At 34.6% G+C, this 57,671-nt stretch carries 58 protein-coding genes and 1 pseudogene (2 of these 59 running past the window's edge); 37 read left to right on the top strand and 22 right to left on the bottom strand.

Features of this window, described 5'->3' with window-relative positions; genetic code table 11:
• Together H3T96_RS00775 and H3T96_RS00770 are read right to left on the bottom strand one after the other, a co-directional pair.
• Positions 1 to 572 carry the 5' portion of an AAA family ATPase gene (locus tag H3T96_RS00775; RefSeq protein WP_144091330.1) on the bottom strand. It extends 568 nt beyond the left edge of the window, so the window shows 572 of its 1,140 coding nt (coding positions 1-572); it begins with the start codon at positions 570 to 572; its stop codon lies beyond the left edge, outside the window.
• Complete coding sequence (locus H3T96_RS00770) at positions 569 to 1,432, bottom strand: RNA ligase family protein (protein WP_186279204.1); 864 nt, start codon at positions 1,430 to 1,432, stop codon at positions 569 to 571. Before H3T96_RS00770 ends, H3T96_RS00775 begins: the two co-directional genes overlap by 4 nt.
• A 302-nt stretch (positions 1,433 to 1,734) precedes the next feature.
• Here H3T96_RS00770 and H3T96_RS00765 point away from each other — a divergent pair, with 302 nt between their 5' ends.
• Entirely contained in the window at positions 1,735 to 1,983 is a 249-nt protein-coding gene (locus H3T96_RS00765; RefSeq protein ID WP_144091329.1) for a GyrI-like domain-containing protein, read from the top strand.
• Positions 1,980 to 2,201 carry a GyrI-like domain-containing protein gene (locus H3T96_RS00760; RefSeq protein WP_260846799.1) on the top strand — a complete coding sequence of 74 codons (222 nt, stop codon included), beginning with the start codon at positions 1,980 to 1,982 and terminating at the stop codon, positions 2,199 to 2,201. Before H3T96_RS00765 ends, H3T96_RS00760 begins: the two co-directional genes overlap by 4 nt.
• Before the next feature lie 17 nt (positions 2,202 to 2,218).
• Here the strand turns inward: H3T96_RS00760 and H3T96_RS00755 are convergent, their stop codons facing one another.
• From H3T96_RS00755 to H3T96_RS00725, 7 genes are all read right to left on the bottom strand, one after another.
• On the bottom strand, positions 2,219 to 3,040 hold the full coding sequence (locus H3T96_RS00755) for a transporter substrate-binding domain-containing protein (RefSeq protein WP_086308391.1): 822 nt from the start codon (positions 3,038 to 3,040) through the stop codon (positions 2,219 to 2,221).
• Positions 3,041 to 3,094: 54 nt separating this feature from the next.
• A complete protein-coding gene (locus H3T96_RS00750; RefSeq protein WP_144091327.1) occupies positions 3,095 to 3,520 on the bottom strand; it encodes a GNAT family N-acetyltransferase in 426 nt (141 codons plus the stop codon).
• 17 nt (positions 3,521 to 3,537) lie between these two features.
• On the bottom strand, positions 3,538 to 4,296 hold the full coding sequence (locus H3T96_RS00745) for an amino acid ABC transporter ATP-binding protein (RefSeq protein WP_086325913.1): 759 nt from the start codon (positions 4,294 to 4,296) through the stop codon (positions 3,538 to 3,540).
• Positions 4,293 to 5,033, bottom strand: a complete 741-nt coding sequence (locus tag H3T96_RS00740) for an amino acid ABC transporter permease (protein ID WP_086325914.1) — start codon at positions 5,031 to 5,033, stop codon at positions 4,293 to 4,295. Before H3T96_RS00740 ends, H3T96_RS00745 begins: the two co-directional genes overlap by 4 nt.
• A gap of 23 nt (positions 5,034 to 5,056) precedes the next feature.
• Positions 5,057 to 6,022 carry a glutathione S-transferase family protein gene (locus H3T96_RS00735; protein WP_086325915.1) on the bottom strand — a complete coding sequence of 322 codons (966 nt, stop codon included), beginning with the start codon at positions 6,020 to 6,022 and terminating at the stop codon, positions 5,057 to 5,059.
• 160 nt (positions 6,023 to 6,182) lie between these two features.
• A complete protein-coding gene (locus tag H3T96_RS00730; RefSeq protein ID WP_086325916.1) occupies positions 6,183 to 6,893 on the bottom strand; it encodes a response regulator in 711 nt (236 codons plus the stop codon).
• A 17-nt stretch (positions 6,894 to 6,910) separates the two neighbouring features.
• A complete protein-coding gene (locus H3T96_RS00725) occupies positions 6,911 to 8,500 on the bottom strand; it encodes a sensor histidine kinase (RefSeq protein ID WP_086325917.1) in 1,590 nt (529 codons plus the stop codon).
• Between the two features lie 310 nt (positions 8,501 to 8,810).
• Here H3T96_RS00725 and H3T96_RS00720 point away from each other — a divergent pair.
• The 7 genes and pseudogenes from H3T96_RS00720 to citX form a co-directional block, all read left to right on the top strand.
• Positions 8,811 to 10,106, top strand: a pseudogene (locus H3T96_RS00720) (2-hydroxycarboxylate transporter family protein); the annotation flags it as partial.
• 93 nt (positions 10,107 to 10,199) lie between these two features.
• The gene (locus H3T96_RS00715; RefSeq protein WP_086325918.1) at positions 10,200 to 11,045 is read left to right on the top strand and encodes a fumarylacetoacetate hydrolase family protein; all 846 of its coding nucleotides are present in this window, start codon (positions 10,200 to 10,202) and stop codon (positions 11,043 to 11,045) included.
• A 4-nt stretch (positions 11,046 to 11,049) separates the two neighbouring features.
• Positions 11,050 to 12,084, top strand: a complete 1,035-nt coding sequence (gene citC, locus H3T96_RS00710; protein WP_144091326.1) for a [citrate (pro-3S)-lyase] ligase — start codon at positions 11,050 to 11,052, stop codon at positions 12,082 to 12,084.
• A gap of 21 nt (positions 12,085 to 12,105) precedes the next feature.
• On the top strand, positions 12,106 to 12,396 hold the full coding sequence (gene citD / locus H3T96_RS00705; protein WP_025316271.1) for a citrate lyase acyl carrier protein: 291 nt from the start codon (positions 12,106 to 12,108) through the stop codon (positions 12,394 to 12,396).
• Positions 12,393 to 13,280 (top strand): citrate (pro-3S)-lyase subunit beta, encoded by an 888-nt coding sequence (citE, locus tag H3T96_RS00700; RefSeq protein ID WP_065738569.1) that lies wholly within the window; start codon positions 12,393 to 12,395, stop codon positions 13,278 to 13,280. The genes citD and citE overlap by 4 nt, the downstream gene beginning before the upstream one ends.
• 12 nt (positions 13,281 to 13,292) lie before the next feature.
• Positions 13,293 to 14,822 carry a citrate lyase subunit alpha gene (citF, locus tag H3T96_RS00695; protein ID WP_080692493.1) on the top strand — a complete coding sequence of 510 codons (1,530 nt, stop codon included), beginning with the start codon at positions 13,293 to 13,295 and terminating at the stop codon, positions 14,820 to 14,822.
• A gap of 78 nt (positions 14,823 to 14,900) precedes the next feature.
• Positions 14,901 to 15,446: a citrate lyase holo-[acyl-carrier protein] synthase gene (citX, locus tag H3T96_RS00690; protein WP_172398448.1), complete on the top strand. Its 546-nt coding sequence runs from the start codon at positions 14,901 to 14,903 to the stop codon at positions 15,444 to 15,446.
• 83 nt (positions 15,447 to 15,529) lie between these two features.
• On the opposite strand, the gene metB is transcribed toward citX, so the two are convergent.
• Positions 15,530 to 16,696 carry a cystathionine gamma-synthase gene (gene metB, locus H3T96_RS00685; RefSeq protein WP_144091325.1) on the bottom strand — a complete coding sequence of 389 codons (1,167 nt, stop codon included), beginning with the start codon at positions 16,694 to 16,696 and terminating at the stop codon, positions 15,530 to 15,532.
• Between the two features lie 176 nt (positions 16,697 to 16,872).
• Here metB and metJ point away from each other — a divergent pair, with 176 nt between their 5' ends.
• Positions 16,873 to 17,190: a met regulon transcriptional regulator MetJ gene (metJ, locus tag H3T96_RS00680; RefSeq protein ID WP_086325922.1), complete on the top strand. Its 318-nt coding sequence runs from the start codon at positions 16,873 to 16,875 to the stop codon at positions 17,188 to 17,190.
• Positions 17,191 to 17,297: 107 nt separating this feature from the next.
• Here metJ and rpmE read toward each other — a convergent pair whose 3' ends face one another.
• The 6 genes from rpmE to H3T96_RS00650 all read right to left on the bottom strand — a co-directional run bounded on the left by rpmE (position 17,298) and on the right by H3T96_RS00650 (position 23,521).
• Positions 17,298 to 17,513 carry a 50S ribosomal protein L31 gene (gene rpmE, locus H3T96_RS00675; protein ID WP_034883381.1) on the bottom strand — a complete coding sequence of 72 codons (216 nt, stop codon included), beginning with the start codon at positions 17,511 to 17,513 and terminating at the stop codon, positions 17,298 to 17,300.
• Positions 17,514 to 17,656: 143 nt separating this feature from the next.
• Positions 17,657 to 18,709: an outer membrane-stress sensor serine endopeptidase DegS gene (gene degS / locus H3T96_RS00670; protein WP_144091324.1), complete on the bottom strand. Its 1,053-nt coding sequence runs from the start codon at positions 18,707 to 18,709 to the stop codon at positions 17,657 to 17,659.
• 117 nt (positions 18,710 to 18,826) lie between these two features.
• Positions 18,827 to 20,203 carry a Do family serine endopeptidase gene (locus tag H3T96_RS00665; protein ID WP_144091323.1) on the bottom strand — a complete coding sequence of 459 codons (1,377 nt, stop codon included), beginning with the start codon at positions 20,201 to 20,203 and terminating at the stop codon, positions 18,827 to 18,829.
• Between the two features lie 80 nt (positions 20,204 to 20,283).
• Positions 20,284 to 20,688, bottom strand: a complete 405-nt coding sequence (locus H3T96_RS00660) for a YhcB family protein (RefSeq protein ID WP_086351473.1) — start codon at positions 20,686 to 20,688, stop codon at positions 20,284 to 20,286.
• A gap of 60 nt (positions 20,689 to 20,748) precedes the next feature.
• Positions 20,749 to 21,210: a DUF721 domain-containing protein gene (locus H3T96_RS00655; protein WP_144091322.1), complete on the bottom strand. Its 462-nt coding sequence runs from the start codon at positions 21,208 to 21,210 to the stop codon at positions 20,749 to 20,751.
• Positions 21,211 to 22,051: 841 nt separating this feature from the next.
• Positions 22,052 to 23,521, bottom strand: coding sequence for a mannitol dehydrogenase family protein (locus H3T96_RS00650; protein WP_144091321.1), 1,470 nt, complete (start codon positions 23,519 to 23,521; stop codon positions 22,052 to 22,054).
• Between the two features lie 280 nt (positions 23,522 to 23,801).
• Here H3T96_RS00650 and H3T96_RS00645 point away from each other — a divergent pair, with 280 nt between their 5' ends.
• From H3T96_RS00645 to H3T96_RS00635, 3 genes are all read left to right on the top strand, one after another.
• The gene (locus H3T96_RS00645; protein WP_144091320.1) at positions 23,802 to 24,563 is read left to right on the top strand and encodes an FCD domain-containing protein; all 762 of its coding nucleotides are present in this window, start codon (positions 23,802 to 23,804) and stop codon (positions 24,561 to 24,563) included.
• A gap of 77 nt (positions 24,564 to 24,640) precedes the next feature.
• A complete protein-coding gene (gene uxuA, locus H3T96_RS00640; protein ID WP_144091319.1) occupies positions 24,641 to 25,822 on the top strand; it encodes a mannonate dehydratase in 1,182 nt (393 codons plus the stop codon).
• Between the two features lie 585 nt (positions 25,823 to 26,407).
• Positions 26,408 to 26,875 carry a DUF3597 domain-containing protein gene (locus tag H3T96_RS00635; protein WP_144091318.1) on the top strand — a complete coding sequence of 156 codons (468 nt, stop codon included), beginning with the start codon at positions 26,408 to 26,410 and terminating at the stop codon, positions 26,873 to 26,875.
• Between the two features lie 98 nt (positions 26,876 to 26,973).
• Here H3T96_RS00635 and pth read toward each other — a convergent pair whose 3' ends face one another.
• Together pth and H3T96_RS00625 are read right to left on the bottom strand one after the other, a co-directional pair.
• Positions 26,974 to 27,558 (bottom strand): aminoacyl-tRNA hydrolase, encoded by a 585-nt coding sequence (pth, locus tag H3T96_RS00630; protein WP_144091317.1) that lies wholly within the window; start codon positions 27,556 to 27,558, stop codon positions 26,974 to 26,976.
• 75 nt (positions 27,559 to 27,633) lie between these two features.
• Entirely contained in the window at positions 27,634 to 28,581 is a 948-nt protein-coding gene (locus tag H3T96_RS00625) for a ribose-phosphate pyrophosphokinase (protein ID WP_065738556.1), read from the bottom strand.
• Between the two features lie 257 nt (positions 28,582 to 28,838).
• On the opposite strand from H3T96_RS00625, the gene trmB reads away from it, so the two are divergent.
• The 8 genes from trmB (at position 28,839) to galM (ending at position 37,880) form a co-directional block, all read left to right on the top strand.
• Positions 28,839 to 29,540, top strand: coding sequence for a tRNA (guanosine(46)-N7)-methyltransferase TrmB (gene trmB / locus H3T96_RS00620; RefSeq protein ID WP_144091316.1), 702 nt, complete (start codon positions 28,839 to 28,841; stop codon positions 29,538 to 29,540).
• A gap of 17 nt (positions 29,541 to 29,557) precedes the next feature.
• On the top strand, positions 29,558 to 30,283 hold the full coding sequence (gene nfsA, locus H3T96_RS00615) for an oxygen-insensitive NADPH nitroreductase (RefSeq protein WP_144091315.1): 726 nt from the start codon (positions 29,558 to 29,560) through the stop codon (positions 30,281 to 30,283).
• Complete coding sequence (locus H3T96_RS00610) at positions 30,280 to 31,440, top strand: histidine-type phosphatase (protein WP_144091314.1); 1,161 nt, start codon at positions 30,280 to 30,282, stop codon at positions 31,438 to 31,440. Before nfsA ends, H3T96_RS00610 begins: the two co-directional genes overlap by 4 nt.
• A gap of 852 nt (positions 31,441 to 32,292) precedes the next feature.
• The gene (locus H3T96_RS00605; RefSeq protein ID WP_086326498.1) at positions 32,293 to 33,567 is read left to right on the top strand and encodes an MFS transporter; all 1,275 of its coding nucleotides are present in this window, start codon (positions 32,293 to 32,295) and stop codon (positions 33,565 to 33,567) included.
• 43 nt (positions 33,568 to 33,610) lie between these two features.
• Positions 33,611 to 34,627, top strand: a complete 1,017-nt coding sequence (galE, locus tag H3T96_RS00600; protein WP_144091313.1) for a UDP-glucose 4-epimerase GalE — start codon at positions 33,611 to 33,613, stop codon at positions 34,625 to 34,627.
• 50 nt (positions 34,628 to 34,677) lie between these two features.
• Positions 34,678 to 35,727 carry a galactose-1-phosphate uridylyltransferase gene (gene galT / locus H3T96_RS00595; RefSeq protein ID WP_086326500.1) on the top strand — a complete coding sequence of 350 codons (1,050 nt, stop codon included), beginning with the start codon at positions 34,678 to 34,680 and terminating at the stop codon, positions 35,725 to 35,727.
• A complete protein-coding gene (gene galK, locus H3T96_RS00590; RefSeq protein ID WP_144091312.1) occupies positions 35,728 to 36,885 on the top strand; it encodes a galactokinase in 1,158 nt (385 codons plus the stop codon).
• On the top strand, positions 36,876 to 37,880 hold the full coding sequence (galM, locus tag H3T96_RS00585; RefSeq protein ID WP_144091311.1) for a galactose-1-epimerase: 1,005 nt from the start codon (positions 36,876 to 36,878) through the stop codon (positions 37,878 to 37,880). Before galK ends, galM begins: the two co-directional genes overlap by 10 nt.
• Before the next feature lie 134 nt (positions 37,881 to 38,014).
• Here galM and H3T96_RS00580 read toward each other — a convergent pair whose 3' ends face one another.
• Positions 38,015 to 39,055, bottom strand: a complete 1,041-nt coding sequence (locus H3T96_RS00580) for an alpha/beta fold hydrolase (RefSeq protein WP_144091310.1) — start codon at positions 39,053 to 39,055, stop codon at positions 38,015 to 38,017.
• Positions 39,056 to 39,243: 188 nt separating this feature from the next.
• Here H3T96_RS00580 and coaD point away from each other — a divergent pair, with 188 nt between their 5' ends.
• Genes coaD through relA form a run of 3 tightly spaced genes read left to right on the top strand, consistent with a single transcriptional unit; the run spans position 39,244 to position 43,347 of the window.
• Positions 39,244 to 39,732 (top strand): pantetheine-phosphate adenylyltransferase, encoded by a 489-nt coding sequence (coaD, locus tag H3T96_RS00575; RefSeq protein WP_144091309.1) that lies wholly within the window; start codon positions 39,244 to 39,246, stop codon positions 39,730 to 39,732.
• 17 nt (positions 39,733 to 39,749) lie between these two features.
• Positions 39,750 to 41,078 carry a 23S rRNA (uracil(1939)-C(5))-methyltransferase RlmD gene (gene rlmD / locus H3T96_RS00570; RefSeq protein WP_144091308.1) on the top strand — a complete coding sequence of 443 codons (1,329 nt, stop codon included), beginning with the start codon at positions 39,750 to 39,752 and terminating at the stop codon, positions 41,076 to 41,078.
• A gap of 10 nt (positions 41,079 to 41,088) precedes the next feature.
• Positions 41,089 to 43,347, top strand: coding sequence for a GTP diphosphokinase (gene relA / locus H3T96_RS00565; protein ID WP_086326505.1), 2,259 nt, complete (start codon positions 41,089 to 41,091; stop codon positions 43,345 to 43,347).
• Positions 43,348 to 43,392: 45 nt separating this feature from the next.
• Here the strand turns inward: relA and folA are convergent, their stop codons facing one another.
• On the bottom strand, positions 43,393 to 43,893 hold the full coding sequence (folA, locus tag H3T96_RS00560; protein ID WP_144091307.1) for a type 3 dihydrofolate reductase: 501 nt from the start codon (positions 43,891 to 43,893) through the stop codon (positions 43,393 to 43,395).
• 5 nt (positions 43,894 to 43,898) lie between these two features.
• Positions 43,899 to 45,011 carry an MJ1255/VC2487 family glycosyltransferase gene (locus H3T96_RS00555; protein ID WP_198248558.1) on the bottom strand — a complete coding sequence of 371 codons (1,113 nt, stop codon included), beginning with the start codon at positions 45,009 to 45,011 and terminating at the stop codon, positions 43,899 to 43,901.
• Positions 45,012 to 45,679: 668 nt separating this feature from the next.
• On the opposite strand from H3T96_RS00555, the gene H3T96_RS00550 reads away from it, so the two are divergent.
• Both H3T96_RS00550 and H3T96_RS00545 read left to right on the top strand, forming a co-directional pair.
• Positions 45,680 to 46,054, top strand: coding sequence for a hypothetical protein (locus H3T96_RS00550; protein ID WP_039130146.1), 375 nt, complete (start codon positions 45,680 to 45,682; stop codon positions 46,052 to 46,054).
• 134 nt (positions 46,055 to 46,188) lie between these two features.
• On the top strand, positions 46,189 to 47,736 hold the full coding sequence (locus tag H3T96_RS00545) for a multicopper oxidase family protein (protein ID WP_198248557.1): 1,548 nt from the start codon (positions 46,189 to 46,191) through the stop codon (positions 47,734 to 47,736).
• A gap of 176 nt (positions 47,737 to 47,912) precedes the next feature.
• Here the strand turns inward: H3T96_RS00545 and H3T96_RS00540 are convergent, their stop codons facing one another.
• Positions 47,913 to 48,668, bottom strand: coding sequence for a DeoR/GlpR family DNA-binding transcription regulator (locus tag H3T96_RS00540; protein ID WP_039128109.1), 756 nt, complete (start codon positions 48,666 to 48,668; stop codon positions 47,913 to 47,915).
• Positions 48,669 to 48,955: 287 nt separating this feature from the next.
• Between H3T96_RS00540 and H3T96_RS00535 the strand changes: the two genes are divergently transcribed.
• The 11 genes from H3T96_RS00535 to secA form a co-directional block, all read left to right on the top strand.
• The gene (locus tag H3T96_RS00535) at positions 48,956 to 49,477 is read left to right on the top strand and encodes an RpiB/LacA/LacB family sugar-phosphate isomerase (protein WP_039128110.1); all 522 of its coding nucleotides are present in this window, start codon (positions 48,956 to 48,958) and stop codon (positions 49,475 to 49,477) included.
• Between the two features lie 18 nt (positions 49,478 to 49,495).
• Positions 49,496 to 50,863: a PTS galactitol transporter subunit IIC gene (locus tag H3T96_RS00530; RefSeq protein ID WP_039128113.1), complete on the top strand. Its 1,368-nt coding sequence runs from the start codon at positions 49,496 to 49,498 to the stop codon at positions 50,861 to 50,863.
• Positions 50,860 to 51,144 carry a PTS galactitol transporter subunit IIB gene (locus H3T96_RS00525; RefSeq protein ID WP_039128115.1) on the top strand — a complete coding sequence of 95 codons (285 nt, stop codon included), beginning with the start codon at positions 50,860 to 50,862 and terminating at the stop codon, positions 51,142 to 51,144. The genes H3T96_RS00530 and H3T96_RS00525 overlap by 4 nt, the downstream gene beginning before the upstream one ends.
• A 10-nt stretch (positions 51,145 to 51,154) precedes the next feature.
• Positions 51,155 to 51,604: a PTS sugar transporter subunit IIA gene (locus tag H3T96_RS00520; RefSeq protein ID WP_144091306.1), complete on the top strand. Its 450-nt coding sequence runs from the start codon at positions 51,155 to 51,157 to the stop codon at positions 51,602 to 51,604.
• A 73-nt stretch (positions 51,605 to 51,677) separates the two neighbouring features.
• Positions 51,678 to 51,980 carry a PTS sugar transporter subunit IIB gene (locus H3T96_RS00515; protein WP_144091305.1) on the top strand — a complete coding sequence of 101 codons (303 nt, stop codon included), beginning with the start codon at positions 51,678 to 51,680 and terminating at the stop codon, positions 51,978 to 51,980.
• Between the two features lie 11 nt (positions 51,981 to 51,991).
• On the top strand, positions 51,992 to 53,281 hold the full coding sequence (locus H3T96_RS00510; protein WP_198248556.1) for a PTS transporter subunit IIC: 1,290 nt from the start codon (positions 51,992 to 51,994) through the stop codon (positions 53,279 to 53,281).
• Between the two features lie 29 nt (positions 53,282 to 53,310).
• The gene (gene rpe, locus H3T96_RS00505) at positions 53,311 to 53,967 is read left to right on the top strand and encodes a ribulose-phosphate 3-epimerase (protein WP_144091304.1); all 657 of its coding nucleotides are present in this window, start codon (positions 53,311 to 53,313) and stop codon (positions 53,965 to 53,967) included.
• Between the two features lie 19 nt (positions 53,968 to 53,986).
• Complete coding sequence (locus tag H3T96_RS00500) at positions 53,987 to 54,742, top strand: SDR family NAD(P)-dependent oxidoreductase (protein WP_039128127.1); 756 nt, start codon at positions 53,987 to 53,989, stop codon at positions 54,740 to 54,742.
• Positions 54,743 to 54,756: 14 nt separating this feature from the next.
• A complete protein-coding gene (hxlB, locus tag H3T96_RS00495; protein ID WP_039128130.1) occupies positions 54,757 to 55,296 on the top strand; it encodes a 6-phospho-3-hexuloisomerase in 540 nt (179 codons plus the stop codon).
• A 221-nt stretch (positions 55,297 to 55,517) separates the two neighbouring features.
• Positions 55,518 to 55,862 carry a hypothetical protein gene (locus H3T96_RS00490; protein ID WP_086327330.1) on the top strand — a complete coding sequence of 115 codons (345 nt, stop codon included), beginning with the start codon at positions 55,518 to 55,520 and terminating at the stop codon, positions 55,860 to 55,862.
• Between the two features lie 81 nt (positions 55,863 to 55,943).
• A protein-coding gene (gene secA / locus H3T96_RS00485) for a preprotein translocase subunit SecA (RefSeq protein WP_086327331.1) crosses the window boundary here: on the top strand, positions 55,944 to 57,671 show its 5' portion. It continues 1,005 nt past the right edge of the window; only the first 1,728 of its 2,733 coding nucleotides appear in the window; it begins with the start codon at positions 55,944 to 55,946; its stop codon lies off the right edge, out of view.

Here is a 57,671-nt window from a genome sequence, read left to right as displayed (position 1 = left end):
ACTTCATCAACCATTCGAGCTTTATCAGCACTAATACGACCGAGTATATCGGCTTTAGCTTGTATGCATAACATCCAGACAGGTAATTCCCATGAAAGCCGATGAATTAACCATTGCGGTGATTTATTATGACTATCATCACTTAATGCATAAAATGGAACCTGATGCACATCAATTATCCGACAAATCTTTTCTCTTAACTCAAAATCAATGCCCAATCGCCATAATAGTATTCGACTACTAATCGCCCCTTTTTGGGAATGTCTTGGTTGTGAAATTCGACCACTTAACTCATCAATGATGGTCGTTTCTGGTTTGGCAATATCATGTAACAAAGCAGTCATAAATAACACAAACTTTTCATCATCGGAAGATTTTGCAAACTCATCTTGAGCTATCAAGGATCTTAATACCATTTGAGTATGAATCCAGACATTTCCCTCACCATGATAAGTGGGATCTTGTGGTGTCATCATCAATTTATTCAACGCAGGTATACATTCCAACCACTGGTCAAAGTTATCTTTGCTGATACTGTAGGCGATCTCTTGTTGTAACTGCGAATAACTCATAAATCACCTCCAAATTTTATGCCATCATTCCAATTTATCGTTATTTGTGGCGTATAAAGCTCAGATTTTTTAGCTAATTGATTAGGAATAAACGGTTGCTGTAAATGGTGTTGACCCGCATCTAAAATAGATTGAACAAAATCTTGTCTTACCCATTTTAAACGTCCCGTTGTGGTATACTCTGATTCAATTTTCAAATATAAACCTTCCATCAAATCCGAGTTATCACACTGTTGCCAAGCCCTATTCAAATCAATTTTTTCTTGAGCAACAATTTTCTCAAAACAACTTTTCCAATCTTTTGTTTTAGCTAAAGAATATTTAACTAATGCTAATAAGTCACCCAATCTTTTCGGTGCGATTCCCGAATACAATACGGGAACAGATAAAATAGGACCATTAGCCAATAATTGATGACGTTTTTGGGTTGATAAAAAACAGTTATTATGTCTATCCCAAATATCAAATTCACAAAAATAGTGTGGTAATGCATCATAAAAAATAGAGTGTTTTTTATGTAACCATTCACCATACATAATATAGCGATCTTCTAAACGTTCAATTAACCAGCTTTCATGGACGGTTGCCCAATGTTTAAATAGATTAAACTGACGTTCTCGACTGCCCCCTATTAAGTAATGACCGCGTGATTGTAATAATAGCTCACCACTCTCTGAAAAACTGATTGCACAGTTAGCGCCATCAAGTTTTTCTTCAACCACAATATATTGCCCTATTAATTGATTATAGGGTAGCTGGCCATGCTCACTATCACCCAATTGCAAGCGCGAACTTTCCAAATGTGGAGTACGTGGGTATTTAATTAATTCTAAGTTTTGAATATAAGTTTCCATTGTCATTTTGTTTTCTCCGAAAAATTAGGGAAAACCGACAAGGCGAAGATCTATAGATTGAACTGCAACGTAGGAGCTTTAGAAAAAGCTAAAAGACAATATAATAGAAGATACCATGTCGGCATTAAGATAAAGTATTGAATACAGGCATTTTGCCACCTCATAAAAAAATTAAATATTAGACTAAAAAAACGGCGCCATTATCATTTTAAGCGGATATATTGTCAAGTAAAATTGGATTTTTTATACACGCAATAAGTGTTAAGATTCAAAAAGATGATTACCATTGATAAATTGTGGAGGGTTATATGAAGGTCGAAATCGTTCTATTCCCAATGACGTATTTAGCCATCATTGAACATTATGGCGCGCCCAAGTTAGAACATGAATCAGTAAACAAACTCATAAAATGGCGACAAGAAAATCAGCTTTTAGATGACAAATATAGAAACTACGGCATTCATTATACTAACCCTAAAACAACGCCACCTGAAAAACATCATGTCGATTTCGGTACTCTGTTGATGAACCTATTACTAAAAACATTTATGGAGTGATAAATAAAACGATTCCACAATTTCGCTGTGCAAAAGCCAGAGATATAGGTTCGAGATATCATAATCAAGCAATTATTTATTTACTTGAAAAATGGTTACCAAACAGTGGCGAAAACTTGGGAGATTTTCCCCCAATTTTTCATTATGTTAATGTCGGTCCAACTGTAAAATCTGAACAGATGATAACGGATGTTTATTTACCTTTGTTAGATAAATAATGCTTATATAATATTAATTAGTTAGGTGAATAATCCGCACCAAAATAACGTTGACTAATTTGTGAAAGTTCACCACTGCTAATAATTTTTTGAATACCGTCATTAATATCCTGAGTTAATTGTTCACCTTTCGCACTTTTACTAATTAAAAGATAACTAAACGGTGAAGCAATGCGATCTTCATCTTCTTTACTGAGTTCAATTATTTTAAGATTAAGATGATGTTCACTAATAAATTGAGAAAGCATCACTTTATCAATTAATTGAAAATCATATTGGCCACTTTCAACATGCTGTAAAACAGGTAATAAGTCGGCTTCACTGTAAACGATTTTTACAGGATTATTAGCGTTTTGCTGATTATAAGTTTCTAAAGCAGTGGCATAATTTAGTCCTGGTGTTACCTCTGTTGACATTCCATTTAGATCATGAAAACTATTGATGTTATTATTGTTTTTAGCTACAGCGATAACATATTGATTTTTAAAAATGGGATCTGAATAAAAATACTTTTCCTTACGTTTCTCATTCATTGCATAATTATTGGCACCAACTTGATAACGTTGTGAATCAAGTCCAGCAAGCACCGATGGAAACTCAGTTATTTCGAAATTAATTTCATATTGTGGTAATTTTGCAAATATAGCCTTAACAACATCTATATCATAACCCGTTAAATCACCCTCATCATTTATTGTTGTAAAAGGACTTGGTGCGCCTGATGTTGCAATTGTTATCTGTTGTTTTTTAGAACTTTCAGTATTGTTATTTTGATCATCACAACCTGTTAAACACAAAGTTGCTAAAAACAAAAAACCATACCATTTTTTTAAATTCATAACACAAATCCTCTTTAGTTTGATATTGTTAAACCTATAGTTAAGTGGGTTATATTAAATAAATCCCATTTCTTTCATTTCATGACGATGATCTTTTTGATATATCGCCATGCCTGTTTTCATCAGGTCAAAACCTAAATTTTTATAAAACTCAACTGTTTGAGGATGGGTATAAAGAATAATATTACAATCCTTAACTTGCTCAATAAGTTTATCGACAATTAACCGTCCATATTGCTGCCCATGTAAGTATTTAGCTAAGGCAATGTTATATATTGCCGCCTGACAAATACCATCTGATAATGCTCGCCCCACACCGACAACACGATTGTTATCTAATAAAAATACCACTGCATAACTATTTCGAAATACCTGTTCTTGTGTTTTAGCATCTAAAGTGCTTAATCGATAAAATTTCAGTAAATCAGCAACTTCCTGCCAATTTATATCCTCACAGTGTTGTTGAATAGTAATATCCATTACGACCTCTTAACTGATTAAATTTCATAATCCATTTGCATAGCAGAATAATATCTGGATAAAAAATCTCTTGTTCTTTGTTGAACAGGATTTAGAAATACTTTATCAGGCGAGCCATCTTCAATAATCTGTCCTTTATCTAAAAATAAAACTCGCGTTGCAATATCATGTACAAAACTCATTTCATGAGAAACTAGAATCATCGTTATACCTGATTTAGCAGCCATTTTTATTGTTGCTAATACTTCACCAACCAGCTCAGGATCTAATGCGGAAGTTGGTTCATCAAGTAATAAAACTTTAGGGTTCATCGCTAATGCCCTAGCAATAGCCACTCGTTGTTGTTGGCCGCCTGAAAGTTGTTTAGGATAGTGATCAACTCTATCAGCAAGACCAACTTCAACTAATTTTTCATACGCAATCTGTTTGGCTTTTTCTTTAGGATATTTTTTTACAATTACTAATCCTTCCATCACATTTTCTAATGCATTTTTTTGAGGAAAAAGATTAAATTGCTGAAATACCATAGCGGTTTGTTGGCGAAATTTAACAATTTGATCTCGTTTAAATTTGCCTACATCAAACGATAGCTTATCAATACTAATATTACCTGATTGTGGTTTCTCTAATAAATTAAGACAACGTAGAAATGTTGATTTTCCTGCTCCAGATGCCCCTATAATGGCAACAATTTCATGAGGTTGAATATGAAGATTGATGCTGTCCAAAATACAATTACCGTGAAAAGATAACGTTAAATTATTAACATGAATCATAACCATTTTCCTTTTCGGTAACTCGGCGTATTTTTATCGTCGCTTATCGTTAATCTCTTTTCTAAATATTTAACAAGTAACTCAATTAATATGGTTAATGCCCAATAAATTAATGCAAGTGAGATATAAACCTCAAAATAGCGATAGCTATGACCCGCCAATGTTTTACCCCTACCGGTCATTTCGGTAACAGAACAAACAAAAGCAAGTGAAGTACCTTTGAGTAAGCCAATTAAAGTATTTCCCAAATTAGGTAGCGCCACAATGAAAGCTTCTGGAATAACAATCCGACGTAATAACTGACTATAGGTCATTCCTAATGATTGTGCCGCTTCAATTTGTCCTTTATTTACCGATTGTAATGCCGCGCGAATTGTTTCAGAATTATAGGCAGCTTCGTTAAAAGAGAAAGCAATCAATACAAATAACATGGGTGGTAATCCATTCATATTGAAATTTGTATCATAAAAATAATTAATATAACGTAATAAAATTGGAATTCCATAAAAGCTTAGATAAAGCTGTACTAACAATGGCGTTCCTCTTATAAATGAAACAAATACCGCAGCAATTTGTGTTAAAACCGGTATTTTATTCATTTTAATTACAGCAATGATTAAACCCAATATTACGCCAAGTAACATCGAAAAAATCGTAATAAAAAGCGTGACTGGCAAATAAGCGAGTAATGTGGGTATTTGGGTAAAAATCAATCCAAAATCAATTATATTTGGCATCCGCATCTATCCCAATATTAAAGTTAGTTAACTGAACTAAATTGTTTATCTCGATTATGTGGCGTTTTCCAGTTACTCGTATCTGGTCCTAAAGGCAAGATATCATAAGGATTATGGGCATTATTACCTAAGAAATAACCTTTTTTTATCGCATCAAAATCAGTGGTCTCACCAAATGCAGGTATTTGATAGAGATCTCGCGCATATCCCCATAAATTAGGATAGTCGATAATTCTATTTCGATTGGTATTAAAAGCGGAATAATAGGCTACATCAAATCGTGCTAGCGTAACATATAAACGAATATCGGAATCGGTAATCTTATCGCCAAAAAGATAACGGGATTGACTTAATCGTTGTTCTAATTGATCTAATTGGTTAAAAACAAGATGGTAAGCATGTTCATAGGCTTTTTGTGTCCGGGCAAATCCAGCTTTATATACACCATTATTTACTTCATGAAATATGACATCGTTCAATTCATCAATTTCAGTACGTAAATGTTCAGGATAAAGATCAGGTGCACCGGCTTTGTGAAAAGGTTTAAATACGGTTTCCCAATAGTTGGTCAATCTAAAATAATCATTGTTAACCACTTTGCCCGTTTTTACATCAACTACGGTAGGAACTGTTGCTCGTCCACTGTATTCTGGATCTGTTTTAGCGTAAATCTCTGGTAAATAGCGAATACCTAAAACAGGATCAACACCATTAGGATCGAGCGAAAATTCCCAGCCATGGGGTGTGCGGATAGGGGAAACTTTACCAACACTAATGATATCCTCTAAACCCAATAATTTAATGGCGATCATCTGACGATGAGCCCAAGGACAAATTGCCGCCCAAATTAAACGATAACGACCTGATTCTACCGGTAATAAACCTGGTTCATTACCAAATGGAGTGTCGAATCGGTTAGTTTGACGTACAAAGGCGCCATCTTGGTTTATTTCATTATTTTCTGTAGTAACTACTTTTCCTATAGACATACGCTTACTCCTAATATTTGGTACTGCAATTGAAACTTTCCAACAGTTGGATTTATTCAATCTAGCATCAAATATTTAGCGGTTAAAATAACGAATAAGCATATTTATATAATCATAAATTATATAAAACAGGATTAACCTATTAACTGTGCAGAAATAATCACTTTCCTAATCGTTTATAGAGCCTTTCAGGACGACCTATTTTACCGTGATTAAGTTCAACGATTAATAATTTAGTTTGGACACAATATTCTAAATATCGTCTGGCTGTAGTTTTGCTAATATTTGCTTTTTCGACAATTTGATCGACCGTTTGTGGTTCATTTGTCTGCATAAATAGATCTTTAACTTTTTGTAAAGTAATCTCTTCAATCCCTTTAGAATGGCGATTGATATCAACAAAATCTTTAGTTTGCAAATTAAACAGTTCATCAATGCGTCTTTGATTGACATGTTTTTGTAAACTTTGACGATATAAGAAAAGTTCAAAACGCTCAAGTGAATGTTTTAAACGTTGGTAAGATACTGGTTTAATTAAATAATCAAAAGCACCAAACCGTATAGCTTTACTACACGTATCCATATCACTTGCTGCAGTGATAAAAATAACATAAGAATCTAGTTTGTTATTAATAATGTATTCAAATAATTCAATACCTTTACCATCAGGTAAATAATTATCGAGTAAAATTAACGTTGGTTTTAACTTTTCAACCATTATTTTAGCTTCTTCTAAATTTGACGCGATCCCAACGACTTTTACTTTTGTATCTCTTTGTATAAACTCAGCATTTAATTCTGCTAAAATAGGTTCATCTTCTACAATAAGAACTTTTATAGCATCTTCTTTATACTCGTTAAGCTCTCTCATGCATTTACCTCTTTTTATTATTTAGGTATAAAAACTGAAAAAATTGTTCCATATGGTGTATTATCTTCAAATGTAATATAACCATTGGCCTTTTTTATGTAGGTTGAAACAAGATGCAAACCAATACCATGCTCTTTAGCATCTTGAGAGGTTACGCCGGGTTCGAATATTGATTCTCGAATACTTGCATCTATACCACATCCTTGATCACTTACTTCTAATACAATTTCATCCGTTGCATCACTCAGATACAAATAGATCGTTTTATCACCATGATTATTTTTTAAGCATGCATTGAAAGCGTTATCAAGTAAATTACCCAGCACTGACATAAATTCGGTTTCAGTAATTAAGGCAGGTAATGCACTTAATTGACATGCAGGGTCAAAGACTAAATTCAAGCCAATTTCATGTGACTTTGAATATTTACCTATTAACAATCCACATATAGCCGGTATTTTGAAATGCTCAGAAATAAAATCTAAACAGTTTTGATTATCCGCCGAATGTAGGGTGATAAAAGATTGTGCTTCTTCATAACGTTTCATATAAATGAGCCCTGACAAAGTCGCCATCCAATTAAGGTGCTCATGTCGTAAAGCTCGCAAATTATCAATATATTGAGTTACTTGCGTTAATTTCATACTTAATAAATTGATATCATCATAATTACGAAAAGTGATCACCCATCCTTGAATTTGATCATCCACTATCACACGAATCCGGTTTGCAATAACAATAATATTATTAAAGTAACAAATATGATCGTGTACATCTTTTGTCTGATTTTCATTTCCGTAAAGAAAATCAGTTGATTTGATAAAATAACGTAAATCATGGTTAAGCAATTCTTGATCACTGGCAATAATGTCTAACATGTTTCGAGCCGATTGATTGATATTGATAATTTTATAATTAAGATCAATGGCAATAATGCCCTCAAAAATAGATTCCATTATTGATTTTTGACTTTTAACCAACAAAGCAATCGCTTTGGGCTCTAAGTTAAACATCTGTTTTTTTACTGCTTTTGAAAAAAAGAACGAAAATACAAACAAAGCAAAAAAGAGTAAGGAACAAAAAATGATAATAGGTATAAATTGGTTAATATGTAATACATATATATCATCAATCATATAACCAACAGAGACGATACCTATTATTTTACCGTCATCGATGATAGGAGCTTTACCTCGTAGTGCTAAACCTAGCGAGCCTTCGCTAATAGAAATACTGCTATTTCCGCTCAGTACTTCTTGATTATCTCCACCTACCATTGGGGAATGTAACTTATCATTCGAGGTATGATATAAACGATAAGCTTGTTCATCACCAATAACGATGTAACTGGCATCACTTTGTTCAAAAATATCGTTAACTAAATTGGCTAAATTGGCGGTATCTTTTTCTTTAACATATTTTATTAAACTCGGAATAACGGACAATTCTTTCGCTTGAACTTGCGCCTTCTCACCCAAACTTCGATACAACGTAGTTTTAGTTGCATTCCATATATAACTTTGTAAAAGTGCGAGTATTATTAACGAAAAAAGTAAAAGAGACAGAAATAACTTCGTCGCAAAAGATAATTGTACTTTTTTTCGCATAATAATGCCCGAATTGAAAATTGACTATTGACATTGAGTTTATCACAGCATTAAAAAACATAGAGCCTTTAAAACCATAAAAACCACACTTAAAGTATGATTTAAATCACAAAATTAGGGTTAAAATTTTGTAAACATATGCGCCAATCTAACAAATTCAAATTTTTTTGGAGAAAAATAAAATATGGCGGATCTTAATTCAATCGGAAAAATGCGGACTGAAGAAGAATCAGTATCAAGTTCTGATGAAAAAAAACATGATAAATGGCCTTACAATGTGAAACAACAACAGCAAGGATGGCCGTACAATTGGTGGCGGCTTATGGACAATTATAAAATTGGTGTAATCCCACTTCCATTATTTATAATTGCTGGTATCCTAATTTTCGCCGAAGTGTTAGTAACTGGTAAATTACCTAGCGAAATTGTTGTGATGGTGGTAACTTGTGCTTTCTTTGGCTTCCTATGTGGTGAAATCGGTAAACGGTTACCAATCGTTGGGAAAATGGGTGCAGCAGCGATCTGTGCGACCTTTATTCCATCGGCGCTAGTTTATTATGGTTTTTTACCAACTCCGGTCGTCCAAGCAACAACAAAATTCTATAAAGATACACACATTTTGTATCTATACATTTGTTGTATTATCGTTGGTAGTATTATGAATATGGATAAGAGAACGCTTATTCAAGGATTCTTAAAAATATTCGGACCAATGGTATGTGGTGAAATCGTTGGAATGTTAGTGGGTGTTGGTGTTGGTTATATACTAGGTTTATCTCCATTTGATACATTCTTCTTCTTAGTATTACCTATTATGGCAGGTGGTGTTGGTGAAGGTGCGATTCCTCTTTCAATCGGATATGCATCAATATTAGGTATGGAACAAGGTGAAGCCCTTGGTCGTGTATTACCAATCGTTATGTTAGGTGGTTTAACAGGTATTATTTGTGGTGGTGTTCTTAACCGTCTTGGTAAACTTTACCCACATTTAACTGGTAATGGTCGATTACTGCCAGCTTCAGAAGATGATGAGTTAATGGATGATAAAAAAGAAGCTAAAGCTGAACCAATTATCGACGTAACAACATTTGCTTCAGGTGTATTATTAGCAGCAATTCTTTATATGATTGGTATGATTGGTCATAAATTAACAGGTATTCCAGCTCCGGTAGGAATGTTATTTGCTGCAGTTTTTGTTAAGTTAGTATCAGGTGTTTCACCGAAAGTATTAAGTGGTTCACAAGTCGTTTACAAATTTTTCCAAACGTCTGTTACCTATCCAATTCTATTTGCGGTAGGTGTAGCAATCACTCCATGGGATAAAATCGTTGCAGCTTTCACCGTTACAAATTTAATTGTTATTGTTTGTACTGTTGTTAGTTTAGTCACCACTGGTTTCTTTGTCGCTAAAAAATTAGGTATGCATCCGATTGATGCTGCTGTTATTTCATGCTGTCAAAGTGGTCAAGGCGGAACAGGTGACGTGGCAATCTTAACTGCCGCAGAACGTATGGAGTTAATGCCATTTGCTCAAATTGCAACCCGTATAGGTGGTGCAATAAATGTATCAGTGTCATTACTCATTCTCGGCAATTTCTTAGTTTAGATTAAAATTTTAAAGAACAACCTTAGTTTAACTAAGGTTGTTCGCTTTTGTTTATAGTTAAATTTAGCATAAAACAGCTTTTAAGGAGTTTTCATGAAGCTTGTCAGTTATCTTGTCTCTGGTCGAGCAAGTTTTGGTCTTCTTACTCAGAATGGCATTGTTGATTTAAAAGAAAAATTAGGTAATAAATATCCCGATTTAAAATCTCTACTTGCTGATTCTGAAGGACTTGCTGTCGCCAAAACTTATCTTGATGCACCAAGTGACATTGATGAACAAGACATTACTTATCTACCTGTTATTCCAAATCCAAACAAAATTTTATGTGTTGGTATGAATTATGCTGAAAAACGCGCGGAATTTAACGAAACTAGCTCAGCGCCAACGTTATTCGTTCGTTTTCCTGATTCACAAACAGGTCACAAAACTAATATTATCAAACCGGCTATCACTAACGAGTTAGATTACGAAGGTGAATTAGCGATCATTATTGGCAAAGAAGGATTTCGTATTAAACCAGAAGAGGCATTATCACATGTAGCGGGATACAGCTGCTATATGGATGGGTCTATTCGTGACTGGCAATATACTTGGTTTACAGCCGGTAAAAACTGGCCAAGTACTGGTGCATTTGGTCCTTGTATTACAACCAGTGATGAAATCCCTGATCCAACAGTTTTATCTTTAACCACTTATTTAAATGGTCAGGAGATGCAACACGATTGTATTAAAAATCTTGTGCACACTGTACCAGAACTTATTTCTTACATTAGTACATTTACTCGTTTATCGCCTGGAGATGTCATCCTTACTGGTTCACCTGGTGGCGTTGGTAAAAAACGTAACCCTCCAGTATTTATGAAAGATGGCGATAAGATTGAAGTCGAAATTACAGGAATTGGTCGTTTAACCAATTATGTAGTAGCAGAAAGAGGGTAATTTTATGTATGATTTAGTTGATTATACCATCGTTGATATTTCTAAATCAGAACAAGACTATCAAGAAATTAAGCTATTATTGTCTCGATCTGATCTTGATTTAGACTCGCAAGTTACTCTTTTTATGGTAGCGAAAATTAACGATAAAATTATTGCTTGTGCTGGTATGGATCGCAATATTATTAAATGTGTTGCTATTGATCCTCAATATCGCGGTAATCAACTAAATCTGACTTTAATGGATCAAACCATAAAATATGCCAATGAAAACGGCTATTTTCACCTTTTTTTATACACTAAGCCTGAAAATATAGATTTCTTCAAAGGATGCGGTTTTTATCCTATTGTTGAAATAACTGATTTAGTTGTTCTAATGGAAAACAATCCGGTCGGAATAAAGCAATATTGTAAACAACTTAATGCACAGAAAAAAGAAGGAAATAAAATTGGCAGCATTGTTATGAATGCCAATCCTTTTACTAAGGGTCATCAATATTTAGTACAATATGCAGCAAGTCAATGTGACTGGTTACATGTATTTGTTGTCAATGAAAATGCCTCGCAATTTTCATTTGATACACGTTTAAAACTAGTTAAAGATGGCACAAATCAGATAAAGAATGTCACTGTGCATGCGAGCTCACCCTATATTATTTCTAGAGCAACATTTCCTACTTATTTCCTAAAAGATAAGACAAAAATTGATCAAGCCTATATGGGTATCGATCTGTTAATTTTCCGAAATTATATTGCTCCAGCACTCAATATCACTCACCGATTTGTAGGGACTGAACCTATTGATGAGGTGACCAAAGCTTATAACGAAGCGATGCGTTATTGGCTTGAAGATAATACGGTAAGTAGTCTACCAGCCATTACGGTTGTTGAAGTTGAACGTATAACCGAAAGCAATTGTGTTGTCTCGGCTTCATTAGTAAGAAAGCTACTGGCTACTGGGCAATATGAACAGGTTAAAACGTTGGTTCCCCCAACAACATGGGATTATCTTTCGGCTAATTTGGATAACTTTAAAATTTAATACGTTTTAAAAGGTAAAAAAATGAAAATACAAAAAGAAGCTATGGCTGGGACTCTCGAATCGAGCGATTTGTTAGTTAAAGTCATGCCAAATACGGGGATTGAAATTGTTATTAATAGTGATGTTAATAAGCAATTTGGCGATCAAATACGTGCAGTTGTTAATCAGACTTTAAATGATCTGAATGTAACTGATGGTTTAATTATTATTGATGATAAAGGCGCTTTAGATTGTGCTATCAGAGCAAGAATTCAATGTGCAGTATTACGCGGTGCAGAAGAAGAGAACTTAGATTGGAGTAAATTACTATGAAAAAATTACGTCGCAGCATGTTATTTCTTCCAGGCGCCAATGCCGCAATGTTATCAACATCGTTTGTATACAAACCTGATTCAATCATGTTTGACCTTGAAGATGCGGTTTCAATTAAAGAAAAAGATTCAGCACGCCTTTTAGTCGCTCAAACATTAAAAATGCCTGTTTATAAAGAACATAATATTGAAACAGTTGTTAGAATTAACGCACTAAATACACCATTTGGACTTAAAGATTTAGAAGCCGTAGTTCGAGCAGGCGTTGATGTTGTTCGTTTACCAATGACAAACAGTGCCGAAGATATTCATGAACTTGAAGCTCACGTTGAACGTATCGAAAAAGAATGTGGTCGTGAAGTTGGTAGTACTAAATTAATGGCAGCAATTGAATCGGCTCAAGCTGTGGTTAATGCGGTATCAATTGCTAAATCATCTCCTCGTTTAATAGGTATTGCTCTTGCTGCATTTGACTATCTTGTCGATATGCAAACAGAAAGAGGCGATGGAACCGAACTATTTTATGCTCGTTGCGCTGTTCTACATGCAGCTCGTGTAGCGGGTATTGATGCTTTTGATGTTGTCTATTCAAATGTTAATGACGACGAAGGTTTCTTAAAAGAAGTCAGCCTAATCAAAAAATTAGGATACAACGGCAAATCATTGATTAATCCAAGACAAATTGAGCTATTACACAATGCTTATGCACCTACTGCTAGTGAAGTAGAAAATGCTAAAAAAATAGTTGAAGCAGCTGAAGAAGGTGAAAGAAAGGGGCTTGGAGTTGTTTCTTTGAATGGCAAAATGATTGACGCACCAATTATTACTCGTGCTCAAAAAATCATTGAACTAGCAAAATACTCCGGTGTACGTAAAGAAATTTGATAGGATTGAAATATGACAACTTCTATAAACCAAAAAATTGATGATTTATTAAAACAGCATCCTGATCTTAAAAATATCACACCATTTATTGATGCTAATGCAACCACACCATATTTAAAAGATGAGTCTAAATATACTCGTAAATTATGTGACTCGATTGAACAAGCCATTAAAAAGTGTGAATTACGTGACGGTATGACCATATCTTTCCATCATGCATTCCGTGAAGGTGATAAGGTTATCAATAAAGTTGTAGAGACAATTAGTAAATTAGGCATTAAAAATCTAACTTTAGCATCAAGTTCATTGTTAAGTTGTAATGCCGCATTAATCCCACATATTGAAGCTGGGGTGATCACTAAAATTTACACTTCTGGATTACGTGGAAAATTAGCTGATGCGATTTCACACGGTTTAATGGATAATCCTGTACATATCCATTCTCATGGTGGGCGTGTAAAACTCATCCAAAGTGGTGAAATTAATATTGATATCGCATTTTTAGCCGTATCAACAGCTGATGAACAAGGTAATGCTAATGGTGTATCAGGTAAATCACAATGTGGTGCACTTGGTTATGCAATGGTTGATGCACAGTTTGCCAAAAAAGTAGTTTTACTAACTGAAGATATCGTCGGTTATCCAAATAACCCTGCAAGTATTCGTCAAGATCAAGTTGACTATATTGTTAAAGTTGATGAAGTCGGTGACCCAACTAAAATCAGTGTGGGCGCAGCACGTATCACAAGCAATCCTCGTGAACTTATGATTGCTCGTTACGCGGCTGATGTCATTGAGCATTCTGGCTATTTTGAAGATGGCTTCTCAATTCAAACCGGTTCTGGTGCTTCTTCAACAGCTGCAACGCGTTTCCTTGAAAACCGTATGCGTGCTAAAAATATCACAGCCTCATTTGCCTTAGGTGGCATTACAGCTAGTATTGTTGATTTACACGAAAAAGGTTTGGTTAAACGTTTATTAGATACCCAAAGCTTTGACGGTGCAGCAGGACAATCCTTAGGCCGAAATAAAGATCACATTGAAGTCTCAACCAATGTTTATGCAAATCCTGCATCTAAAGGAGCAAGTGTTGATGAATTAGACATTGTGATTTTAAGTGCCTTAGAAATTGACCTTGATTTCAATGTTAACGTATTAACAGGTTCTGATGGCGTAATGCGCGGAGCATCTGGCGGTCACTGTGATACAGCTGCGGGAGCAAACTTAACTATTATTGTTGCCCCATTAATTCGTAGCCGTATCCCAACTGTAATTAAAAACGTAACCACGCTGGTAACTCCAGGTGAAAGCGTTGATGTATTAGTTACTGATCATGGTATTGCAGTGAATCCTAATCGTCCAGAAATTGCTGAACGTTTAAAAGCAGCTAATTTACCAATAATGAGCATTGAAGAACTTTATCAACGTGCAGTTTCGTTAACTGGTGAACCAAAACCAATCGAATTTGAAGATAAAATCGTAGGTATCGTTCATTTCCGTGATGGTTCAGTAATTGATGTAGTGCGTCAAGTTAAAGATTAATTACTCAAGCATCTGTCATAACAAAACTTAGCATGGCATAAATAAATGCCATGCTCTTATTCCTGTATTATGAATAAAATGTTAATTAAATTTGATGATGGCACCCCGATTAGTCTTGAGCAAATGCTACTAGCTAAAGAAAAGCGGGTAGAAAACCAACTATTAGCTATTTCACTCTATAAAAAGCCCCTCGTATCGTTAACGTTAGTTATTCCTGGTCCAATAAAAAACAGTAGTGGAGCTAATTATATATTTCAAGAAGCAATCACCGCGTTACATCAGTTTTTTATTAAAAATGATATACCGGTAATTAAAAAACAGCACTATCATGAGTTAACAGGTTACGAAGCGATTCTTGTGGTAGATTGCGCGATTGAAAAACTCAAACAATACTGCATTGACATTGAAAGCCAACATCCATTGGGTCGTCTATGGGATATAGATGTGATTGATCCAATAACCCAACAAAGTGTTCCTCGCTCACAATTTGAATATGCTCCAAGACAATGTTTAGTTTGTGAGGATATGGCTAAAATATGTGGTCGGTCAAAACGACATTCATTAGATGAGATTTTTGTTGCTATTAAAGAAAAAGTAGAAAGTTTTGAAAAAAATAAATCTTAATATAATGATAAAGTTGAAAAAACAGAATTGATCCTAAATATCATATCAATTGTTCATTAAACTTTATCATTACTATTAAAATTTTAAATAACAGCTAAAGCTTGCTCTAAATCACCTAATAAATCATTGACATCCTCTAAACCAACGGAAATACGAAGTAGTTGATCTGAAATACCGGCTGTTTTACGTGCTTGAGCAGTGATACCTGAGTGGGTCATCGTTGCAGGATGACAGATTAGACTTTCAACCCCCCCTAGAGATTGAGCTAACGTAATAATATTAAGTGCTTTTAAGAATTTAGACATTACCTCAGGGTCTCCAGCTAATTCAAAACTTAGCAATGAACCAAAACCTTTTTGTTGTTTTTTGGCAATCTCATGTCCAAGATTAGACGATAATGATGGATGATACACATGAGCAATTTTCGGATGGTTAACTAAAAACTCAACGACCTTTTGCGCATTGGCTTGTTGTAAAGTTACTCGCGCTGCAAGCGTTCTTAATCCACGTAATAATAAATAACTATCAAATGATGAAGTGAGCGTACCAATATTATTGGCCCACCATAAAACATCTGTAGCTAGTTGTTGGTCTTTAAATACTAAAATACCCGCTAAAAGATCGGAATGCCCATTAAGAAATTTAGTACATGAATGAGTTACAATATCTGCCCCTAACTCTATAGGTTTTTGCAATATAGGGGTCATAAATGTGTTATCGACTAACACCAGAGCCCCGACATCGTGTGCTTGTTGTGATATTTCTTGAATATCAACAACTCGAAGTAATGGGTTACTTGGCGTTTCAATCAGTACTAATTTTGGACGTAAACTTAAAGCTTCTTTTAGTGCAACTGGATCGGATTGATCAACAAATTTTGCTTTGAAATAACCACGTTGACTTAAACTATTAAAAAGACGATAGCTACCACCATAACAATCATGGGGAGCAACCACCAAGTCATCGGGTGTTAGTAGTGCGACACTGACAAGATGAATTGCAGACATACCACAGTTAGTAAGAATGGCATCTGTCCCTCCTTCCAACTTGGCGACCGTTTCCTCAACGAATCGTCTGCTTGGATTTGCTTTGCGCGCATAATCAAACTCTCTTGGTGTTGCAAATTCTTGATAACGGTAACACGTTGACGGGGTAATGACTGGGACGACACTCCCATATTGATCATCAGTATTAATTCCACCTCGGACAGCAATAGTGCCTTGGCTTAAATTTTTAGATTGGCTAGCCATAATAACATCCCTAGATTATATTTTATTTATTACAAAACTTTCATGTACAAGAATAACACAACCATTTAAGACGTCAATATGTCTAGACGTCTAACTATCTCGATGTATAGATTGCAGCAAAATAAAAAAAAAGTTAAAATTAACCCTATAAATTGTGATGTGATTTGGTGAAAAATATGATGGAATGGAACGGCCAATACATAAGCCCCTATGCTGAACATGGTAAAAAAAGTGAGCAAGTAAAAAAAATTACTGTATCAATTCCTTTAAAAGTATTAAAAATATTGACTGATGAACGTACGCGTCGACAAGTGCATAATTTACGCCATGCAACGAATAGTGAACTATTATGTGAAGCGTTTCTTCATGCTTACACTGGTCAACCGCTACCTTGCGATGAAGACTTACAGAAAGATCGTGAAGATGGTATCCCTAGCCAAGCTAAGGAAATAATGAGTAATTTAGGTATCAATCCCGACTTAATTGATGAATAGGTGTTATTTATATTTTTTATTGACGAATAACATCATTCATTAAGACAAAAAACAAAAAAGGCGCATTATGCGCCTTTTTCAATATTGACTGTATAATTTACGGAAAATTATTTTTTACCGCCAACCATAGCAAAACGTTGTTTGAATTTATCTACGCGTCCGCCAGTTGCAACATCACGTTGTTTACCTGTATAGAACGGGTGACACTCACCACATACGTCAAGATGAATATCATGACCAATTGTTGAATGAGTATTAATAACATTACCGCAAGAACAAGTTGCTTTAATTGCTTTATATTCTGGGTGGATACCTTCTTTCATAATAAACCTCTAAAGTTTGTTCGTATCGCTATATAAATGGCCATAAAAGCAAAATCTATACACCATACGAGTGTTAAAAAACATGATAAGGTCGCGAATTATACGCCTTAACCAGTAAATAATCAAGCTATAAAAAAGACCTATTAAACAGGCAATTGCCCTATTACCACTTGCAATTCAACCTTTTCTCCATTTCGTAACACTACAATGGGGACGGTTATCCCCGGTTTCAACTCTGCAATCTGATCCATTGTTTCAACAATTGATTTAACCGGTTTACCATCAACCATAATTAAAATATCATTAGGTTGCACGCCCGCTTGTAACGAAGGTCCTTCAGCATTGGTCACTAAAATCCCTAACACAACTGGTAAATCACTTGGATTTTGTGTTGGCGCAAACTCTAACCCATCAATACCAATATAACCACGAATAACCTTACCGTCCTGTATCAATTTATTCATAATTTTAACAGCCAAAGATGTCGGAATTGCAAATCCAATGCCTTCTGGAATTTCATTTCCCATATTTTTTGCAAAAGTGAGGGTATTAATACCCATTAATTCCCCTTTTGTATTAACCAGAGCGCCACCTGAATTACCATGATTAATCGAAGCATCTGTTTGAATAAAATTCTGTCTTCTATATGGGCTCAATCCATCTCGACCCGTTGCACTAATGATACCTTGAGTGATAGTTTGCCCAATATTATAAGGATTACCAATTGCTAAAACGACATCGCCAATATTCGGTTCGCGTTGAGGATTAATGTGAATTGTTGGGATATTCTTCGCATCAATTTTTAAAACTGCAATATCAACTAATTTATCAGAACCAACAGACAAAGCTTCAAAAATTCGTCCATCTTGCAAAGCAACGATGATTTGTTCCGCACCATCTACCACATGATAATTAGTAATAATGTAACCATGTTTGCTCATTATAACCCCTGAGCCTAATGGCGTTATTGCACTATCTTGTGAGCGATTTGGTACAGAGCTAATTGAACGACTGTATATATTCACTACGGCGGGAGCGGCAGTTTTAACCGCAAATGAATAACTCATAGGGTCATTATTAAAAATGGAGTTTGCAAAATTTGATTGAGACCCATTACGTAATGATGGAAAAATAATCAATAACACGATAGCTAAAACAGTACCAATCAATATTGGCCATAGAATTTTTTTAAGCATTAGTATGAGTACTATGGTAGCAGTAGAATGGATATGATTTTAACATATCTAATTAGAGGTTAACATTTATGTTTTTCGCCGATAAAAATTATCGGCGAAATCAAATTAAACAATCAATTAACGTAAAATAAGATAAAGTTGACTATCGCCACGTACAATATTTAACGCAATCGCTGATGGTTTACTGTCGATAACTTTACGCAAATCAGCAATGTTGTTTATTCTTTGTTTATTTACACCCGTGATTAAATCACCTTTTTGTAAACTTAATCGAGATGCAGGCGAATTTTTAGTAATGCTTTCAATTAAAACGCCCTTTTGGCCTTTGACATTGCCATTACTTAATGTTGCGCCTTCAAGAGCTGGATGTAGTGATTTTGCTTCTGAAGCAGATTCATCACTATTTTTTAATTTGACATTAACGGTCATTGTTTTACCGTCACGTATTATACCTAATTGTACAGTTCTACCCGCGCCGGTAGTTGCAATTTTAGCTCGCAGTTCGGCAAAACTATCAACTGGCTTACCATCCATTGAAACAATCACGTCACCAGATTTAATGCCTGCAGCTTTAGCGGCAGAATCGTCAAGTACTTCACTAACAAAAGCACCTTTTTGCACATCTAAATCAAATGCTTTGGCAATATCTGAGGTTAACTCGTTTCCTTTAATACCAAGTACACCACGTTTAACTTCTCCGTATTCAATTAGTTGTGAAGTTAAATTTTTCACCATATTACTCGGTATAGCAAAACCGATACCAACGTTACCACCGCTAGGTGCAATAATGGCGGTATTAATTCCGACTAATTCACCATTCAAATTAACTAAGGCCCCACCTGAATTACCTCGATTGATTGAAGCATCAGTTTGAATAAAATTCTCAAAGCCATTCATATTAAGTCCACTACGAGCGAGTGCAGAAATAATACCCGATGTAACAGTTTGACCAATTCCAAATGGATTACCAATTGCAACAACATAATCACCGACACGTAATTTATCTGAATCGGCTAAAGTAATCGCCGTTAATTTTTTGGCCTCTTCAACTTTAAGCAATGCGATATCACTTTGAGGGTCTTTACCTATTAATTTAGCAGTATATTCTCGCCCATCGTTTAAAGACACAGTAATTTTATCTGCATTTTCTATAACATGATTATTGGTAACAATATAACCTTTTTCACCATCAATAATGACACCAGAACCTTGTCCAGAAAAAGCTCTTGATTGACTATCAGGATACCCAAAAAATCGTCTAAACTCTTCAGGAATATTAGTTTGCATTTGAGCAGTTCCTTCAACCTTAATACTTACAACCGAAGGTAACACTGTCTCTAACATTGGCGCCAAGCTAGGTTGCTGAGTATCTTCGCCTGTTGGTAATGAAGGGAAAACAGCAAACGCATTTGGTAAGGTAGCTAAAGAAAGACTTAAGCCTAACGCAATTAAACTAAGTAATTTTTTTGGTTTTAGTAAAGAATTATTGATCATAAAACTCTCTCGTTCTTAAAAATTTAATATTTACCATAACGTTTCACCAAATAATTCTAGCGAAAAAAAACTAAAATTAATTAGGATTTATTCTCGTCAGTTTTGAATAAACCAGAAGGATCATCTGAATAGTCTTTTGGTTGTTTTTTTAGAGTGAACTGTTTTTTTATAGAATTATCATTATTCGCATCTAACGCCATAACTGGCATATCTTTTTCTGAAGTAAATTTTCCTGAACTTTCAGCCATATGTTGATAAAGACGACGAAAATCATTAGCCATGTTGTCTAGTATTTCAGCGCTATGTGAAAAATATTTAACAATTGTCTGTTTTTGAACGTTTAACTGCTCTTCAGTTTCCTCTAGTTGACGTTTTACTTGTGCAAATTGACGCCCTTTCGAACTAAAGATATTCGTTAAAATAATACCTAAAACAAAACCAATTACTAAGCCAATAACCAGATAAATGATCATCTGTTTATCCATATTTCACTCCTTGTATCTTTTCGTTATAAAACTTTATAAACTATTGTTCAATTATTTTACTTATTTTGCATGGTTAGCAAGTTTAATCAATTGCTTTTTTAGTTTATCGGGTGCACTTTCTGCCAAAGCAGACAAATATATGGCACTTTGGGGACTTAAAGCTCGCGTAATTGTAACACTTTTTGATGAATCATTAATCATTTTTGCATGTTGACTGGAAATGTCTGGATTAATTTTATATTGAATTGAAGATAAGGATGGTAATATTTGCTTTCGTATTCCAGATAACAAATTACTTTGTTCGTATCTTAATCTGGTTAACCAACTGGCTGAACTTACTTCAAGGACAAGAACACCTTGACGATAATTAGCAATTCTATATTGCTGCCTTAACAAAGATGGCAATAACTCATTAATCACATCAGCCAATTTATTCAATGCAAATGTTTTCTCTTTTATCTCGGATAAACAAGTTTGTTGAGACAAAATTGATGTTAACATCTGTGGCTCATTATAACGCATATTTGATACTTACCTTTATTTCCGAATAAAATAATAGTCAACGAATTACACATCATGCAAAATAAGTAGCATTAATTTACCTTATTTAAATAAAAAAGTCTTACTTAAAAAAGACATTTACAGTTTATTATTTTTTTATTGAAAAACAATAGTATCTCACTACGATATTTTGTCCAATATATCAAATGATAGGATATTCAATGAATTAATTATCCAGTTGAATATAGAAGTATTTTTATATGGATTATTGACTTATATAAAGTATCTATCATGCCACTTAATAAAGCCACAAGTTTATTTCAATATTGTTGTCACTTTGCTCTGACTTATGTTTATGTTTACTTATAAATAAACATCGTTGTATTTACTGAATAAAGTTAATTGAGCGTTAGCACAATACTATTTATTTTGTATTAACAGAAAAGCATAAACAAATATAAGTTTTACCACCCTACACGTTGAACTCAGTATTGTCATTCCATATCAATGTTACAATTTTAACAATTTCTCAGTGACACTTTGTTTATAAAAATTGAAAGTTTTAGGATGAGTCAATCTAAACTAGAATGTTCATCATCCCCCAAAAAATTATAAATTTTGGATTACCGCTCTAAAAATCGTTAATAATAAAATTTCATAATTTATAAACAGTTATAGTCAGGTTGCACCAATTGATCTCTATCTTACTTCAGTATCAAAAAAATTATTTAATCTGATTTTTATCACATTAAAAGTAATCTAAAAGTGATCAATTGGTTCGTTTACTATCCAGACTGCTTAGACATTCATTTATTTGTAAAAAAATATCATTTAAACAGTTTGTTATGATCGTTAGACAACTTTAAATCACTAAATCACAGATTGTCTGTTTTGCCCCTTTTTGCATTAAAGAAAGATAATGATTGGTGACATGCTCTTTAAACTGCATATTACTCGATAAATCATCACCAAACACCGCATTCAAACTCAATAATGCGGTGACTCTTTCTTGACCATCTTCACTTGAATCAACAAGTGTTTTTAATTCATTACACATTGGATCGCGTATATCAATATCATTTTGATTGTCATCCATGCCGCCTACATAACGCATCCAACCTGCTACACCTAACGCAAGTAATGAAAAATCGGAATTGTTTTGAATATGCCAACGCACAGAATCAAGCATACGTTGTGGTAATTTTTGAGTACCATCCATAGCAATCTGCCACGTTCTATGTTTCAATGAAGGGTTACTAAATCTTTCAATAAGTTGCTCAGCATAGTGTGATAGATTTACCTGTGAAGGGACATGTAGTGTAGGTGCTTGTTGTTGCATCATCAGTGCTAGTGTTGCTTTTTTATAATTGTGGTCATTCATACAATCATTAATATGTTCATACCCTGCTAAGTAACCTAGATAGGCTAAAAAAGAATGACTGCCATTTAGCATACGTAGTTTCATCTCTTCATAGGGAACCACATCATCGACAAACTCAGCCCCAACTTCATCCCAATTAGGGCGACCAGTAACAAAATTATCTTCAATAACCCATTGAATAAAAGGTTCACAGGCAATACCACATGGATCAGTCATGCCTGCTAAGGTATTTTTGATCTCTGCTAAAGTTTCAGATGTTGCTGCAGGCACAATACGATCGACCATTGTACATGGAAACGTTGTATTGACCTCAATCCATTGTGCTAATTTTGCATCTCGCGCTTTTGCTAAACCTAATATCGCTTTTTTCAAAACAACCCCATTTTCTGGGATATTATCGCAGGATAATGCGGTAAATGGTTTTATTCCTCTTTGCATTCTTCTATAAAGTGCTTCAACAATAACACCTGGGGCAGACATAGGTTTAGATGGATTGGCTAAATCCGCTTTAATCAGAGGATTATCTAAATCTAAGTCACCACCACCTGGTCGCATACAGTAACCTTTTTCGGTTACGGTTAAAGACACAATTTCTACCACACTATCGGCCATTTTTTCTAAAATTGCATCAATGCCGTCGGTAGATGCCAAAAGCGACTCTTTTACACTACCAATAATAAATGCTTGTTTTGTTGTAGCTCCTTTTTCTAATACGGTGTACAAATGATCTTGCTGACGAATATCATGAATTAACTCTTCACCACCAACAATATTAACCTCACAAATTCCCCAGTCACTTGTTCCTTTATTCAGTAAGCGATCCATAAACAATGCTTGATGTGCACGATGAAACGCACCAAATCCTAAATGAACTATGCGTGAAATCATTTTTTTTCTGTCATAGGAAGGTTTATGTTCAATTGATTGTGGGATATTTGATAAATTTAACATTCTACTCACCATAATTAACAAATTAAATACTATATTGGTTAGACATATTTTCACTTATAGATAATCTTTTCATCTTCAATTTTTATTTTTTGTGATCATAATCACATTTTTTGGTTTATTTAATATGCACTATTTTTGAAAATATTTAATAATACTAAAATATATTGGCATACCAATTATCGAAATAAACGTAGTTAAATCATAATTGACTTATAGTACTCATAACAATTAGCTTATAATTGACGCAATATAACCAAAATTAGAATGGGGATTAAAAATAATGCCAACGATTAATCGGCTCTATCAAGAAATTGGTAATGAGCTGAAATCATTATTAAAAAATGGTACTTATAAAATTGGTGATCGATTACCACCCGAGCGCGATATCGCTGACGGATTTAATGTAAGTAGAACGGTTGTGCGCGAAGCACTCATTATGCTAGAACTTGAAAATTTAGTTACAGTAAAAAAAGGCTCTGGTGTATATGTAATTGGTTTACCAAATGAAACTTTGTCAGAACAAGATAAAAAAATAGAAGAAAATGATTTTGGACCATTTGAATTATTACAAGCAAGGCAACTAATTGAAAGCAATATTGCCGCTTTTGCAGCTTCACAAATTTTGAAATCCGATATCATAGAGCTTAGAGCTATTTTAGAACAAGAACGTCAAATGTTAGAACAAGGCATTCTGGATGACTACAGTGCTGATGAGATGTTTCATATTGCAATTGCCAAAGCAACGAAAAACACAATACTTGAAAGTTTATTAAATGATTTATGGCAAAAACGTTCTACCAGCAAAATGTGGGATCAATTACACAGTCGCATTACCGATCATAGTTATCGAAAAAAGTGGCTTTATGATCATGAAAAAATTCTGCAAGCATTGCAGGTAAAAGATGCAATAGGTGCACGCCATGCTATGTGGCAACATTTAGAAAATGTTAAACAAACATTAATGACCGTTTCTGATAGTGAAGATCCAAATTTTGATGGTTATTTATTTGATTCTATTCCAGTTAATATTGTTAACCAATAGGCAATAAAAAATCAGCATTGTTTATAGATCTTTTCGTTTAGGAAATTAAGTAAATAAAAATCATTGAGGAGATTTATATGGAACAAACGATGCGTTGGTTTGGACCAAATGACCCAGTATCACTAGATGATATCAAACAGGCAGGAGCAACTGGAATTGTTACAGCTTTGCACCATATTCCAAATGGCGAAATATGGACAGTTGAAGAAATACAAAAACGAAAAGCAATTATTGAAGAAAAAGGATTAACATGGTCTGTTGTTGAAAGTATTCCTGTTCATGAAGAGATCAAAACGCATTCAGGAAAGGTTAAACAGCATATCGCAAATTACCAGCAATCAATTCGTAATCTAGCAGCTTGTGGCATTGATACTGTTTGTTACAATTTTATGCCTGTGTTAGATTGGACTCGCACCGATCTTGCTTATGAGCTACCAGACGGTTCAAAAGCTTTACGTTTCGATCAAACTGCATTTGCCGCATTTGACCTTTATATTTTAGAAAGAATTAATGCCGAAAAAGATTACTCAAAAGAAGATATCGATTTAGCAAAAGCTTATTTTGAGAAAATGACTCAAGCAGATAAAGACAAACTAATTGCTAATATCATTGCAGGTTTACCTGGGGCAGAAGAAGGCTATTCTTTGGAACAATTTAGAGCACATTTGGCGACGTATGATGGCATCGATAAGGCCAAATTACGCGAAAATTACGCTTACTTTTTAAAAGCTATTGTGCCCGTTGCTGAAGAAGTAGGTGTGGTATTAACGGTGCATCCAGATGATCCTCCTCGACCAATTTTAGGTTTACCGCGTATTGTATCAACCATCGAAGATATGCAATGGATCAAAGATACGGTAGATAGTATTCACAATGGATTTTGCTTTTGCACCGGTTCTTACGGTGTGCGAGATGATAATGATTTAGCCATAATGGCTGAAAAATTTGCTGACCGTGTTCATTTTATTCACTTACGTGCAACGGTTCGCGAACAAAACCCACTTTCTTTCCACGAAGGTGACCATTTGGGTGGTGATGTGGATATGTATGCAGTAATCAAAGCACTCGTTACTGAAGAACAGCGCCGTAAACAAGCAGGAATTAAACGTTCTATTCCCGTTCGTCCAGATCATGGACACCAAATGTTAGATGATCTTAAAAAGAAAACCAATCCAGGTTATTCGTGTATAGGTCGCTTACGCGGTTTAGCAGAAATTCGTGGTATTGAATATGCCATTAAGCGTGCATTTTTTGAATAATATCTATTTCTCTATATAAAAAAACTCCCATTTTAAATGGGTGTTTTTTTTTCATAATAATGAATAAAGTCTAGTTATGTATTGCATCTAGATATATATAATTAAGAATCCTCTATACTGCATACAAATGCTGTATTAATCAAGGTAATGATCCTGCGGCATTTAACACGACGCAAATAATAATTTACAGCAGTAATTTAATTTTTTAAATTTAATCTGTTAGTCAATAAACAATTTTAATCAGTCAAATAATCAAATCAATCTTATAATATTTAAAATTGCCTATTTTTATAATATGGTTAAAAAACTAATATAACCAATTCAATAGAAATACTATTTAAAAAAGTTAAATTGAATGTATAAAAGCAAAATAATTATTAAAAACGCTAAGTAATATTTAAAATAATCTTATTATTAAAGATGATTAGAGAAAATCATGAACCTAACTTTTAAATTATAAAATGCTATCAAAATTTTACTGTTTTGACTTTTCCTCCCATTCCGCGTTATATTAATAACGATATTATCTACATCTATATCGTTAAGCAGTCTTTTCAAAAGCAGTTTAAACATAAGAGGTGTAATATGGGTATCTTAAATAGTATTTTTTCTAAAATATTTCCAAGTGCACAAGCAGCAGTAGGTAATGTTACCGATGCTGTAAAAAATCAAGTCAATAATATTACCGGTAATAACAAAGATACAGCATCAACTGGTCAGGATCAAAATCAACAGAACCAGCAGAATCAACAAAACCAAACCAATCAACAAAGTACAGGAAACCAAACACCAGCATCAAATGTTGATGTTATGGCAATTCTTGAAGGCTTAGCTAAAAAATTCCCTGAAAAACTAAACTGGAAGACATCAATTGTTGATCTTTTAAAACTTTTAGGCTTAGATAACAGTTTAGATGCGCGTAAAAAATTAGCTAAAGAACTTGATTATACAGGGAGTACCGATGACACAGCAGCCATGAATACATGGTTAATTAAAGCTGTAATGAAAAAAATTGCAGAAAAAGGCGGGAATGTAACTCACCTTTTCTCTTAAAAATGAAGACAAAAGTACGCTAAATCCACCTGCTATTATAGGTGGATTTTTTATTAAAAATGCTATGTTATCGGTCAGATAATCATCAAGCCTATTTACTAGGCTTTAAAAGCATGCAATCGATTCATCGCAGCTTCAATACCATCAGATAATAAAATTTCAGTACAACGTACTGACTCATCAATCGCTTTATCAATCAACTCTTGTTCAGATTTAGATGGCTTGTTTAAAACATAGCTGACCACTTTATTTTTATCGCCAGGATGACCGATACCGATTCTTAAGCGATAAAAATTCAAATTATTACCTAATTTACTGGCAATATCTTTCAAACCATTATGCCCACCATGGCTGCCACCAAATTTGAATTTAGCAATACCTGGATTAATATCAAGTTCATCATGTGCAACAAGAATTTCTTCTGGTTTAATCTGATAAAATGTAGCCATAGCCTGCACTGCTTTACCGCTTAAATTCATAAAGGTTGTTGGCACTAATAAACGTACATCATGACCAGAAAGAGTTATTCTTGAACTGTAACCAAAAAATTTGGGTTCATTTTTTAATGATTGATGATATCGTTCTGCCAATTGATCAACAAACCACGCACCCGCATTATGGCGAGTTGCAGCATATTCATTGCCTGGATTAGCAAGTCCTACAATAAGTTTAATAGTTGTCATGATAATTCGATAATATGTGTTGCTATAAGTGAAAAAGCCCCAAAAAGGGGCTAGTAACCATAATGCTAAAATCAATTAGTAATGAAACATTGCTGAAATTGATTCTTCATTGCTGATGCGACGAATTGCCTCAGCAAGCATACCTGATAAAGTTAATTGGCGCACATTTTTCAATGCTTTAACTTCAGCAGTTAATGGAATTGTGTCACAAACAACAATTTCATCAATAGCACTGTTTTTAATGTTACTGACGGCTTTGCCTGAAAAAATTGGATGCGTTGCATAAGCATACACTCTTTTAGCTCCGCGCGCTTTCAAAGCATCGGCCGCTTTACAAAGTGTACCTGCGGTATCAATCATATCATCAACTAAGATACAATCTCTATCAGCAACATCACCAATAATATTCATCACTTCTGCTTCATTAGCACGTTGACGACGTTTGTCAATGATGGCCATGTCTGTATCATTTAAAAGTTTTGCAATCGCACGCGCACGAACAACACCGCCAATATCAGGTGATACCACAATTGGGCGTTCAAAATCACGTTGCAACATGTCTTCTAAAATAACTGGACTACCAAATACGTTATCAACAGGCACATCAAAGAAGCCTTGAATTTGTTCAGCATGAAGATCGACTGTCAATACTCTATCAACACCAACGGTTGATAAAAAGTCAGCAACCACTTTAGCGGTAATAGGCACACGAGCTGAACGAACTCGACGATCTTGCCTCGCATAACCAAAATATGGAATAACAGCAGTAATACGACCCGCAGATGCACGACGCATTGCATCAATCATTACTAGTAATTCCATTAAATTGTCATTGGTTGGCGCGCAAGTTGATTGAATAATAAAAACGTCTTCACCACGGACATTTTCATTAATTTGGACATTTACTTCACCATCACTAAAACGGCCTACGACAATGTCACCAAGAGAAGTATAAAGACGATTAGCTATACGTTTTGCTAGTTCGGGTGTGGCATTACCAGCAAAAAGCTTCATATCAGGCACGAGAAATCCTCAAGCATGTTATTATGATTACTTTATTCGTAATCGGTTAAATCGGAGCCATAATTATATAATTATTTATCTATTATGCTCAACCATAATATAAAAATTTAACAAAAATATTTGATATATATATCAAAATTGCGAATTAAAAAAATTTGCCTTTAAGATACTTTGGCTGAGAACCTAAAATCGAGTAAACTAACACACAAATCCATTAATAAATTTTACCAAATTCCACAATCTAAGTAGATAACGTGATGAACGAAAAATTAAATAGCAATAACCCAGAAATCAAATCCAAAAGAACTATCCGAAGTTTTGTATTACGACAAGGTCGTTTAACTAAAGGTCAAGAACAAGCATTAAACAATTTATGGCCACTATTTGGTATTGAATACCATTCAAACTCACCGATATGCTTTGATGAAAATAAACCTGTCGTTTTAGAAATAGGATTCGGCATGGGGGCATCATTAGTTGAAATGGCTCGAAATGCACCGGATAAAAACTTTCTGGGGATTGAAGTTCATAAGCCAGGTGTTGGCGCTTGTTTAATGGCTATTGAAGAAAACCAATTATCTAATTTAAAAGTCATGTGTCATGATGCGGTAGAAGTTTTAGAAAACATGATCCCTAATCATTCATTAGATAAAGTGCAAATTTTCTTTCCCGATCCATGGCATAAAGCAAGACACAACAAACGCCGCATTATTCAACCACAATTTGTACAATTAATTCGGCAAAAATTGAAAGAAGGCGGTATTTTACATTTAGCTACCGACTGGCAAAATTATGCTGAACATATGTTAGAGGTTTTAACCGAAGCTGAAGGTTTTGAAAATTTATCAGCGACAGGCGACTACATTCCAAGACCCGAAGATCGCCCTATTACCAAATTTGAAAAACGTGGTCAAAATTTAGGGCATGGCGTTTGGGATTTACAGTTCAGAAAAAAATAGCGTAACAAGGAGTCATTATGCAAAATAAAACAATTGATTTAATCTGTCATCGTCGTTCAATTCGGTCCTACCAATCAACGGCATTAACCAACGAGCAAATAGAATCACTTGTTCAAGCTGCACAATCGGCTCCAAGCTCCAATTTTCTACAATGCGCTACAATAATTAGAATCACTGATAGCGAGAATCGCTCAAAACTAGCACATTATTCAGGGGATCAAAGCTATATAAATCAAGCTTCTGAATTTTGGGTATTCTGTGCCGATTTTAATCGGCATTTTCAAATTGATCCAACTATTCCTCTTGAAAAAGCAGAACAACTTTTAGTGGGTTGCATTGATACGGCTTTTATGGCACAAAATACCGTTATTGCGGCGGAATCATTAGGTTTAGGCACGGTTTATATTGGGGGATTACGCAACAATATTGAGAAAGTAACACAATTACTTGCCTTACCTAAATATGTTCTTCCGCTTTTTGGGCTTTGTATTGGTTATCCTGACCAAAATCCAGATATAAAACCAAGATTACCGAAAGAATTAGTTTTCTTTGAAAATCACTATCAACCAATCAATCATCAATTATTAGCACAATATGATACTCAGATGCGTCAATACTATGGCCATCGACTGACTAATCAAAAAACGAATGGTTGGAGTGATAAAATTGCAGAAACAATTATCAAAGGGCAACGAGATTTCATTTTAAATTATTTGCATAAACAAGGATGGATAACTAAATGAACAACAATCAATACCAATTAGACAAAGTCGTCATATTAAGTCGTCACGGTATCCGCACTCCGTTACAAAACACACTAGCATTTTTAGAAAAGTCCAGTCCATTAAAATGGCCTAGCTGGGATCATGCTTATGGTTATTTAACGACACGAGGTGGTGTATTAGAAGCTTTCTTTGGACACTATCTATCACAATGGCTTGAACAAAAAAATATTAATATTGAACCGGAAAACCCAGATATCTATGTTTATGCTAACAGCCTTCAAAGAACGGTGGCTACAGCCCAATTCTTGGTTAATGGCGCTTTTGCGGGTTATGATATTCCTATCCATCACAAATATACCATTGAAAAAATGGATCCGATTTTTGATCCAAGTGTGCAAGATGATTCTCCAGAAATAAAACAAGCTGTATTAAACGATATTGAAGAGGCTGATAAAGCTGGGGTAATTTTTAAAAATTTAGCGCCTGCTTATCAAATGGTTTCAGATATATTGGAGTATCCGCATTCACAATTATATGCTCAATATCAATGTGATTTTGCTGATATCCCTTATGAACTCTATTTTAAGAAAAATGAAGAACCTGAATTACATGGCCCATTAGCTATCGGAATTTGTGCTGTTGATGCTTTCTTATTACAATATTATTCTGCATTTCCAAAAGATCAGATTGCGTGGGGCAAAATCACCAGCCAAGAACAATGGCAACAAATAATACAAATTCGTAACCACTATATTGATTTAGTATTTCATACCAAAACCATTGCTCAACACATTAGTAGGTTATTAATTAATAAGATTGATGATTTACTGCACAATAAACAGCATAAGGTAAATTTACTTGTTGGTCACGATAGCACGATTGCAGCATTACTTGGTGCTTTAGATTTTACACCATACCAATTACCAAACCAATGTGAAAATACCCCAATCGGAGGAATGGTTATCTTCCAACGTTATCGCCATATGTCATCTGGCAAATACTTTTTTAAAGCCGAATACGTATATCAAAGTTTTGAACAACTTTATACCGGACAGGCAATCGATATCAATAATCCACCACAACATTATCAATTACAGTTGGAAAATGCTTCTGTTAATTGTGATGGTTATTATGATTGGGCAGATTTTGCAAAACGTTTGGACAAGAATGAGTAGTCATTTAGTTTTTCTATAAGAAATAGTTTCCATCGACACTCATCGGTGGAAAACTTGCTCTTTTTTCTGAGTGAATACCCGCAGATATAATCACCTACTCTTCTAACTTTTTTCAATAATTAAGTTAAAATACCCAACCAAATACCCCAATAAAAGATTTCTAACAATAAGCCAATCCCAAAAACATACTTGGACAGAATATGCACAGCATATTTACTGAAAACTGTTTATTTTTAAAAATGAGATAAAATAAACACAAATTTAAAATTAGCTTTTACTATGATTCAATACAATACTAAGAAAAAACTTATTGGTTATTAGGATGAAAAAGTCCATCTATTTAGTTGAATCAGATCATTAACTATCACAAGTACAACAGTAAATTGGGTATAGCCATATCACAACGATTTTAATTCGATTTTTAATCTTAACCTGAAAAAGTTTGCAATCAATCTAATAAATGATAATCCATTAAATACCTTTGCTATCAATTATTGTAATCGGTTTCATAAATTACTTTTCTTTAGTACAAATCCAAATGCGAAAGAATTAAAAAATTTATTCGATTCGCGCAATTATTGATTAAATCCCTACTGTCTTGATTATTATTATCGTAAACAATAATAAAAATAAAATAAAAATATACTGAAACGTTAGTGTAACCTGAAACTTTTTGACAAATAATAGAAAAATATCAAATGTAATCGATTTCATAAAATGTTAACTAGATCACTTTTTTGGGATATTTAAAGTGATAGTATTAATTTAAACCAATAAATTTTTAGATAAATAAAAGTGTAAACGATTTCTAAATGATGCAAATCATTTAAAGCTCAACAAAGGAAGTTCATCATGAATCAAAACATTACGTCATCACTGCATAATAAGAATTATTGGGTGTTTAGCCTCTACTTTTTCCTTTACTTTTTTATTATGGGAGCCTATGTCCCATTTTTTCCAGTTTGGTTAAAAATGATTGGACTAGACCAAGCAAGTACAGGATACGTTTTTTCATTTATTTCGCTATTTGCGTTAGTTTTCCAACCTATTTTTGGCTTGATTTCAGATAAATTGGGATTAAAAAAGCATCTTCTTTGGATTATTACCCTGCTATTAGTATTGTTTGGACCATTCTTCATTTTCGTATTTGGCCCCCTACTCAAATTTAATGTCACACTAGGCGCAATTGTGGGTGGATTTTATCTAGGCATGGTATTTAGTGGAGGGGCTCCATCTATAGAAGCTTTAGTTGAAAAAATCAGTCGTCGTAGCGGTTTTGAATTTGGTCGCAGTCGTATGTTTGGTTGTTTTGGATGGGCAATTTGTGCTTCATTTGTTGGGATTATGATATCAAAAAACGTCAATGCTGTTTATTGGTTATGCTCTGGATTTGCCCTGATTCTTCTAGTTTTAGTCAAGATTGCTGATCCAGCAAGAACTTCAACAACGGATGTTGTCGAGCAAATGGGATTAAATAAACCTGAACCTTTTAATATAAAACAAGCTTTAGATTTACTCAGCATGCGTAAAACATGGTTCTTTATGCTTTATATCGTTGGTGTGGCATGTACTTATGATGTGTTTGACCAACAGTTTGCTAACTTTTTTACCTCGTTCTTTTCTAGTGAACAAGTTGGTCGTGAGGCATTTGGTTATGTCACAACACTTGGTGAATTTTTAAATGCTACGGTAATGTTTTTTGCACCAATAATTGTAATGAAAATCGGCAGTAAAAATACCTTATTGATTGCGGGTATAATCATGTCAATTCGCATAACTGGCTCAGCGTTTGCTAGCACCGCAGTTGAAGTAATAATATTAAAAACATTACACATGTTTGAAGCACCATTATTACTTGTTGGCGCTTTTAAATATATCACTAAGCACTTCCCTATCCGCTTATCAGCAACTGTTTACTTAATTGCATTTTGTTTTGCAAAACAATTATCTATCATGTTTATGTCTACGTTTGCGGGTTTGATGTATGTTAAAATTGGTTTTGAAGGAGCTTATTTAGTCCTTGGCTTCATCGCATTTAGTTTTACACTGATTTCGTCTTTCACGTTATCAGGACGTGGACCATGGGATGTTTTTAAATATACAAAAAATCAAGAATCAAGTAATTAATCTAGATTCACTAAACATAATTAGCATAAATTAAGGTATTTAGATGAAAATATTAGTAACGGGTGGTTGTGGATATATAGGTAGCCATACTTGTGTCCAACTAATTCAATCAGGCTATACACCAATTATTATTGACAATTTATTCAATAGTAAAGCATCAGTATTAGAGAGAATACAAACGATCACAGGGAAGCCTGTTGTCTTTTACCAAGGAGATGTATGTGATGCAAAATTATTAGCCACAATTTTTAAAGAACATGACATCAAAGCCGTTATTCATTTTGCTGGTTTAAAAGCTGTTGGTGAATCGGTATACAAACCACTTGAATATTATGAAAATAATGTGTATGGCAGCATTGTTTTAATGAAAGCGATGCGTGATGCTGGCGTGAAACAATTGGTATTCAGTTCTTCAGCCACCGTCTACGGTGAATTAGCACCTGTTCCTTATGTTGAAACGTTACCGCAAGGATTACCTACTAGTCCATATGGTAAAAGTAAACTTATGGTAGAACAATGTATGATGGATTTAGCCGTTGCCGAACCTGATTGGTCACTAACACTGCTACGCTATTTTAACCCTGTTGGTGCTCATCCTAGTGGTTTAATGGGTGAAGATCCTTTAGGCATTCCAAATAATCTGATGCCCTATATTACTCAAGTTGCAGTGGGTAAACGAGAGTCGCTCGCTGTATTTGGCAATGATTATCCAACAGAAGATGGCACTTGTGTACGTGATTTTATTCACGTTGTGGATTTGGCTGACGGACACATTGCCGCTCTAAAAGCTGATCAAAATAAAGCTGGAATTCATATTTATAATTTAGGTTCTGGTGTTGGCTACAGTGTTTTACAAGTTATTAAAGCTTTTGAAAAAGCCTCTGGTAAACCACTTAATTGGCATTTTGCACCACGCCGAGCAGGTGATTTACCCGCTTTCTGGGCCGATGCTAACAAAGCCGAGCAAATATTAGGCTGGAAAACCAAACTCACGCTTGATGATATGATAAAAGATTCATGGAATTGGCAATCTAATAATCCACAAGGTTATCCTGATTGAATTATAGTTTGAAAATAATAGCAGCAAAATCATAATTGAAGAGGCAAAAAATGGATATTTTTAACCCAGTTGATCATCCTCATCGTCGTTATAATCCATTGACCAATCAATGGGTACTTGTTTCACCACATAGAGCAAAACGCCCTTGGCAAGGACAACAAGAAGAGATAAATGAGGAGCAAAAACCAAGTCACGATCCAACTTGTTTTTTGTGTGCAGGTAACCAGCGAGTCACGGGTGATATCAATCCCGATTATAAAGGGACATTTGTATTTACCAATGATTTTGCTGCGTTAATGGAAGATACGCCAAATTCACCAGTTAACGATGATCCACTGTTTCAAATGCAAAGCGCTAAAGGCACCAGCCGTGTTATCTGCTTTTCACCAGATCACAGTAAAACTTTGCCAGAACTGGATTTATCTGCCATTGAAGGCGTAATCAAAATCTGGATCGCTCAACAACAAGAATTAAGTAAAAAATATCCTTGGGTACAAGTGTTCGAAAATAAAGGTTCAGTAATGGGGTGTTCTAACCCTCACCCGCATGGACAAATTTGGGCAAATAGTTTTTTACCCAACGAAATTGTGCGCGAAGATCTCAATATGCGCAATTATTATGAAAAATATCAACGTAATCTATTAATTGATTATGTTGAAAAAGAACTCATAAATCGTGAGCGAATTGTCGTTGAAACTCAATATTGGTTGGCGGTGGTTCCTTTTTGGGCAATCTGGCCATTTGAAACACTTCTGTTACCCAAAACACATATTCCACAATTAACCCAGTTAACAAGCGATCAACAAAGTGATTTAGCGATTGCACTCAAAAAATTAACCAGTCGTTACGATAATTTATTTCGCTGCTCTTTTCCTTATTCAATGGGTTGGCATGGCGCACCATTTATGGAAAATAAAAATGACTATTGGCAAGTACATGCTCACTTTTATCCCCCTTTGTTACGTTCAGCGACAGTCAAAAAATTTATGGTCGGTTACGAAATGCTAGCCGAAGTACAACGAGATTTAACGCCAGAACAGGCAGCCGAAAGACTGCGTAATGTAAGTGATGTTCATTATAAAGATATAAAGGATAAATAGATGAAAGAATTAATTAATAAAACTTCGCAAGCATTTGAAACTAAATTTGGCTATAAACCAGATACGTTGATACAAGCGCCTGGCCGCGTAAATTTAATCGGGGAACATACAGATTATAATGATGGATTTGTACTACCTTGCGCTATTAATTATCAAACAGTAATCAGCTGTCATAAACGTTCAGATAATCTGATTCGGGTCATTGCGGTTGACTATAATAATGAGCAAGATGAATTTTCATTGGATTTTCCCATTGAAAAACATCCAAAATACCAATGGGCCAATTATGTACGCGGCGTAGTCAAACATCTAAAAAAACATACTGATAATATTCATGGCGTTGATCTCGCCATTAGTGGTGATGTACCACAAGGTGCGGGATTAAGCTCATCAGCATCCCTTGAAGTTGCCGTAGCTAAAATGTTCCAAGTTTTATATGATTTGCCATTAGATGGCACCCAATTAGCTTTGATTGGTCAAGAGGCTGAAAATCAATTTGTTGGTTGTAATTGCGGTATTATGGATCAACTCATCTCCGCACTTGGACAAACACAACATGCCTTATTGATTGATTGCCGATCGTTAGAAGCATTCCCTGTTTCAATACCTGAAGATTTTGCAGTAGTAATTATTAACTCAAATATCAAACGTGGTTTAGTCGATAGCGAATACAATAGTCGTCGCCAACAATGCGAAGCAGCAGCTAAAGCTCTTGGGGTAAAAGCATTACGCGATGTAACGTTAGATGAATTGAAACAAATTGAAAGTAAGCTTGATCCTATTGTTTTTAAACGCGCTCGTCACATAATCACTGAAAATGAACGTACCTTAAAAGCCGCTTCAGCATTGGCAAACAGCGACTATACATCTTTATCAAATCTTATGGCGCAAAGCCATAACTCTATGCGTGATGATTTTGAAATCACTGTGCCTGCCATTGATTATCTGGTTGAGATAATTCACAATAAACTTGGCGATCAAGGTGGCGTACGCATGACAGGTGGTGGTTTTGGCGGTTGTGTTGTCGCACTCATACCCAAAAATAAAGTTGATGATATCAAAGCAGTGGTTAATGATAATTATTTTAAAAAATTTGGTATCAAAGAAGATTTTTATATCTGCAAACCAAGCAAAGGAGTGCACGCTTTATGCCTATAAAACAGATTATTACACTTTCAAATAAACAGGGTATGAGCATTAAACTCTCAAACTGGGGAGCAACTTGGCTTTCATGTGAACTACCCGTTGCAGGACAAAATCGAGAAGTCTTACTTGGTTGTAAAACTTTTGAACAATATGCACAGCAAGATGCTTATCTAGGCGCGACCATTGGGCGATATGCTAACCGAATTGCAAACGCGACCATCAAGGTCAACGAAAAAAGCTACTCACTGACTGCAAATCAAGGAGTAAACCAACTGCATGGTGGCAAATTAGGGTTTGATAAACAACTGTGGCACATCCAATCTCAAGCTGACAAGCAGGTCACCTTTGCATTGATTTCACCAGATGGAGATCAAGGGTTCCCTGGTGAGCTCAAGGTCGAAGTAACCTATAAACTCACTGATGACAATCAAGTTATTATCTCTTTTAATGCTATCACGACCAAAACAACCCCAGTCAATCTAACCAATCATGCTTATTTTAATTTAGATGGAGAAACTAGCAAAGATATCCTTAATCATACCTTACAAGTGAATGCTGACTTTTATTTACCCGTCGATCGCGACGGTATCCCATACAGTGATTTAGTTAGCGTTAGCCATAACGATATGGATTTACGCATACCAAGGCTAATCTCTGATAAATTACTCCAAAGCCCAGATAGGCAAATCACCGGTGGTTATGATCATGCTTATTTATTAGATAAATCACAACCTATTGCTGCTCATTTAATATCTGCCGATAAGAAAGTGAAGATGAATGTGGCCACAACCCTACCTGCACTACAAATCTATACGGGTAACTTTTTACAACATACGCCGAATAGGCATAATGGTGAATATCATAATTTTGCGGGTATCGCGTTAGAAGCGCAGTTTCTACCAGATAGTCCAAATCATCCCGATTGGCCACAACCTAGCTGTTTTTTAGAACCGAATCAAACTTATCATCATCAAATTTGTTACCAGTTTATGATAGATAAGTTATGAGATAACTAATTACGGATGAACGATCATAGTGTTCATCCATAAAAAAATAGAGTAAAGGCTTTTTAGCCTTAAAAACAATATATATGGGCGAATTGTTATTGGATTTTTATAATTAAAACAAAATAACAAACTCTTTAAATTGATTTATCTGAATTAAGAAAATCAATTACAGAAGAAACAAATAGACTTCGCCCTTTTTCAGCACGATCTAAATGTACAAAATGTGTGCCATCGGGTATTTCTACCAAATGTGCTTGCTTAGCTTCATTAACAATAGCTAAAGCATCCGCTTTACGGCTCCAAAAGTCATTTTGCGAGAAAATAACTAATATCGGCATCAATAAATGTTTGGCTTGCCACTGCTTTTGGCCAATAGCTAATTCAAAACTATCTGCCATTGCCCCTGTTGGTGAGCGAAATTGAGGAGGTGTATGAGAAAAAGATTCAGGATCAGAATTCATCGCCTCTTGAGCATAAGCATTAGCAACTAAAGGATCCCGCCATAAATCTTTTTCAACCATAGGGATACTTAAATCCCAAGCCTGAAACAAACTTTCTTTAGTATTTAATTGATAACCACCAATACTGTGATTGAATTGTTTTGGATTTAATTTGTCTTCAAATACTGAGCCTTTACCTAATAATTTATGATCGTCAACAGCACCATATAATGAATTATAAATAATTAACTTATTAACACTATCACTATGTTGCTCAGCATAGGCGGCAGCCCAATGACCACCTGTAGCCCAACCCAAAATATTTATTTTTTTGGAATCTGTCCATTTTAATATTTGATTCACAGCGCACTTTAAATCATCAATTGCGGCGGGCGTACGGACTAATGGTTTAGATTCACTTGCAGGTCGAGACATCTCTTTAGGACGACTAGATTTACCATATCCTCGTAAATCAATAATATAGACATCAAACCCAGCTTGAGCTAAATCTTCTGCTAACGATCCCCCTTGAACAGGTAAATCAAACGAACCAATACCTGCAACTCGAGCACCATGAACTAATAACAATGGTTCTTGTTTATGTTTATTATTCTTTAATTTAACTTCTCTGATAAAAATATTTTCATCTAAATAGCAAGAACCGATCAAATGGTCTCTTTTTTCGATCATACTAGCACTACCTGTATAGGGTAAAATTAACAAAAGAATTATCATACTCCTTTTAATTAGTCTAATCACTTCAATATCCTTTATTTCAATCAATAACTTCTAAAGTTAACAATATTCAATTACTTTATTTTAGATTACCGCTAAATTTAAACAAGATTTTTGGCTAGTTTACTAACAATCCAAGCTAAAATTAGGTATGATATTCATATCTTTGCTAATGGATAAACTAATAAATGAAAAGCAAAACTTTAACCGCTATCTTTCCTGGAACTTTTGATCCAATTACTAATGGGCATATTGATCTCATTACTCGAGCATCATTACTTTTTCCTCGTTTAATTGTTGCAGTTGCAGAAAACCCTAATAAAAATACCCTTTTCACCTTAGAAGAACGGGTTAATTTAGCTTCAACTGCGGTTGAACATCTATTAAATGTTGAAGTGATTGGTTTCGATAATTTAATGGCTAATTTTGCTCAAACACATAATGCGACCGTAATTGTTCGCGGTGTACGTACAACGCATGATTTTGAATATGAAAGGCAATTAGCTGAAATGAATCGCGCATTAAAGCCAGATTTAGATACTATATTTTTGATGCCATCAATTGCAATGGGCTTTATTTCATCAACTATTGTTAAAGATGTGGCTTACCATGGTGGCAATATTACCAATTTAGTGCCTGTCCATGTTAAAAAAGAATTGTTACAAAGACTTACTTAGATTTTAAACTTACGATTATGGTTAAATTTTACACCCCACCTAAAAAAAAGCTCACCTCACAAAAATTGACCGTTACCGTTTCTTCGCTTGATGCCTTTGGACAAGGCGTTGCTAGCCATAACGGAAAAACAATTTTTATCAAGTCAGCCTTGCCTGATGAAACCGTTGATATTAAGTTGACCGAAGATAAAAAAAATTACGCAAAAGCGACCGTCATAAAATATTACAATCAAAGTAACGAACGGGTTAAACCTCAATGTGAATATTATCAAAAATGTGGAGGTTGTGAACTACAACATATCTCATCACATTTACAACAGCAAGCCAAATACTCGGCGCTTATTAACTTATTACAAAAAGAAAGTGGACAAAATTTAGCTAGTGTTATTAAAGATTCACCCCAAATTATTGCAGATCAACCTTACCATTATCGCAGGCGAGCAAGATTAGCAATCAATCTAGTTAAAGGTGAATTATTTATTGGATTTCGTCAAGCAGAATCAAGTCAAATAATCAATATTGCGCATTGTCCGATATTAGTTGAACAATTAGATTTATTACTTACTCCATTACAAAATTGCTTACGCCAAATTACTCTAAAAAAAGCACTCGGCCACATTGAATTAATCGCCGTTGATAGTGGTGTGATTATTGTATTAAGGCATACCTTGCCAATGACATCTCAAGATACCGAGTTATTGAAACAGTTTGCCCAAGAACAGAACATTTCACTCTATTTTTATGGTGAAGAGTTAGTCCATATTACTGGAAACAAAGAACACTATTATTTAATTAATCATTTAAAGTTAACCTTTAGCCCACTTGATTTTATTCAAGTAAACAGCAAAATTAATCAAAAAATGATTAATCAAGCTTTGGAATGGTTAACATTAAAACCAACAGATAATGTATTAGATCTATTTTGTGGAATGGGTAATTTTTCATTGCCAATGGCAACATTAAGCAAATCGGTTACTGGGATTGAAGGCATCGGTGCACTGGTTGAAAAAGCCAAATTCAATGCACAATTAAATAACAAAAAAATTTGTGCTAAAACACATTTTTTAATCAATAATTTAGATGATAAACAGCAATTTAACACATGGAATCATGCTACATTTGAAAAAGTATTATTAGATCCTGCAAGAGCCGGCGCTTATAATGCTGCAGCAGAAATTGTGAAGATAGCACCCGAAAAGATTGTTTACATCTCGTGCAACCCTGCTACTCTAGCAAGAGACTGTAAGCAATTTATCGATAAAGGATATACAATTGCTCAAGTTGCTATTTTGGATATGTTTCCGCAAACTAAGCACATTGAATCAATGTTGCTGCTAACGAAGTAGGATAGTAATTATGGTATCAGTTAGAGGAGCCCATCAACACAGTGAAGAGCATTATTCTCTTGCACAATTTGATATTGAAAGATGGACCAGTCAAGAATTATTATTAACCAATCCGACCTCTTATAAAAAGTTCAAAGAAGTTTGGGATTTTTGTTTTGAAAACAGTGCTGGTGCGCCAGAACAGATCCACTGCTTCCAAAATGCGATTGAAATGGTCGAAATTTTATCAACGCTCAATATGGATATTAATAGTCTATGTGCTGCGTTATTACTTCCTTTTGTTGATACCAAAATTATTCGTCGAGAAGATATTCCTGAAGATTTCGATCGCGAAATTTCAAATATCATTTCCAGCATCGTAAGAATGAAAGAAATTCGCCATTTACGAGCAATTCGTAATGGCAGTGCGACAACGGAACAAATTGATAGTATTCGTCGCATGTTATTAGCTATGGTCAATGATTTTCGTAGTGTCGTCATTAAATTAGCTGAACGCATTACTTATTTACGAGATTTAATCTCAGCACCACAAGAAGAGCAGGTTTTAGCGGCTAAAGAGTGCTTTAATATCTATGCACCACTTGCAAATCGTCTAGGTATTGGTCAACTCAAATGGGAGCTTGAAGATTTTTGTTTCCGTTACTTATATCCTGATGAATATCGTCTTATCGCTAAAAAGCTACATGAAAAGCGCTTAGATCGTGAACTGTATATTGATCAATTTGTTGAACATCTACAAGATTTAATGAATAAAGATCATATTCGTGCAGAAGTCTATGGTCGCCCTAAACACATTTATAGTATCTGGCGCAAAATGGAGCGTAAGCATCTGCAATTTGAGGATCTTTATGATATTCGTGCAGTAAGGATTATTTGCGATCGTATTGAAGATTGTTATAACGCTTTAGGTATCGTTCATAGCCATTATAAACATATCGCCAAAGAGTTTGACGACTATGTTGCCAATCCTAAACCCAATGGTTATCAATCCATTCATACGGTTGTTTATGGACCACAACATAAAACGATTGAAATTCAAATCCGAACAGAACAAATGCACAATGACGCAGAGCTAGGTGTTGCTGCGCATTGGAAATATAAAGAAGGCAGTACCGATAAAATGACTGCTTATGATCAGCGAATTTCTTGGTTACGTAAACTTCTAACTTGGCAACAAGAGATGTCTGAAAGTGGTGAAATTCAAGAAGCCGTACGCAGCCAAATTTTTGATGATCGAGTCTATGTTTTTACACCGAAAGGCGATGTCGTGGATTTACCCGCTGGTTCAACTCCGCTTGATTTTGCTTATCATATCCACAGTGATGTCGGGCACCGTTGTATTGGTGCAAAAGTAGGTGGTCGCATTGTACCTTTTACCTACAATTTAAAAATGGGCGACCAAGTTGAAGTTATTACCCAAAAGCAACCTAATCCAAGTCGCGATTGGCTGAATCCAAATACAGGATTTGTTAACAGCAGTCGTGCCAGAGCTAAAATTCAGGCATGGTTTAAAAAACAAGATCGCGATAAAAATATTGCCACCGGCGAGCAAATTTTACAAAGTGAACTTGAGCCGTTAAATATTACTTTAAAAAGTGTCGAAAAAATACTCATCAATAAATACAATGCCCACTCATTTGACGAAGTACTTGCAGGTATTGGCAGTGGTGATATTAGAATTAACCAGTTAGTTAATTTTATTAATGCTCAATTTAATAAACCGACGGCGGAACAAGAAGATGAGGCTGTCTTAAAACAAATTGCCCAAAAATCAACTACACAAGCTAAGAATAACAACAAAGCGGGTAATAAAAAAGGCAGTGAAATCATTATTGAAGGTGTCGGCAACTTAATGTACACCATTGCTAATTGCTGTCGCCCTATCCCTGGTGATCCTATTGCTGGTTTTGTAACGCAAGGACGCGGCATTTCAATCCACCGGGCAGATTGCGAACAGTTACAAGAATTAAAAAATCATGCTCCTGAACGCATCACTAACGCCGTTTGGAATGATAATACTCACTCAGGTTATACCATGGTTACCCAAATTGTTGCCAATGATCGCAGCGGTTTATTACGAGACATCACCACCATATTGGCTAACGAAAAAGTTAATGTGCTTGGCCTAATAAGCCGTTCTGATATGAAGCAACAATTAGCGACCATTGAGGTAGATATGGAAATCTTTGATCAGGATTCTTTAAATCGTATACTCAATAAAATTAAGCAACTACCTGATGTTATTGAAGCCAAACGTTTCCAAAGCTAACAACTAATCAATCGCCACGCTTAAGTGGCGATAATGCATTACACGTTATTTTCGTTGTAAAATTTCAAATTGATATGGATAGCTATTTTTTTCATCAGCTTGGTGATCTTCTTGATAAATTACCTGCCATTGCTCGGGTAAATAATCGGGGAAATAGGTATCCCCTTGCAATTCAGCATCAATATGCGTTAAATAGAGCCGATCAATTAATGGCAAGATTTGCTGATAAATATTACCTCCGCCAATAATAAAAACTTCATCAGGTTGTTGCGCTTGGGCAAGGGATATTGCCTCATCAATCGATTTTACCCTGCTTACATTAGAAATTTTATTATCACTTGGCTCTATTTGTCTTGAAATAACAATGTTGTGACGATTAGGAAGTGGTCTACCAATTGATTCAAACGTTTTTCGCCCCATAATAACAGGCTTATTGAGCGTGTTTTTTTTAAACCATGCTAAATCAGCAGGTAAATGCCAAGGCATTTGATTATTTAGGCCAATAACACGATTATGTGCCATAGCAACAATAACACTTAAAATCATAGTAATTACACGTATCCCAAAGATTTAATTCGTTGATTTACATTTTCTGGAAAAATAGTTTGACTCCAAAGCCTACGGCTTAGAGAAAGTAAAGGCTCTGTCTGTCCGGAAACTATCCAATTTGCTAATTCAGTTGCTACATCAGGATATATTGTTGGTTTAGGAGAAGATAAGCTCAACCAATACTTAAGTTTGATACTATTCAGGTTCTCCATAACAGTTGCCATATCTAAAGTGTGTAAACACTGTGCATTATAGATTTGCTCAAATTGCCCTGATACAGGCTTAGTTAAAATCTTTTTACCTAAAACTAAAGCTTCAGAAATTAAGGCAAAACCAGTGTTGGTAATAATACCAGAACAACTTACTAAAGCATGGGTAAAGTTATCACGACCAAGAGGTTGAAAAGTGATATTTTTCTGTTGAGACAGTTGTTTTATATCTGGATGAAAACAGATAAATTGATGATCTGGGAATTGTTGTAACAATTGTGTAATTTCATCTAATGCCTCAAATGGCAAATAAACAATGATATTTCCATCTTCGGTAGGTGTAACGTCAAAGGTGTCAATCATTGGAGGAATCAATTTATACCCAAAATGAAACCAATGTAAGCCAATAGGATTAGTGACAGGCGCATAATACTTCATAATCACATTCGCTATCAACCCATATTCTTTAGGCTTGAGATATTGGCATACAGCTTGATTACTGATGCCTAAGCAGTTTCGATGCTGATAGTGAGCAGCCCATGCACTAACTGGCTCAAAATCACTAATAATACAATCATATTTTGATAAATCGAGTTCACGCACATCTTTTACGAGTCGAAAAGCTCGAATTCGTTGTACCGTTTTACGAAAGTTGATTTTACCATTCAGTGTTGCAAAAGAGACACCACGATAAGTAGTATAGTTGCCAAAGGCTTGCATATCAAAATAGTCTTTAGGATCACGGCCGCTGAAAATATAGTCAACATCAGCACCAGCTACTTTTAAAGCTTTTGCTAACGTTCTACAACGACTGACATGGCCATTTCCTGTTCCTTGAACGCCAAAGAGAATTTTCATATCAATATTTTTTGATGATTGTAATTGGCGAATATAATAACAGAACACTTAATTATTAGCTCCATTATTTTAAGCAGATAGTGCAAATAATTATAATCAATAACTATTAATAGTAATTTTGATTAAAAATATCAAAAAACATTTGTAAAATTTATTTATAAATCAATTAACTGATAAATATTTAGTGGTGATAAGTCACCTCTTTTTGTTATAAATAACAACTTTTAAAATTCATTCTTACTAATGAAAAATCCATTAATTCATTTCGATAACAATCAACAAACCAATTGAAACATTTAAAAAAATGAATCAGTTTTTTCCTTACAAATACGATTATTTATTTCAGTTATTAATAACAATTATCTTATTAAAAAAGATTGCAGTTTAATGAAAGTTTATTGGTTAGCATAATTTTTAGATTAAATTATTTAACAACCCAAACTCATCAAATCTATGAAATAAATTTCAATGCGATACAAATGATTGTAAAAATAGTTGATCATTGATAAATGATTCCGCACTTAATAATGGTTTTCTGTATGGATAATGTTAATAACTGCTCATCCTAAACTGCAATTAATATTTTAAATATATTGGATTTTTATTTTTTATGAGTCATTACCATTTTCAATATATGTAAAAATGGTATAAATCTGATGCTTTTTTAAGTAAAATAAGTTTATATATTATCCACTTGATGAATGGTGAGATTTTACATGTCATTAAGATTCATCCATAAACAAACCTATATTATTGCAATAGTAGCAATAATTTTATTTCTATTTGTTTATTCTATAAGACATTTATCTATCATCATAAATTCATCTTTGCCTGTTGCTGTGGTTTCACAACATAGCTCATCCAAGTTAAAAGTCAGTAATAACCATGATAGTTGTTATCTTTTAACAAAAAAATCAGAATGTTTATCAAATTGTACTGTCTTTAACCATTGTTCACTCTGTAATACGCTAATACCAAATATTGTATTGAATGTTGAGTTTTCACCACACCGTGAACAATATCTTTCATATAACTTTGCTCCACAATTTAAAGAATTTATTCCTGAATTAAAACCACCAAAAGTTGCTTAATTAAATGATTCAGTTGCATTGGCAACAAAAATTAGTTTAAGCAATTATCACAAAAGTGACTGTTTTTGGTTATTAATTCTATCGTTAATAACGAAACAGTCCTTGTTTTTCTTAAAAATGATGAAAGGAATATTATGAAGCGTCGAATTTTTTTATTAAATCTTACTGCAGCTATAAGTGGTTTAGCCGTTACCAAAGCCTTTGCCAAAATGGATCACTCTGCGATGAGTAATACCATGTGTGAAACAAATTCTGATGAATGTCTAAAGGGGGATAGAATGCACCACGAACATATGAATATGAACATGAGTCATAACAAAAAGCCACAAAAACTTTTACCTACTTCAGCATTACCACAAGGTCAAGATTTACCAGAGTTAGTTCGTTTAAAAAATACCAGTGACCAGCCAGGAACATTCGAAGCAAATCTGGAAGCAAAACCTGTTAAAATAAAATTAACACCACAATTAACAACAGAATTTTGGGCATATAATGGCACTATTCCGGGTCCTGCGATTGAAGCTTTCGAAGGCGATAAAGTTAAAATAACCGTCAAAAACAGTATACCGCAAGCCACAACGGTACATTGGCATGGTTTACTCATTCCATCCAATCAAGATGGTAATCCACAAGACGAAATCCCTGCTGGCAGTAGCCGAACTTATGAATTTACTATTCCAGAAGGCAATGCAGGTACATATTGGTACCATCCACATGGGCATGAAACCGTTTCCGAACAGATTGCAAGAGGATTAGCTGGAATGTTTATTGTACGCAGTAAAAAAGATCCACTTGCCTCTTTTCCTGAACAAAACTGGTTCTTTTCTGATTTAAAATTAACCGATAAAGGAGAAATTGCCGATAATTCAATGGTCGATTGGATGAATGGACGCGAAGGTCAATTTGTATTAATTAATGGTGCTTATCGTCCTAAAATTACCGTAAAAAGTGCAACTAGAGTGCGTATTTGGAATGCGTGTTCTGGCCGTTATCTTAATTTATCAATTCCTGGTTGCGATGTTTACTTGGTTGGCACAGATGGAGGATTGATGCCTAAACCTGTTCAACTAAATTCACCGCTATTATTATCACCAGCTGAACGCGCTGAATTGGTTATTGTTCCTAAACAATCGGGTACAGTATATTTACAATCAATTGGATACCATCGTGGAAAAATGGGCAATGTCCCCCCAGAGCAAGATATCATACTTGGTGAATTAGCTTTGACAGAATCCTCCCCTATAACCTTACCGTCAATGTTACGAGAATTGCCAAAATTAGGGCAAGCAACTGCCCATAAAACACTTGAATATACCGAAGTTATGGATGTAAAAGAACCTCGAGGAGGGATGCTATTTTTAATAAACGGCAAACGCCATGATATGCAACGAATTGATTTAGAAAGTAAAATTCATGAAGTTGAAGAATGGACAATTTTTAATAACTCTCACATGGATCATAACTTTCATATACATGGAGCACAGTTTACCGTCGTTTCACATGAATTAAATGGTAAAAAGAATCCACCTAAATATGCAGCATTAAAAGATACCATTAATCTGCGCCCACATGAAAAAATCACCATAAAAATTCAACAAAATATGCCAGGATTACGCATGTATCATTGCCACATAGTTGAACATGAAACACTGGGTATGATGGGTCAATTAATGGTGAAATAATTTAATCAACTTTCCCCCCTCTTTTTTTAACCATTATTTATTAAAATTAGAGGTGGGATATTTTGTTGATAAAGAAAAACAATAAACAAAGTTTAAGGTTTAGAATATTGAGTAATTCAGTTTAAGAAAGTAACATTTAAAATAAGGCGATTAACCTATCAAACAACAATATTTTGCTAGCACAAAATCACACGTGTCTGCTTTTCTAACTCCATAACTTGTGAGGCGTCTGCCATATCATTAGTAATTAACGCGGTAATTTCACCCCAATCACAAATTTTATATAAGCTTTTACGACTGAATTTAGTATAGTCACCTAAAATATATCTTTTATCCGAATGTGCAATGATCACTTTATCTATGTAGGCATCTGAAGACGAAGGACTAGAAGGGCCGTTTAAATTGCTAAAGCCATCAGTTCCTAAAAAGCAGACATCAACTTGGATTTCGTTGATCATTGATAGCGCCCAACCTCCAAATACAGATGAACTTTTGTCACGTAATTCACCACCAAATAAAAACACTTGATTTTCTGACGAAATCAATATGTTAGCTACAGGTAGAGAGTCCGTGAAAATTTTGAAACCAGAGCGATACACTAATAATTTAGCTAGTTCTAATGCTGTACTTCCTGTACCGATAATTATTGAGCAATTATCTGGAAGAAGCGTTAATGCTTTTTGTGCGATACTCTTTTTTAAGCTTGCATTTTCTTTTTCTCTAATTTTGAATGGATTCTCAATAGCACCTTGTTTAAGCGTTGCACCGCCATGACATTTAACTAAAAATCCTTTTTTTTCTAATTGAGATAGATCTTTGCGAATAGTTTCATAAGTTACTTGATATTTACGAGCTAGTTCACTTACATACACAGTTCCCGCTGTAATCAACTCTTCTAAAATTAATTCTCTTCTCTCATTCATTAAGTGCATAGTTAACAATCTCAATTATTTTAGTATGGGTATTGGTGTTATTAATAGTTATCTTTTTTATTTTTGCCGATATTTTACAACAGAATCTAACTTATTCCTCATTTATCTTAACTACTTTTCTAAAAAAACCAATTGACTTAATATTAAATACCAACACAAAATTGGTATAAATTGGTTTTTAATTACATAAAAAACATAATCTTATTATTTTTGTGACGCAGATCACATTGACTTACCAATAAAAACCAACTATAAAGTTGGTTACTAAATCTAAATGAGGAAAACTGATGAAAACAAAAATTGCTATCGCATGCGATGATCTGGGATTTGAATATAAACAAGCCATTAAACAATACTTAATTGATGAAAAAAATGCTGAGGTCGTTTATGACCCAGTAAAGGTCAAGGATGATGGTGTCAATACATTCGCCAAATTGGCAGATGAAATGTCAGTGCTGATTCAAAAAGATATTTGCCGTTTAGGTATTTATATCTGTGGAACTGGAATTGGTTTTACTTGTCAAGCAAATAAACATTGGGGTATTCGTGCCACTGCAGTAACCAATCCTTATTCAGCCAAACGAGCCAGACTCAGTAATAATGCGCAAATCATCGGTATTGGTTGCCGAGTCAATGGGCTTGAGTATACAAAAATGATCATTGACGCTTGGCTTGATGAACCTTTTGATTTTACTACTGCTCGCGAAAACTCGAAAAAAAACTTATTAGAAGCAGAACGTAATGACAATGCTCTATTAGTCAAACCTATGCATGTTGCATGGAATATGGGTTTTAGAGCTGATGAATAAGTAACAAAGGAGCATCTTATGGAACTAATCACGCAATTTATTAATGATTTAGGTAATTTTATCTTTATCCCTATTATTTTTTTAATACTCATGGCTGGTCTTGGTCGACCTATTTCAGAATGTATATCTTCTGCAATGAAAGTTGGTATTGGCTTTATAGCATTAAGTATGACAATTAAATTTATGCTAGACAAGATGGCTCCTGCAGTTACTGGACTTGCTGAAAGTACAGGATCTTCACTTAGTGCAATTGATGTCGGAGGCGCTGCTACTGCCGTAATGGGATTCGGTTCTAGTATGGGACCAATTATTATTCCATTATGTGTATTTGTTAATGTACTACTCCTTATTTTAAAAATAACAGATTGCGTTAATGTTGATGTGTTCAATTTACATCAAAATGCATCAATGGGGGCTATTGTTGGTGTTTACTCTGGAAGTTTTCTATATGGAGTATTAACAGCAGCACTCTTCCATATTTGGGCATTAATAGCGGCCGATATTGGCGCTAAAAATAATGAACAGTTTTATAATTTACCCGAAGGTGTATCCATTTCTCACCCAGTAGCAAATACTTATCTCATTTTTGCTTACCCTTTCAATTGGGTTTATGACCGTATTCCTGGTTTTAAAAATCTGAGTATTACAGCAGAAACAATTCAAAAACGCTTTGGTGTACTTGGTGATCCAACCATTGTTGGTTTTATTATTGGAGTTTTACTTGGTTTTTGTGGTTATTCATGGCAAAGCCCCTATCACACTATCATTTCTAGCTTACAATTGGGAATGTATTTAGCAGCTGTTATGTTGTTATTACCAAGGATGACTTCCATAATGATGGAAGGATTAGTACCGTTATCAAATGTAGTTCGAAAAAAACTAGTTAAACGCTTCCCAAATCGTGATATTACTGTTGGTATGGATACTGCGTTAATTGTTGGTAACCCATCAGTAATTGCACCCGCATTATTGCTTATACCAGTCATTGTCATCTTAGCCGTAATTTTACCCGGTAATAAGGTAATGCCATTAGGTGACTTATCTCAATTTGTATTCTTTATTGCCTGTATGGTACCAGTATTTAAAGGCAATATCATTCGTACATGGATCACTTCAATTTTTTTATTTGGCGGTGGTTTATATATCGCTTCGTGGATGACTCCTGCAACAAATGAAGTATTTCAAGAATTTGGAACCAATCCTGATGCTTCTGTGATGTATACCTCATTGAATCCATCTGCAAATCCATTTACAGGACTGTTTGCCGCAACTAGCCACATAGGAATACTAGGTTATGCGTTAATTGGTCTGATTTTACTATCAGTAGGTTATTTATTGAAGAAAAAACAAAGAAATTCAAACATTAATAGCGAGGTCTCAAAATGAAAAAAGTTTTAGTGGTTTGTGGAAATGGAATTGCTTCATCATCAATTATGGTTTCAATTTTACAAGATTATCTGAAAGAACAAAGTATTGTTGCACAAGTGGATAAATCCTCACTCATGGCATGTTCAGCTGATACGTTTAATGGCTACGATTTAGTCGTGTCATCAACCAAAATCGATAATCCTGATATTACAACTAAAGTAATTGTTGGTGCTGGTTTGCTTACCGGTATTGGCGAAGAAGCAATTTTTGATGCGGTAAAAAAAGAACTTACTAAATAAGAGGTAGTTTATGCATATTTTAGTTCATGATTTAGATAACAGTATCAAAACATATCAAGAAGTAATTAACGCATCAGGATCTTATTTGTTAGAAAAAGATTATATCCAAGCTGATTACATTACTGCATGTATTGATCGTGAAAAAGATTATCCTACAGGATTACTTATGAGTAACGGAATAGGGATAGCTATACCTCATGCAAATTATCAATTGGTAAAGTCTGATGCTATTAGTTTAGTTCGTTCCTCTAAAGGTGTTGAGTTTGGACAAATGGAAGATTCTGATTTAAAAGTCAGTTGTCAATTAATATTCAACCTAGCTTTATCAACCAGTAATCAACACTTGACGATACTCCAGCGGTTGTTTGCTTTATTTCAAGATGAAATTTTCGTTGACAACTGTCAAAACCTTAGCTGCTTACAAGTTGAACAATTAATCAATCAGCATATAAACAAATAGATAATTATACTAAATTTTTATTCATCACTAATTTAAAAATTACTGATGAATAAAATAGATGAAAGGAAAAATTATGTCCAAACAATTAAATATCATTGTTGCCTGTGGAAGTGGTGTAGCAACGTCAACAGTTGCTGTTGATGCAGTAAAAAATATATTAGAAAGAGCTGGTATATCAGCAAAAATTAGTAAATGTACTTTAGGAGAATTGGAGGGTAAACAGCAAAATTTTGATTTAGTACTCACAACCGCTAATTATAAAAAAGCATTAACCATTCCACATATGAGTGTTTTTGGTCTTATTTCTGGTGTTAACGTTGATTTAGTAAAAGACAAACTATTGCAACTATGCCAAGAGATTTTATCTAACGCATAAGGAGCATAACTATGATGGATATATTACAAACTTTTTTTGAAACCGTTTCAAAACTAGGTGCAGTAGTATTGCTACCCGTAGTTATCATGCTACTAGGTTTGTTTTTCCGTATGCGAATTGGTTCAGCAATTAAATCAGGTTTACTCGTTGGAATTGGTTTTCAAGGTTTAGTACTAGTGCTTAACCTACTAATGGCAACAATAAACCCAGTTATCGCCTATTATGAAAAGCTTGGGTCAGGTTTTACAACGATTGATGTAGGATTTGCTGCAATCGGTGGTGCCGCTTGGTCTATCCCAGCAGTGGTATTGTGTATTCCGTTGATCATTTTATTAAATATTTTATTAATCAAAATAAAAGTTGTTAATGTAATTAATGTTGATGTATGGAACTTCATTCACTTCATGATTCCGGGAGCTTTAGCCATTGCTCTATTTGACAATATATTCATTGGTGTTTTAGTCACAATCGGCTTATCTGTTATTACATTATTTTGTGCTAAATGGGTTGCTCCTAAATGGGAGGAATATTTTGGTTTAGAGGGAACCACATGCACTACTTTAGCTTTTGTTGCTTTAATTTATCCAATTGCCGTATTTTTAAATAAACTAATTGATTTTATTCCTTTTATTAAAAATCTTGAAATAAATATGGATAAAATTGAAAGTAAATTAGGTATTTTTGGAGATCCTACCTTTATTGGTATTTTTGTTGGTGCATTTTTAGGCATATTAACTCAACAAAATATTCCAACAATTCTCACCATTTGTATGGGATTTGCAGCAGTCATGATACTTATTCCAAGAATGGTAGGAATTATGATGGAGGGCGTAACACCAATAGGTAATGCAGCAACAACATTTATCAAAAAACATGTTAGTGGTAGTGATGGTAAGTTTTATATAGGCATGGACATTGCCTTAGGACTTGGCGATCCTGCTTGTATTACCGTAACCGCAATCACTATACCATTTGTTATCGGATTTGCTTTCCTTATTCCTAATATGACGTTTTTTCCTTTAGGTTTACTCGCTCAAGTTTGTTATTTGACACCTATGATTGTCTTAGCCAGTAAGGGAAATGTATTTCGTAGCACCTTACTATCAATAATCTGCATGTATTTTGTCTGCTTTAGCGCTAACTATTTTGCTCCAGAAGCAACAGCGATGATGAAGTATGCAGGCTTAGATATCTTCGCCACAAATCCAAATGCCACAGTAACCGATGGTGGTCATTTTGGCTGGAATCCAGGAAGCATTTTGGTTTCATTAATACATAGATTAATAGAAGTTTTTTCTTAAATATATTTTTATGAATAAGGAAATAATACATGGCAAACAAATTTAAACTCTCACCATCTGTTTTTGCTGCTGATTTAGGTATGTTAAAGCAACAATTGACAGAACTAGAAAAAAATGAGGTCGAACTATTACATGTAGATGTAATGGATGGGCATTTTGTTGAACGCATAGCCTTTGGGGCTGATCACATTAAAGCTCTAAAAAAATTAACACATTTACCACTTGATGTTCATCTAATGGTGCAAAAACCTGAAGTGCATTTAGACAGTATCATTGCAGCCGGAGCAGACATTATCACAATTCATCAAGAAGCGACTAATCGCCACATAAGTTGTTTGCAGAAAATTCGTAAGGCAGGAATAAAAGCTGGAATAGTGCTTAATCCCGGCACTTCCGAAGAAAATATAAAATATCTTTTAAATGATATTGATATGGTTTTACTTATGACAGTTAATCCTGGTGAGGGAGGACAACATTTTTTAATGTCCGTAGTGGATAAGATAAAACGAGTTAGATCTTTGGTCAGTAATTACAATATTGATATCGAAGTCGACGGAAGTATTGATGACAAAACCATTAAGTATTGTCGCGATGCTGGAGCAAATATTTTTGTCTCTGGGGGATATTTATTCAATGGCAATATCACAGACAACATTACTAAGTTAAGAGTTTCATTAGCCGCATAATATAGATAAGGAGATAAAAATGAGTAATTTCACTGGAAAAGTTGCACTTGTAACTGGTGCAGCACATGGAATTGGTAAAGCAATTGCTGAAAAATTTGCAAAAGCTGGAGCTAATACAGTTATTGTCGATTTTAATTATGAATTAGGGACTGAAACGGCAGAACAAATAACTCGCGATTATCAGCAACAGTCAATATTTATTCAAGCTGATGTATCAAACGCGAAAGATATGGAAAAAGTACGAGAAGAAACATTCAAACAATTCGGACGTATTGATATTTTAGTATTAAATGCTGGTGTTGCATTTGCTAACAAAGTTAATGATATCTCTTATGAAGAATGGCAAAAAACATTAGATATCAATTTAAGTGGTCTATTTAATACCGTTAAACCTTTCTATAACGATTTTTTAACCAATAAAGGTTCAATTGTTTATATCAGTTCAGGTTCAGCCTTAAGTGGCACTGGTGGTGGTGTGTCTTACCCTGCATCTAAAGCAGGAGGCGAAGGATTAATGCGAGGATTAGCCAAAGAACTAGGTCCAAAGGGTGTAAATGTAAATTCAATTGCTCCAAGATTAATTGACTCAGGAAAAATGATGCGTGTGAATTACCCGACTCAAGAAAGTCTAGATGCCGTGTTGGAAAAAATACCGGTTAGACGTCTTGGTACTGTCGAAGATGTTGCTAACTTAACTTTATTCTTAGCAGATAAAGATAATTCTTATATTCAAGGACAAACTATTTTACTTGATGGCGGTAGAACTATTGCTTAATAGGAGCAAGCAAAATGCAATCACAACTAATTATTAATGAACTAAATCATTCTGTTCAAACATTAACTGACCAAAACATCACAAATTTAATCCAGAAAATAAAACAGCATAACCGTATTTTTGTCCATGGTACAGGACGTTCAGGTCTTATGTTAAAGGCTTTTGCAATGAGACTGATGCAGCTTGGATTAAACTCTTTTGTAGTTGGTGAAACAACTACACCATCAGTACAAAAAGGTGATCTTTTAATAGTCGCATCAGCCTCAGGTGAAACTGAAAGTGTTAATTTAATGGCTAAATCAGCACTCAAACAAGGTATTGATCTTGCTATTATCTGTGCATCGCCTGATTCAACTCTTGCCAAAATCCAATCACCAGACATTATGTTACAATCGGGTACTAAATATTCACAATCACAAGTAAGTCAACAACCACTTGGTAGCCTTTTCGAACAGATGTTACTTATTATCTTTGATACTGTTATTCTTACTATGAGTAATAACCAAAAAGATAGTAATGATGATATGGCTCATCGCCATGCAAGTTTAGAATAACGTAAGTTTCGATCAATTTAAATCCACTTATCATAAGTTTTTTGATGGGTGGATTTTATACTATTCCTCGTTAAATATTACTTTATTTATATAAATTACCTCTTATTTATAATCGGGCTTATTAACTTTATTTGCTGATCATTTCATTGCCTACAATAATCGCTTAACTTGTTGTAATAATTGTTTTTGATTTTGACAAAAAATGCTAATATACTGCCGAAATGATCATAATTAATTATTGGCAAAAAATCAGCAAACGCTTGATTATTAACACGGCTTTATCGCACTTATTATTAGGTGTGATTGCTGCTGGGTTTGGATTATATCAAGAAAACGCTTTACCTGCGCAATCATCAGCGTCCCAAGTTGGTATTATTACCATTACCCGAATTGTACAAGATCATCAAGCTCCGATAACAACAACATCACAAACATTAGTCTTAGCGCAAAAAGGGCAATGTTATAGGTTAACTACACCATTAAATTACCGTGATGTTAGTCCAAATCCAATTATTCGATTATCACCTAATAATGGCATAAGAGCTGGACCTAACACTACCGCTTAATGAGCTTACTGCTCAATTAAATTAAATTTTTATAAAGGCAGAAGCCTTACTATTCCTATTAAAAAAAACAAGAGAAAAATCATGTTATTAAATCTATTAACCAAAGTATTTGGTAGTCGAAATGAACGCGTATTAAAAATGATGCGTAAACGCGTTGAAAGAATTAATGCACTTGAACCGCAAATTGAAGCGTTAACCGATGAACAACTAAAAGATAAAACCAAAGAATTTAAACAAAAAATCGCTGAAGGTGCTAAGTTAGATGATATTTTAGAAGAAGCCTTTGCAGTTGTACGTGAGGCAAGTAAGCGTGTGTTTGGTATGCGCCATTTTGACGTACAACTTATTGGTGGTATGGTATTAAATGAACGTTGTATTGCTGAAATGCGTACCGGTGAAGGTAAAACTTTAACCGCAACCTTACCTGCCTATTTAAATGCGTTAACCGGTAAAGGCGTACATGTTGTGACAGTAAATGATTACTTAGCACAGCGTGATGCTGAAAATAATCGCCCATTATTCGAATTTTTAGGATTATCGGTTGGCATCAATCTACCTCATATGCCACCTCAAATGAAACGTGAAGCTTACAATGCCGATATTACTTACGGTACCAATAATGAATATGGCTTTGACTACTTGCGCGATAATATGGTATTTACTAAAGATTCTCGTGTACAACGCCCTCTGCATTATGCTTTAGTCGATGAAGTTGACTCAATTTTAATTGATGAGGCAAGAACACCTCTTATCATTTCGGGGCAAGCTGAAGATAGTTCTGACCGATATGTTAGTGTTAATAAAATCATTCCATATCTAATTCAACAAGAAAAAGAAGACTCCGATCAATTTCAGGGTGATGGTGACTTTTCTATCGATGAAAAAACACGTCAAGCCAATTTGACTGAACGTGGATTAGTGAAAGTTGAAGAGTTGCTTATTAAAAATGGAATTATGAAAGGTGACGAATCACTTTATGCGCCAAGTAATATTGTATTAATGCATCATGTCAATGCAGCATTACGTGCTCATCACCTATTCCATAAAGATGTGGATTACATTGTCAGAGATAACGAAATTGTTATTGTTGATGAGCATACTGGCCGTACAATGGATGGACGACGTTGGTCTGATGGTTTGCATCAAGCCGTTGAAGCTAAAGAGCATGTTAAAATCCAAAATGAAAACCAAACATTAGCATCAATTACTTTCCAAAACTATTTCCGTTTGTACGAAAAATTAGCTGGCATGACAGGGACTGCTGACACCGAAGCATTTGAATTCAATCAGATTTATGGTTTAGATACTATTGTTATCCCAACCAATCGTCCAATGATACGTAAAGATCAACCTGATCTTGTTTATATGACAGAAAAAGAGAAGATCAATGCGATTGTGGCTGATGTACAAGCTTGTGTAGAACGTGGACAACCTGTTTTAGTTGGTACAGCTTCAATTGAAAAATCTGAATTAGTGTCATCCGCATTTAAAAAAGCAGGTATCAAACATAACGTACTTAACGCAAAATTCCATGCTCAAGAAGCAGAAATAATCGCTCAAGCAGGTAGTAAAGGTGCAGTAACCATTGCTACAAACATGGCTGGTCGTGGTACCGATATTATGCTTGGTGGTAACTGGCAAAGCGATATAGCAAAACTTGAAGCGCCTACTCCTGAAGATATCGAAAAAGCCAAACAAGCATGGCAAGCAAAACACGAAGAAGTGATTGCGCTTGGAGGACTTTATATTTTAGGTACTGAACGTCATGAATCACGTCGAATAGATAACCAACTTCGTGGCCGTGCCGGT

Origin of the sequence: Gilliamella sp. W8136 (assembly GCF_016101285.1) — a bacterium.
In the GTDB taxonomy this organism is placed as follows: Bacteria; Pseudomonadota; Gammaproteobacteria; order Enterobacterales; family Orbaceae; genus Gilliamella; species Gilliamella apicola_N.
This window is presented reverse-complemented; position numbering and strand designations above follow the sequence as displayed.

Coding starts and splice junctions, on each gene's coding strand:
- H3T96_RS00770 (WP_186279204.1), bottom strand. CDS start 1,432: ATGACAATGGAAACTTATATTCAAAACTTAGAATTAATTAAATACCCA.
- H3T96_RS00765 (WP_144091329.1), top strand. CDS start 1,735: ATGAAGGTCGAAATCGTTCTATTCCCAATGACGTATTTAGCCATCATT.
- H3T96_RS00755 (WP_086308391.1), bottom strand. CDS start 3,040: ATGAATTTAAAAAAATGGTATGGTTTTTTGTTTTTAGCAACTTTGTGT.
- H3T96_RS00750 (WP_144091327.1), bottom strand. CDS start 3,520: ATGGATATTACTATTCAACAACACTGTGAGGATATAAATTGGCAGGAA.
- H3T96_RS00745 (WP_086325913.1), bottom strand. CDS start 4,296: ATGATTCATGTTAATAATTTAACGTTATCTTTTCACGGTAATTGTATT.
- H3T96_RS00740 (WP_086325914.1), bottom strand. CDS start 5,033: ATGCCAAATATAATTGATTTTGGATTGATTTTTACCCAAATACCCACA.
- H3T96_RS00735 (WP_086325915.1), bottom strand. CDS start 6,022: ATGTCTATAGGAAAAGTAGTTACTACAGAAAATAATGAAATAAACCAA.
- H3T96_RS00730 (WP_086325916.1), bottom strand. CDS start 6,893: ATGAGAGAGCTTAACGAGTATAAAGAAGATGCTATAAAAGTTCTTATT.
- H3T96_RS00725 (WP_086325917.1), bottom strand. CDS start 8,500: ATGCGAAAAAAAGTACAATTATCTTTTGCGACGAAGTTATTTCTGTCT.
- H3T96_RS00715 (WP_086325918.1), top strand. CDS start 10,200: ATGAAGCTTGTCAGTTATCTTGTCTCTGGTCGAGCAAGTTTTGGTCTT.
- citC (WP_144091326.1), top strand. CDS start 11,050: ATGTATGATTTAGTTGATTATACCATCGTTGATATTTCTAAATCAGAA.
- citD (WP_025316271.1), top strand. CDS start 12,106: ATGAAAATACAAAAAGAAGCTATGGCTGGGACTCTCGAATCGAGCGAT.
- citE (WP_065738569.1), top strand. CDS start 12,393: ATGAAAAAATTACGTCGCAGCATGTTATTTCTTCCAGGCGCCAATGCC.
- citF (WP_080692493.1), top strand. CDS start 13,293: ATGACAACTTCTATAAACCAAAAAATTGATGATTTATTAAAACAGCAT.
- citX (WP_172398448.1), top strand. CDS start 14,901: ATGTTAATTAAATTTGATGATGGCACCCCGATTAGTCTTGAGCAAATG.
- metB (WP_144091325.1), bottom strand. CDS start 16,696: ATGGCTAGCCAATCTAAAAATTTAAGCCAAGGCACTATTGCTGTCCGA.
- metJ (WP_086325922.1), top strand. CDS start 16,873: ATGATGGAATGGAACGGCCAATACATAAGCCCCTATGCTGAACATGGT.
- rpmE (WP_034883381.1), bottom strand. CDS start 17,513: ATGAAAGAAGGTATCCACCCAGAATATAAAGCAATTAAAGCAACTTGT.
- degS (WP_144091324.1), bottom strand. CDS start 18,709: ATGCTTAAAAAAATTCTATGGCCAATATTGATTGGTACTGTTTTAGCT.
- H3T96_RS00665 (WP_144091323.1), bottom strand. CDS start 20,203: ATGATCAATAATTCTTTACTAAAACCAAAAAAATTACTTAGTTTAATT.
- H3T96_RS00660 (WP_086351473.1), bottom strand. CDS start 20,688: ATGGATAAACAGATGATCATTTATCTGGTTATTGGCTTAGTAATTGGT.
- H3T96_RS00655 (WP_144091322.1), bottom strand. CDS start 21,210: ATGCGTTATAATGAGCCACAGATGTTAACATCAATTTTGTCTCAACAA.
- H3T96_RS00650 (WP_144091321.1), bottom strand. CDS start 23,521: ATGTTAAATTTATCAAATATCCCACAATCAATTGAACATAAACCTTCC.
- H3T96_RS00645 (WP_144091320.1), top strand. CDS start 23,802: ATGCCAACGATTAATCGGCTCTATCAAGAAATTGGTAATGAGCTGAAA.
- uxuA (WP_144091319.1), top strand. CDS start 24,641: ATGGAACAAACGATGCGTTGGTTTGGACCAAATGACCCAGTATCACTA.
- H3T96_RS00635 (WP_144091318.1), top strand. CDS start 26,408: ATGGGTATCTTAAATAGTATTTTTTCTAAAATATTTCCAAGTGCACAA.
- pth (WP_144091317.1), bottom strand. CDS start 27,558: ATGACAACTATTAAACTTATTGTAGGACTTGCTAATCCAGGCAATGAA.
- trmB (WP_144091316.1), top strand. CDS start 28,839: ATGAACGAAAAATTAAATAGCAATAACCCAGAAATCAAATCCAAAAGA.
- nfsA (WP_144091315.1), top strand. CDS start 29,558: ATGCAAAATAAAACAATTGATTTAATCTGTCATCGTCGTTCAATTCGG.
- H3T96_RS00610 (WP_144091314.1), top strand. CDS start 30,280: ATGAACAACAATCAATACCAATTAGACAAAGTCGTCATATTAAGTCGT.
- H3T96_RS00605 (WP_086326498.1), top strand. CDS start 32,293: ATGAATCAAAACATTACGTCATCACTGCATAATAAGAATTATTGGGTG.
- galE (WP_144091313.1), top strand. CDS start 33,611: ATGAAAATATTAGTAACGGGTGGTTGTGGATATATAGGTAGCCATACT.
- galT (WP_086326500.1), top strand. CDS start 34,678: ATGGATATTTTTAACCCAGTTGATCATCCTCATCGTCGTTATAATCCA.
- galK (WP_144091312.1), top strand. CDS start 35,728: ATGAAAGAATTAATTAATAAAACTTCGCAAGCATTTGAAACTAAATTT.
- galM (WP_144091311.1), top strand. CDS start 36,876: ATGCCTATAAAACAGATTATTACACTTTCAAATAAACAGGGTATGAGC.
- H3T96_RS00580 (WP_144091310.1), bottom strand. CDS start 39,055: ATGATAATTCTTTTGTTAATTTTACCCTATACAGGTAGTGCTAGTATG.
- coaD (WP_144091309.1), top strand. CDS start 39,244: ATGAAAAGCAAAACTTTAACCGCTATCTTTCCTGGAACTTTTGATCCA.
- rlmD (WP_144091308.1), top strand. CDS start 39,750: ATGGTTAAATTTTACACCCCACCTAAAAAAAAGCTCACCTCACAAAAA.
- relA (WP_086326505.1), top strand. CDS start 41,089: ATGGTATCAGTTAGAGGAGCCCATCAACACAGTGAAGAGCATTATTCT.
- folA (WP_144091307.1), bottom strand. CDS start 43,893: ATGATTTTAAGTGTTATTGTTGCTATGGCACATAATCGTGTTATTGGC.
- H3T96_RS00550 (WP_039130146.1), top strand. CDS start 45,680: ATGTCATTAAGATTCATCCATAAACAAACCTATATTATTGCAATAGTA.
- H3T96_RS00545 (WP_198248557.1), top strand. CDS start 46,189: ATGAAGCGTCGAATTTTTTTATTAAATCTTACTGCAGCTATAAGTGGT.
- H3T96_RS00540 (WP_039128109.1), bottom strand. CDS start 48,668: ATGCACTTAATGAATGAGAGAAGAGAATTAATTTTAGAAGAGTTGATT.
- H3T96_RS00535 (WP_039128110.1), top strand. CDS start 48,956: ATGAAAACAAAAATTGCTATCGCATGCGATGATCTGGGATTTGAATAT.
- H3T96_RS00530 (WP_039128113.1), top strand. CDS start 49,496: ATGGAACTAATCACGCAATTTATTAATGATTTAGGTAATTTTATCTTT.
- H3T96_RS00525 (WP_039128115.1), top strand. CDS start 50,860: ATGAAAAAAGTTTTAGTGGTTTGTGGAAATGGAATTGCTTCATCATCA.
- H3T96_RS00520 (WP_144091306.1), top strand. CDS start 51,155: ATGCATATTTTAGTTCATGATTTAGATAACAGTATCAAAACATATCAA.
- H3T96_RS00515 (WP_144091305.1), top strand. CDS start 51,678: ATGTCCAAACAATTAAATATCATTGTTGCCTGTGGAAGTGGTGTAGCA.
- H3T96_RS00510 (WP_198248556.1), top strand. CDS start 51,992: ATGATGGATATATTACAAACTTTTTTTGAAACCGTTTCAAAACTAGGT.
- rpe (WP_144091304.1), top strand. CDS start 53,311: ATGGCAAACAAATTTAAACTCTCACCATCTGTTTTTGCTGCTGATTTA.
- H3T96_RS00500 (WP_039128127.1), top strand. CDS start 53,987: ATGAGTAATTTCACTGGAAAAGTTGCACTTGTAACTGGTGCAGCACAT.
- hxlB (WP_039128130.1), top strand. CDS start 54,757: ATGCAATCACAACTAATTATTAATGAACTAAATCATTCTGTTCAAACA.
- H3T96_RS00490 (WP_086327330.1), top strand. CDS start 55,518: ATGATCATAATTAATTATTGGCAAAAAATCAGCAAACGCTTGATTATT.